The sequence below is a fragment of the Sphingopyxis sp. KK2 genome, from assembly GCF_001990265.1.
GTDB lineage: Bacteria > Pseudomonadota > Alphaproteobacteria > Sphingomonadales > Sphingomonadaceae > Sphingopyxis.
In genome coordinates, this window is record NZ_LYVN01000023.1 from 1 (window position 1) to 42,435 (window position 42,435).

The window sequence follows — 42,435 nt, forward strand, 5'->3', positions numbered from 1 at the left end:
GCGCCGGACGATCGAGCAAGGCGTGGGCTATGTCGTCCACGAGGTGCGCTATTTGCGCGACCTCATCACCATGACGATCAATTCGTCGCGCTGGGGCAAGGCGGCGAGTGGCGTGCTGCTGGTACTCGCCTAGAGTCTGTATCTAGGCAGGCTCGCCCTGGCCATGGCCGAGCGCGAGATAATCGTCGGACTGCATCTCGGAGAGGCGGCTCGCGGTGCGCTCGAATTCGAACGCGCCGTCGCCCGCGACATAGAGCGCGTCGGGCATCGCCGCCGCGCTTGCGAGCAATTTGACCTTATATTCGTAGAGCGCGTCGATCAGCGTCACGAAGCGCGCCGCCTCGTTGCGATTCTCGGGGCCCATGCGCGGAATGCCGACGATGATGACGGTGTGGAACAAGCGCGCCACCGCCAGATAGTCGGCGGCGCCGCGCGCCTCGCCGCACAATCGCTTGAACGAAAAGACCGCGACGCCCTTCAGCGCCTTTGGGACATGCAGGATACGCCCGCCGCCGAGGTCGAGATCGAGCGTCGGCACATGCGCGCGATCCTCGGGCGGATAGTCGGTCAGGCGGAAGAAGGCCGCAGACAGCGCCGCGCTTGCCGCCTCGTCGGCGGGCACGAACCAGCGCGCGCCATCGCCCAGCCGGTCGCGGCGATAATCGGTCGGGCCGTTGAGACCCAGCACGTCGAGGCGATCGCCGATCAGCGCGATGAAGGGCAGGAAATGCTCGCGGTTGAGCCCGTCCTTGTAGAGATCCTTCGGCGGGCGGTTCGAGGTCGCGACGACGGTCACGCCGCTGGTGATCAGCGCGGTGAACAGCCGCGACATGATCATCGCGTCGGCGCTGTTGTTCACCACCATCTCGTCGAAGGCGATGCAGCGAGCCTGTTCCTTCAGCGCCGCCGCCACGGGCGGGATCGGGTCGCCCTGCGCCTTGTCGCGCTCGACGCGTAGCCGCGCGTGAATGTCCTGCATGAACTCGTGAAAATGGACGCGGCGCTTTCGCTCGATCGCCAGATTGTCGTAGAACAGGTCCATCAGCATCGACTTGCCGCGCCCGACCCCGCCCCACATATAGAGGCCGCGCGGCGCCTCGGGCTTGCGCCCGGCGATGCGCCACAGCAGGCTGCCCTTGGGCGGCACCGCCTCCAGTTCTTCCTGCAATTTGTTCAGCCGCTCGGCGGCCAGGCGTTGCTCGGGATCGGGTTGCAGCTCGCCGCCCGCGACCAGCGCGTCATAGGCCGCGAGCACGCCCCCCGTCATTTGCTCGCCTTGCGGATCGTGCCCGCGAAAGTCAGCACGATATGCTCGTCCTTCTCGCCCTGCACCACCAGCCCGCGCAGGAAGATCAGCCGCCCGGTCTCGCGCACCAGTTCGACGATGGCATCCAAAGGCTCGCCGAGCCGGCCCGCACCGACGAACTGCGTCGACAGGTCGAGGGTCACCGAATGGCCGGCATTGAGCGAGCCGAACTGGTGCGACGCCGCGAACAGCGCGATATCGACGAGCGCGAGCGTCACCGCGCCATGGACATTGTCGCCGAGGTTGCTGTGCTTGCGCTCGGGCACCATCCGCACCCGCGCCTGCGGCCGGCCGTCGGAGGTATCGGGTTCGACGCGCACCGACAGCGGCTCGATGAAGGCGTTGAACCGGCTCGGGTCCTTGAGGTTCCAGCTGACCCAGCCCCCTTCCAGCTCCTCGGCGCTGAAATTGTCGCGGCGCTTTGGTTCCTCGATCCCGTCGTTCATGCCCTGCAATATCCGTCCAGTTTGCCCGAGCGTATCAGCTCGCCATAATAATCGGCCATGCTCTTGGCGCGTTGGTCGTCCATGAGGAACGCCTTCGCACCGCTGAGCCAGCCCGCCGAGCAGGTCTCAAGCGCCCCGGTGCCGCGCGCGCAAGCGATAAAATCGGCAAAGGCGCTTTTCCAGGCGCCGAACTCGGTCATGGTCAGGATCGGACCATGCCCCGGCACGACCTGCTCGGCGCCCGACGCGGCGACGGCGTCGAGCGCCTGCAACCAACCCTCGGGACAGGCGGTGTCGAGAAAGGGGACCGGCATGGTGACGAGATCGCCGACGATCGCGCGTTTCTCCGCCGCGTCATAAATCCACAGGTCGCGTTCTGTGACGGCGCGTTGCGCGACCCGCAGCGACAGCGGGCGCCCAGCGATCGTCATATCGCCGCCTTCGTCGACCACCACGTCGGGACGCAGTTCGGCCCCTCGCGCGATCGTCGTGAGGTCGCCCTCGACATCGGCGACCGCGCTTGCGGGAACCGTCCCTTCGGCCAGCGCCTTGCGCGACGATTCGGCGCTGGTCGCAAGGAAGCCCGTCAGCGCGTCGTCGATCGCCGAGGTCGCATAGACCTTGATACCCGGAAAGGCCGCCTTCAACGCCGGATTGCCGCTGACATGATCGAGATGCCAATGGGTGTTGATGATCGCGACCGGGGTCATGCCGATCCCGCTCAGCCCCTGCATGATCGCGGTCACATGCTCGTCGTGGCGCCCGCTGTCGACGACGAAGGCGCCCTCGGGGCCGTAGAGGATGAGGCTGTTGCCGTCGGGCGAGCGGCCGGGGTCGAAACCGCCGCCGACCAGGAAGGTCGCACCGCCGATGCCATGCGCATAGCTGCGCGGCATCGCGAGTTCGCGGACCGGGGGATTGGCGGCGCAACCGGCGAGCGCCAGCGCGATCAGCGCCGGCACCCCAAGGCGCATCAGACCTGCCGCTCGGCTTCCAGCTTCTTGATTTCGGCGATCGCGCGCGCCGGGCTCAGCCCCTTGGGGCAGGCGTTCGAGCAGTTCATGATCGTGTGGCAGCGATAGAGGCGGAAGGGATCTTCCAACTCATCGAGCCGTTCGCCGGTCATCTCGTCGCGGCTGTCGGCCAGCCAGCGATAGGCCTGGAGCAGGATCGCGGGGCCGAGGAACTTGTCGCTGTTCCACCAATAGCTGGGGCAGCTCGTCGAGCAGCAGGCGCACAGGATGCACTCATAAAGACCGTCGAGCTTTTCGCGCTCCTCGGGCGACTGCAGCCGTTCCTTGCCGCTCGGCGTCGTCGTCTTGGTCTTCAGCCAGGGTTCGATCGAATTATATTGCGCATAGAAATGGGTGAAATCGGGGACGAGGTCCTTGATCACTTCCATATGCGGCAGCGGGGTGATCTTGATATCGCCCTTCAGATCCTCAATCGCTGTGGTGCAGGCGAGGCCGTTCTTGCCGTTCATGTTCATCGAACAGCTGCCGCAGATGCCCTCGCGGCACGAACGACGGAAGGTCAGCGAGGCGTCCTGCTCGCTCTTCATCTTGATCAGCGCGTCGAGCACCATCGGGCCGCATTTGTCGAGGTCGATCTCGAAATTGTCGAAATGCGGATTCTCGCCCTTGTCGGGGTCGTAGCGATAGACCTTGAACTTCCGGACCTTGGCCGCACCCTCGGCTTTGTGCGTCTGGCCGCCCTTCTGGATGCGGCTGTTCTTCGGAAGGCGAAATTCGGCCATGTCGCTGGCTCCCCTGATGCAGTCGGGGTCGGCCTAGACCCGATTGAAACGCACGACAAGGGGTGACGCGCGCAAAAGCGAAAGCCGCTGGCGGGCCGGTCGCCAAGCCGCTAGGGGCGCGAACAATGAGCGACGATACCGCCCAACCCGCCGTCACCAGCCGCAGCGTCGCGAAGGGGCTCGGCACCACCGTACTCGCGCGATTGGGCGCGGTGGTCGAGATCGTCGCGCAGCCGCTGTACGTGCTGATGTTCGGGCTCGCGGGCTACGGCCTCTATGCGGTGCTCTGGGCGACGATCAACCTGCTCGAAAATCTCTTCGACATGGGCATGACCAGCGCGATGCAGCGCACCGTGCCGCAGTCGGCAAGCGACGCCGAGGCCGCCGCGGCGCTGCGGACGGCGATGCTGTGGGGCGTCGGCCCGTGCCTGCTCGTCGCAGGCCTGATCGCTTTCTTCGCTGCCGACCTTGCCCCCTTCCTCAATGTCGCGGCCAAGGACCGGCCGCTCGTCGTGCCCGCGATCCAGCTCTTCGTCTGGGCACTGCCGCTATGGGCGTTCGTCGAGATCGCCACGAGCGCGATGCGCGCGCGCATGGTGTTCGGCGCCGAAATTCGGCTGCGCATCGTGTGGGAACAGATCATGCGGCTGGTGTTCGCGGGGCTGTTCTTTGCGGGCGGGCTCGGGCTCAAGGGCCTGTTTATCGCGCACCTCTGCTCGCTCGCGATCACCGCCATCCTCTGCGTCCGGCTGCTTCGGCGCTATTATGTCTTCGGCGAGCTGCTCCACGGCGGGCGCGGCGGCGAGACCGCGAGGAACACCTTCTGGGCGGGCCTCTCGATCCTGCCGTCGAACGTCATCGCGCGGCTGTTCGGCGACGCCCCCGCGCTGATCCTGAACCTGATCCTGCCCGGTGCGGCGGGCGCGGCGGCGGCGGGGCTGTTCACGATCGCGCGCAAGCTGTCGAGCGTCGTCCAGCTCGTCCGCATCGCCTTCGTCTATGTGCTCGCGCCCTTGGCGGCGAGCGCCGAACGCGCCGACCGCGCGCAGGTCGCCGACATCTATGCCTATGCGACGCGGCTGATCATGGCGATCGCGCTGCCGCTCGCCGCAGTGCTCGCCGCCGGCAGCGCGCCTTTGCTCAGCCTGTTCGGCCATGAAGCGAAAATCGCGCAGGCCGCCGTGATCATCCTGCTCTTTGCACGCGCGGCGGAGGCGGTGCTCGGCATCTCGCTCCCGGTGCTCCAGGTCGTGGCCGCCTTCCGCCACCAGCTCACCGCGAGCATCGTCGGCGTCATCGTCGCGGTCGGCGCCGGCTGGCTGATCGTCGGCCATATGGACGCGCTCACCGGGGTGACGCTCGCCATGTCGATCGGCCTCGTCGTGATGGGGGGCATCCCCATGCTCCAGCTCGCGATCAATGAGAAGCTCCATCCCTTCGATCATCAATTCCCCAGCGTGGCGCTGCGCGGGATCGCGATCACGCTCGGCGCGGGCGGCCTGGCGTTGCTCGCGGGGCGCCTGCCCGACGCGATCGCGCTGCCGCTGATCGTGCTGCTCGCAGTCGGCGCGATCTGGCTGTCGCTGCGCTTCGCCCTCCCCCACGCCGACCGCGCCTCGCTCGGCAAGACGGCGCGCAAGCTGCGCCTCGTCTGAAATTTTTCGGTCTTATTTTAGCCGCAAAAATCGCTAGAGACGGGCCACCTTATTCTGACGCCGCCTGCGCGCGGCCAAATGGCGGATCCACATGTACCAGCAAGAACTCGCCCGCAGCGGCAAGCGCCTCTTCTTCATTCGCGGCACCTATATCTATATCACCATCGCCATTTCGGTGCTGATCGCCTGGTGTTCGAAGGACTGGGGCCCGTTCCAGACCGCCTTCGGCGACTGCGCCTGGTTCTGGCTGTCGCTCGGCGTCGCGAGCGCCGGCGCGATCGTGCGTATCTTCACCAGCGGCTGGGCCGCGCTCGGCACCTCGGGCCGCGCCAAGGTCGCCGCCGAGGCGAGCGAACTCAACACCACCGGCCCCTACAGCCTGGTGCGCAACCCGCTCTATGTCGGCCGCATCCTCAATTTCACCGGCATCGCGATGCTGTCGGGCAGCTGGGTGTTCGGCGCGATCGTCTTCCTGCTTGGCGTCCTCATCTATGAGCGCATCTCGATCTATGAGGAAGAATTCCTGCGCGAGAAATTCGGCGCCGCGCATGCCGAATGGGCGAAGGACGTCCCCGCGCTCCTCCCGCGCCTGCACGGCTGGGTGAAGCCCAAATATCCCTTCTGGTGGAAGCGCATGATCTGGCGCGAACAGAACAAGCTGTTCCTGCTCGCGACGACCGTCTTCCTGACCTGGTTCGCGCGCCTCGACTTCAACTTCGACGTGCTAACGCCGCAGCAGTGGACTTGGGTCTATGCCTTCGCCGCGCTCGTCGTCGTCCGCTTCATCATCGGCGGGCTCAAGATGATCGGTTTCTTCAAGGAACTGAGCTGATCCGATGGGGGAGCAGCTTGCTCCCCTGATCGCGCCCGAGGAGCATTTGGCTCCTCTAATCGCAGTCGTGGGCAGCGACGGGTCGGGCAAGTCGACCCTGTCGGCCGACCTGCTCGCGCATATCCAGGCGACGCGCGCCGCCGAGAGCGGCTATCTCGGCCTCGGCTCGGGCGAGCAGGGGCGGCGCATCGGACGCTGGCCGATCATCGGCCCGCCGCTGCACCGCTTCCTCGACGGCATCGCCGACCGCTTGCGCGAACCCGGCGAGCCGATCCCAGGATATCTCGCGGCGCGTTATGCGCTGAACAAGTCGAAGAAGCGCCGCGCCAAGTTCGACGCGCTGATCGAACAGCGCCGCGCGGGCAAGGTGATCGTTACCGATCGTTATCCGCAGCTCGAGGTCCCGGGCCTCCACGACGGCCCGATCCTTGCAGGCGTCGCGACCGGCGCGCGCCTCGCCGCGATGCAGGCCGAAGAGCGTGCGCTCTATGCCGAGATGGCAGCGTATCAACCGACGCTCGTCATCCGCCTCCACGTCGATGTCGACACGGTGATGGCGCGCAAGCCCGACCATGACCGCGCGCTCATCACGCGCAAGGTCGACACGGTGCCGCTGCTGACCTTCAACGGCGCGCCGATCGTCGATATCGATGCGACGATCCCCTATGACGAGGAACTGGCGCTGGCGACGGCGGCGGTGGATCGGGCGCTGGCCAGCGCCTAGCGCCGCGCCATGATCTTCTCGATCAGTTCGATGTCGGCGGGCTTGTCGGCGTCGATGCACGCCTCGGGGTCGCTCATCGGCACGACCGTCGCATTCAGCCCGAAGCGCAGCCCCGCGCGCGCCACGCCCTGCTGGATCGTGAACAGCCGCAGCAGGGCACCGATCAGCAGCCACGGCCCGAACGCCGCGATGATCTTAAGCCCTTTCTTGCGGTCGCGCTCGATCCGCCCCCAGAAATCGAGCAGCGGCAGCACCCGCCGCCCGCGCAGCCGGAACATGTTCGCCCCCGACCACCAACCGCCGCGGAACTTCAGCCAGGTCCGCTTCGATTCGGGATAACGCGCGAGCAATATATCGCGCTCGACCATCGCCACCGCGACATCGCTGCCTTCGGCGCCGCTCAGGAATTCGGCGATCATCGCGGGGGTGAGCAGCACATTGTCGGCGGTCGTCACCAGCACGGGGGCATCGCCTGGCGGCAGCGCGGCCGCCAGCGAGCTGCTGATCCCCTGCCCCGAATCGGCAAAATGCAGATCGGGGAGTCCGGCGAGCCCCGGCTCGGCGGCGAGTTCGGCGCTGTTTTGCGCCAATATGGTGACCGCCCCGACGCGGGGGCACGCGCGCAGCGCGCGCACGACGTGCACCAGCATCGCCTGTCCCGCGATCGGCAGCAGCGCCTTGGTCGACACCCCGGTGCCGCTCAGGAGCGGGTCGGGGCCGGGCCGGCTGCCCGCCATCACGATAGCTGGAATTGGCGCCACTATTCTGGTCGTCATTGCGCGGGCATTACCCGCTTCGCGGTGGCGCCGCGTAGGAAATCGCTCGCTTCGGCGAGGATCGGGCCCTTGTAGGAGAGCGGCCCGGTGAGCGCCATGACGAGGTCGTTGTGGCTGAGCCCGTCATAGGTGCGCAGCTGGACCGACCCGCCCGCCTTCTCGATCGCGGCGGCCAGATGCTGGCTGTTGCGCACGCGCACGACGGTGTCGGCGGTGCCATGGCCGAGCCACAAGGGCGGCGCATCGGCGCGCGCGAAGGCGATCGGCTGGGTGCGCTCGGCGGGGCGGATATCGCCCATCGCGACATCGGCGCGCCCGCCCTTTTCGAAGGGAAGGAAATCATAGGGTCCGGCGAGCGCCGCGACCCCGCGGATATGCGACGCGTCGCTGCCCGCCGCCTCCAGCCACTGCGGGTCGAGCGCGAGCATCACCGCATTATAAGCGCCCGCCGAATGGCCCGACAGCGCGATGCGGTCGGCGTCGCCGCCATAATCGCCGATATGCCGTTCGGTCCATGCGACCGCCGCCGCGCTGTCCTCCAGGAAATCGGGCCAATGGCCGTCGGGGACGATCCGGTAGTCGGGGATGACGACGACGAAGCCCTGCCTGGCAAAGGCACGCCCGGCAAAGCCGTAATCGTCGCGGTTGCCGCTATACCAGCCGCCACCATAGAGCCAGACGATCACCGGCAGCCGGTCGCCCTTCCTGGTGCCCGTCGGCACCCAGATGTTGAGCTTGTGGCGCGGCCCCTCGCCATAGGGCTGCGCCTCGACCTGCAACGTCGCGCCGTCGCCGTCGCCGAGCAATCTGTCACCGAGGTTCAGCGATTTGGCGCCGCCCGAAACGACCAGCCGCGTCCCGCCGCCGAACAACAGGATCAGCAGGCCGACAAGTATCAGATATTTGATCAACCGCCGCTGTCCCTTGACTGGCTTATCCATGAGCCCCTCTCGTCCGCGCCCTACAGGTCTGCGCGCCACCGAACAAGCCGCGACCTTTTCGCGCCTCATGCGTAGGACCAGCGATGACCAAGGCCTTCTCCCGCCCCGCGCTGATCTGCAACGACAAGAGCGGCAGCTTCGACCCCGCGATCAGCGATGCGATCGCCGCCGCATGCCGCGACGCCGGCGCCCCGCTCGCCGCGACCTTCGTGCTGCCCGACGCCGATATTCCGACCGCCGACGACTTGCGCCAACAGGGCATCGACCTGCTCCTCGTCTGGACCGGCGACGGCACGATCAACGCTGCCGCGCGCAAGGCGGCGGGCTGGGACGGCGCGCTGCTGCCGCTGCCCGGCGGCACGCTCAACCTACTGTCCAAACAGCTGCACCGCGACCGCCCGGCGCCCGCGATCCTGATCGACGCGCTCGCGGGCAAAGGGCGCCGCCGCCCGATCCCGACGGTCAAATCCGCAGACGGCGAAGCCTTCATCACCGTCGTCGCCGGTCCGGCGACGCGCTGGGCCGAGGTGCGCGAGACGATGCGGCAGGACGGATTGATCGAGGCGAGCCGCGCCGCGCCCGACGCGCTCGACGCGATGCTCAACGCCCCCGGCGTGCGCGTCGCCGGCTCGGCGCGCGACTATCCTGCCGTCATCCTGACCCCGACCGCGCAAGGGATCATCGCCGACGGCATATTGACCGAGGGCACCGCCGATGTGCTGCGCCACGGGCTTGCCTGGCTCGGCGGCGATTTCCGCGACGGGCCGAGTGAGCGCATCGCCGACGCCGAGACGATCCTGCTCGAAAGCGCGGCGGCGATCAGCCTCGAATATGACGGTGAGCTTGGTGAAACCCCATCCCCGGCTCGCTTTTCCGTCGCCATGAGCGCCGTCGATTTTCTCGCCACCGTATGACCCGCCTGTTCCACATCAGCGACCTGCATTTCGGGCTCGAAGATCGTGTCGCGATCGACTGGTTCGCGCATTGCGTGAAGGCCGAACAGCCCGACGCGGTGTTGATCACCGGCGACCTCACCATGCGCGCACGGAGCCACGAATTCGCCGCCGCCTGCGACTGGATCGAGCGGCTCGACGTCCCGGTGACGGTCGAGGTCGGCAACCACGACCTCCCCTATTTCAACCCCTTCGCGCGCTTCTTCTGGCCCTATGCCCGCATCCGCCGGATCGAGCGGCTCGTCGAACGCGAGCTCGACCTGGCCGGCGTCGCAGTCGTACCGCTCAAGACCACGGCGCGCGCGCAGTGGCGGCTCGACTGGTCGAAGGGCTGGGTGACGCGCAGCGCGCTCGACAAGACGATGGCGGCGATCGACGCGCTGCCGCCCGGCACGACCGTCTTCGTCACCGCGCACCACCCGCTGGTCGAGGCGGGAACGCGCGGCCGCGCGCTGACCCGCGGCGGCGAGACGGCGCTCCGCGCGCTCGCCTCGCGCGGCGTCGCGGCAGTACTCACCGGCCATGTCCATGACGCGTTCGATCTGGTCAAGGAAACGCGCGACGGCCCGATCCGCATGATCGGTGCCGGCACGCTGTCGCAACGCATCCGCTCGACCCCACCGAGCTTCAACGAACTGAAGATCGCGAACGGGAGCATCACCGTGCGCGTGCGCAACCTCGAAAAGGTGCCGACCCCCGACATGCAGATCCCCGACATCCCGCCCGACGCCCTGCCGCCGCGCGAACCCGGCGAACCGGTCGCGCCCGTCGGCGCGGTGCCGCCGGTCGATCCCCCCGTGCATTGACGCTGCATTGACGCGCCGCTTCATCCCGTTAGGTTGCAACAAAAAACGGGATGAGGATCGAACATGCTGACCAAGGGCGATGATTTTCCGCTGCACCAGACGTGCGAGCCGGTGGCTTTCGCGGGCACCGACCGCAATTTCTACGACCGCTATTTCTTCAACGGCTACAGCCCCGACGGATCGGTCTTCTTCGCTGCGGCGATGGGCTTTTATCCCCAGCTCGGCATCGTCGATGCCGCCTTTTGCGTCATCGTCGACGGCGTCCAGCACAACCTCCGCGCCAGCCGTCGGTCGACCGGCGAACGGCTCGACCTCGGCGTCGGGCCGATCGCGATTTCTATCGATGCGCCGCTCGAACGCGTGACGCTCAGCATCGCGCCCAATGACGGCCCGCTCGCCGCCGAACTCAGCTTCACCGGCCGCCATTTCCCGATCGAGGAACCGCGTTTCATCCGCCGCAACGGCACTCGCCTGTTCATGGACTATACCCGCATGACGCAGAACGGCCGCTGGTCGGGCTGGCTGTCGGCGGGTGGCCAGCGCGTGGCCGTCGGCGACGGCTGGACCGGCACCCGCGACCGCAGCTGGGGCATCCGCCCGGTCGGCGCGTCCGAACCGCAGCCCCCGCCGCAAGGCAATTTCAACCAATTCTTCTGGCTGTGGACGCCGTGCAATTTCGGCCATGCCTCGCTCTTCTTTCACAGCAACGACGATGGCGAAGGCCAGCCGTGGAATCGCCGCGCGGTGATCGTCGGCGACAATGGGGCGGAGACGCATTTCGACGCCGCCAGCTTCGCGCTCGACTGGCAACCGGGCAGCCGCCGCGTCGCCGCGCAGCGCACCGACCTCGGCGGCGGACGATCGCTGACGCTGTCGCCGACCGGCCCGGTCTTCGCGATGAGCGGGCTCGGCTATACGCATCCGGTGTGGGGGCATGGACTCGACCACGGCGCCGACCTCGCGGTCGCGCACGACAGCATGGCGGAGGGCGACCGCGGCTGGGGCAACCCGCTCGCGATGCATATCCAGGCGCTCGTCACCGCCGAGCTCGTCGACGGCAGCACGACGCATCGCGGCGTGGGCGTGCTCGAGCAATTGTTCGTCGGTCCGCATGGTCCTACCGGCCTCTCGGGCCTGATGGACCCCGCCGCATGAGCTTCCCGACCTCGCCGGAGGCGATGTCGCCCGCATGGATCGCGGAGAAATTGGGGCAGGCGCCGGGCGCGCTGCGCGGCTTTACCGCCAGCAAGGTCGGCACCGGGCAGATGTGCGACAGTTTTCGCCTGGCGCTCGACTGGGCGGGCGGCATCGACGCGCCGGCAACGATCATCGCCAAATGCCCGAGCCATGACGAAGCGAGCCGCAACATCGCCAAGCTCACCGGCACCTATATCAAGGAGGTCAGCTGGTACCGCGACCTCGCCGCGACCAGCGGGGTGCCCGCGCCCGCCTGTTACTTCCACGCGATCGAGGAGGACGAAGTCGAGTTCGTCCTGCTTCTCTCCGACCTCGCCCCGGCGCGGCAGGGCGACCAGCTTGCGGGGCGCGGCTTGGCCGGGCTCGTCCCGTGCATCGAGGCGGTGGCACGGCTCCACGCGCATCTGTGGAACGATCCGAGGCTCGCCGATATGTCCTTTATCGCGCGCGATAACGGTGACCTGATCCGCGCGATGTTCCCGCAGCTCTATCTCGGTTTCCGCGAACGCTACGCCGAACGGCTGTCGCCCGAGGTGCTCGACATCGGCGCGGGTATCGTCGACCGGCTCGACTCCTATCTGACCCGCGAGCCCGCCGCGCGAACGCTCGTCCATGGCGACCTTCGCATCGACAATATCCTCTTCAGCCCCGAGGGCGACCGCTGCTGGCTCGTCGACTGGCAGACGCTCGGCCGCGGCAGCGGCGCCAACGACCTCGCCTATCTGATCGGCACCAGCATCGCCGACCCCTTCGAGCGCGCCGCCGCCGACCGCCCCGCCTTCGATCACTGGATCGCGGCGCTGCGGGGCGCGGGCATCGCCCCCGACCCCGACGCGCTGTGGACCGACTATCGCATCGGCGCGCTCAGCGGATATTTCATGGCGGTCTTCGCCTCGATGAGCGTCGAGCGCACGACACGCGGCGACGAGATGTTCGCGGTGATGGCTGAACGCCCGGCGCGGCAGGCACTGGCGCTCGGCAGCCTCGATTTGCTCTGACACGAACCCCCGTTAGGTGCCCATTTACCATGCGCCGCTAAGGCGGAACTCATGGGCGGCCCACCGGACATAACAACGACGCTGTCGGCATGGGCGCCCCCCTTGCTGACGCTTGCCGCCGCCTTGATCGCGCTCGCGCTGATGCTGCGCTTCGCGGTCCCGCGCGGCCGGTCGCGCCCGCTGCGCCTGAAGGTGCTGCTGCGCGCGCTGCTGCCCGCGCGCATCATCCGCAGCGCGTCGGGCCGCGCCGATATCGCCTGGTTCCTCTTCGGCATGTTCTTCTCGGCAAGCGCGCTCGGCTGGGCGCTCTGGTCCGGCGAATGGTTCGCCGGCCATATGCTGCACGGCCTTCATATCGCCTTCGGCTCGCCCGCGCCGATCGCCGCGCCGGCATGGGTCGCCAGCACCGTGATGACGCTGGCGCTCTTCCTCGCCTATGAATTCGCCTACTGGCTCAACCACAGTCTCAGCCACCGTGTCGGCTGGATGTGGGAATTCCACAAGGTGCATCACACCGCCGAATCGCTGACCCCGCTCACCAATTTCCGTGTCCACCCGGTCGATACGATCCTGTTCTTCAACATGGCGGCCGCGTCGGCGGGCATCGCCATGGCGCTCGTGCATTTCGCCTTCGGGCGTGCCGGCGGCGGCTTCCTGATCCACGGCACCAACGCCCTCACCTTCCTCGCCACCATCATCTTCAGCTATCTTCAGCATTCGCACCTGTGGATCAGCCTGCCCGGCCGCGCCGGCCGCTGGCTGCTCAGCCCCGCGCACCACCAGATCCATCATTCGGTCGAGGAGCGGCACCACGACCGTAATTTCGGCTCGACGCTGGCGATCTTCGACCGGCTCTTCGGCACGCTCCACCTGCCGACCGCCAAGCGCGAAAAGCTGCGCTTCGGCGTCGACGGCATCGCTTATGATCCGCATGGGCCCATCGGCGCGGTGCTGATGCCCTTCGCCGACGCAAGGCGCCGGATCGCAAGCGACTTCGACGCAACGAAAAAGGGCGGCCCGTCGCCGGACCGCCCGCTTCAATCGCTTCGCGAAAACGCCTAGCTCGCCGCCGCGACGCCGACGAACACCGCCAGCCCCAGTGCCGATCCGACCAGCGCGCCGCGCCGCATATTCGGTACCTTGAGCGCCACGATCAAACCCGACGCGACGAGGAAGAACAGCCCGAGCGCGAGGATGACGGCGTAAATCTTGAACGGCACCCCGCCCTTCGCCTTGTGCAATTGCACGAAGAAGCGGTGCCAGCTGGTGTCCTTGACGATCAGCTTGGCGGTGGTGGCGGTGTCGCCGGGTTCGAGCGTCACGTCGCGGCGCGATCCGGTCCAGTCGAGCTGGAAACTGTCGCCGGCGGGCTTGACCGACGCGCCGCCGGTCGGCGGCACGATATCGCGCGCGGCCAGTTCCTTGACGACGATCGCCTGCATCGCCGGCACATCGTCGCTCAGCGGCGCCGACAGCGTCACCGGATAGTCGGTCGTCACATAATCGCCCTTCGCGCCCCAGGTGTAGAGCGCACCGGTGAGCAGAAAGAGGATGATCGCCGGAAACAGGAAGGCCGCGGTCAGCATGTGCCAGCGGATCAGAAGACGGTGCATGATAACTCCCGGGACGAATGGCCCGAAGGGCCATGATTGCCGTCAATAATCAACCCGATCGCGGGCTTTGCAACATTTTGTTACGATCGCGCGCCATCAGGCTCCTATCCAAGCCGGTGCGGCGTGGGATCGCCCAATTCCTCGACCAGTTGCCGGTAAGCCTCCGCGCGGCACCGGGCATAGGTCTCGCCAAGTTCGGCCCGGACGACCCCATGCTCGGCGACCAGCCGATCGAGGATCGCCGCATCGCCCGACAGCGCAATCTGCCGGACCAGTTCGTCGCCGGGCAGGCCCAGCGCCGCCGCCATCAGGCGAAAGCTCCGCGCCCGCTGGCGAAATTCGAAATCCATCAGCCGCGAGGATTCCTTTTCTTCCTTGCTGAGCAGCGCGCGGCGAAGATCGAACACCATGGCGCCAATCTAAAGCGCGGCGTGTCGCGCCGCAATGCGCGCACGAAAAAGGGCGGCCCGTTGCCGGACCGCCCTTCCCGTTTCCACCCGTCGGTGGAAAAAGCTCTTAGCGCTTCGAGAACTGGAAGCTGCGGCGGGCCTTGGCCTTGCCGTACTTCTTGCGCTCGACCGTGCGGCTGTCGCGGGTCAGGAAACCGGCCGTCTTGACGACACCGCGCAGCGCGGGTTCGAAGCGGCTCAGCGCCTGGGCGATACCGTGCAGCACCGCGCCCGCCTGGCCCGACAGGCCGCCGCCCTTGACGGTGGCGACGATGTCATAGCTGCCGACGCGATCGGCGAGGCCGAAGGGCTGGTTGATGACGAGGCGCAGCGTCGGACGTGCGAAATACACTTCCTGGTCGCGGCCGTTGATCGTGATCTTGCCGGTGCCGGGCTTCAGCCACACGCGGGCGACGGCGTCCTTGCGGCGGCCGGTCGCATAGGCGCGGCCCTGCGCGTCGACCTTCTTCTCGCGAAGCGGCATCGTGCTGACGGGAGCGACGGTGCCTTCGACGGCGCCGCCGAGGTCCTTGAGATCGGTCATGGTCTGTTCGTCAGCCATTATGCACCCACCTTGTTCTTGCGGTTCATCGACGCGATGTCGATCACTTCGGGGTTCTGTCCGGCATGCGGATGTTCGGTGCCGGCGAAGAGGCGCAGGTTGCGCATCTGCTGGCGGCCGAGCGGGCCACGCGGGATCATGCGTTCGACGGCCTTTTCGAGCACGCGCTCGGGGAAACGGCCTTCCAGAATCTTCTGGGGGCTGGTTTCCTTGATGCCGCCGGCATAGCCGGTGTGCTTGTAATAGCGCTTGTCGGCCAGCTTCTTGCCGGTGAACGCCACCTTGTCGGCGTTGATGACGATGACATTGTCACCGCAATCGACGTGCGGGGTGAACGACGGCTTGTGCTTGCCGCGCAGGATGTTGGCGATGATCGATGCAACGCGGCCCACGACAAGGCCCTCGGCGTCGATCAGCACCCATTTCTTTTCGACCGTAGCGGCATTGGCCGAAGCGGTCGTCTTGGTCAGCGCCTTCATCATGGCGACCTCCTTAAGACATGGACGAGAGCGGGAGGACCCGCCCGAAACAAACCGCGCCGCAAGGTCCGGATGGACGCCGCGGCGCTTCGGAGCGGGCCAATGGCGTTATCGACGCCGAAAGTCAAGCGAACAGCGGCTTTGCTGACGGGTAAAATAATACCTCTGCGTCAAGCCTAGCCCGGATCGCCCGGCGCCAGCGCGCGAATGCGCTCCTCGACCAGCGTCCGCGCCTCGCTCCCCGGCTCGGCGATCCAGCTCTGCCGCTGTTCGCGCAGCACCAGTCCGGTCGCGGTGTCGACCGTCCACAGCGTTTCGATATCGAGCGGCGCGGCGGCGCTATCGCCCGCACCGCTCACCGCGCCCTTTTCGACCCTGGCGGCCGTCAGCGACGCGCCGTCGTGCCGGATCGAGACCGAGGCCTCGCCGTCGCCCGTCACCGGGATCGCGGCGTTTGCCGGCGCGATCATCGCGCGGATGTCGGCGGTGACCAGCTTGTCGCGCTCGGCATCGGGCAGCGCGGCGAGCAGCGCCGCAACCTGCCGCGCCTCGGGCGCCCCGGCCCCCGCCGCCAGCCCTTGCGTCCGTTCGGCAACCCGCGCCCACAGCGCCTCGGGATCGGCGAGCGCAACCGCGTGCCCGTCGGCATCGACCAGATAGGTCAGCGTCTCGCCGACCAGCGGCTGCACCAGCCCGGTCAGTGCGCGGACGAGTTCGGGCCGCGCGTCGGATTCGATCCGGCGCAGCATGGCATCGAGCCGATACCCGCGCCCCGCGCCCTTCCATTCGAGCGCATAGACGAGCGAAAAGGAGATCAGCGCACCGCTGCGGCTGATCCGCCGCGTCGTCACGCGATAGGTCATCGGCTGGCCGACCGGCGGCGCAAAACGCCGGTCCGATATCGCGACGCGCGGGCGGCGGGGCGATGGCAGCTTCGGGCGCGGCGAGGTGCAGCAGCACGCCCGCCCAGGCGCCCGCGCCGATCATGCGGGCGGGCGGCCCAGCCGATGCAGCGCCGTCGCCGCCGTCGCGACGAGGATCGCGCCGGTCACCTGGTGCAGCACCGCGATCCACAGCGACACGCCGCTGAGCACGGTCAGGATGCCGAGCATCATCTGCACGACGACAACGGCGACCAGCATGGTCGCGACGCGCGTCGAACCGCGCCGCGCCATCGCGCGGGCGAGCCAGAGCAAGGCGAGCGCGGCGACCCACGACCACCAGCGGTGGAGGAAATGCAGCAGGAAGGGATCGTTGGTCAGCGCCATCCACGCGCCGTCCGACCAGTCGATACCCTCGGGCACGAAATGATCGTTCATCGCCGGCCAGGTGTTCGCAACCTGCCCGGCATTGAGCCCGGCGACCCAGGCGCCGAGCAGCAACTGGACGAACAGGATCGCGATCACGCCGATCGCACCGCCGGTCAGTCGCGCGGGCTTCGCCTGCGGGTCGCGCGCGAGCGCCGACAGGTCGCGCGCCGTCCACACCAGCCCTGCCAGCAGGAAGAGCGCGGTGAGCAAATGCGTCGCGAGCCGGAAGTGGCTGACGTCGGTCCGATATTCGAGCCCCGAGGCGACCATCCACCAACCGATCGCGCCCTGCAGCCCGACGAGCGAGGTCAGCGCGAACAGCCGCCAGCCGTAACCGCTCGGGATCGCGCGCCGGAATGCGAACCAGGCGAGCGGGATCAGCATCGCGCCGCCGACGAGGCGACCGAGGATGCGGTGCAGCCATTCCCAAAAGAAAATGGCCTTAAACGCCGACAACGACATGCCGACGTTGATCTCCTTATATTCGGGGATCTGCTGATATTTGTGGAATTCTTCCTGCCAGCCCGCTTCGCTGAGCGGCGGCAGCACGCCCGACACCGGCTTCCATTCGGTGATCGACAGGCCCGATTCGGTCAGGCGGGTGATGCCGCCGACGGCCACGACGAGGATGACCAGCAGCGCGACGGCCCAGAGCCAGCGCGCGAGCGCGGCGGGTCGGGGGCCGGCGGGGGTCGAAACAGGAATATTCGCCATCGCCGCCCTATCGTCGCTCGCCCCGACTTAGGCAAGGGGGCCGCGAAAATCATGGCCGGGGGACAAGGCGGTTGATATCAGGCCACGATGCGCTGGCCGACCCTTTTCCTGCTCACCGCCGCGGCGATGCTCGCCCCGGCCGGCGCGGCGCATGGCGCGGCATCCGGTACCGATGCGCGTGCGGCGCAGGAAGCCCGGCTCGCCACCATCGCCTATCGGCTGACGACGGGCAGCGCGCGCTGGTGCCCCCAAACCGCCCCGCAGCCCGGCTGGCTCTTGTCCGACCCGCGCCGCTTCGGCGACCGCGACTGGGCAAAGGCGAAGGCCGCCTATGGCGCGTCCGGCGACGGCCCGTTCATCGCCGGGCTTGCCCCCGCATCGCCCGCTGCACGCGCCGGCCTCGCGCGCGGGACGGGGATCGCGGCGATCAATGGCGAACCGGTCCCGACGCTCAGCGCCGACGCGACGGTTCGCATCGACGCCATCGTCGTGATGCTCGATCGCCTCGATCCCGCGGCGGCGCTGACAATTACCGACGACGCGGGCACGGTCCATCGGCTCGACCCGGCGCCCGGCTGCGCGAGCAGCTTCCGCATCGAGACGTCGGGGCCGCAGGCCGCCGCCAATGGCAAGCTCGTCCGCCTGACGCTGCGCCTCGCGCAGTCGATCGCCGACGATCAGGAGATGGCGGCCGTGGTCGCGCACGAACTGGCGCATAATATCCTGCGCCACCACGACCGGCTCGCGGATGGCCGCAACGTCGACCTCATCCGGCAGACCGAGCTCGAGGCCGACCGGCTGGCGGTGTGGCTGATGGCCGATGCGGGTTACGACCCCGCCGCCGCGATCCGTTTCTGGACCCGGCACAAGAAACCGTTGGTCCGCGCCGCGAGCCACCCCCCGCGCAAGGAGCGGATCGCCGCGATCGAAGCCGAAATCGCCGCGATGCAGGCGGCCCGCGCCGCCGACCCCGCCGCGGCGCCCTTGGAATTGCGCGGCGCCTTCCTATTTTGACGCCATAGCCTCTCCCCCGAAAGGACCATCAGCATGACCCAGGAAACCGCGATTTTTGCCGGAGGCTGTTTCTGGTGCACCGAAGCGGTGTTCCAGGGGCTGGCCGGCGTCGACAAGGTCGAAAGCGGTTATATCGGCGGCGATGTCGCGGACCCGACCTACAAGCAGGTCTGCAGCGGCAACACCGGCCATGCCGAGGCGATCCGCATCACCTTCGACCCCAGCGTGATTTCCTATGACGACCTTCTCGACGTCCATTTCGCGACGCACGACCCGACGACGCTCAACCGCCAGGGCAACGACATCGGCACCCAATATCGCAGCGCGCTGTTCCCGCTTGATGCCGCGCAGGGCGATGCCGCGCGCGCCGGGATCGATCGCGCGCAGGCCGACCAGTCGGCCCCGATCGTCACCACCATCGAACCGCCCGCGACCTGGTATCCGGCCGAGGATTATCATCAGAATTATTGGGACGGCGAAGGCCAGCGCAATCCCTATTGCATGGCGGTGATCCCGCCCAAGCTCGCCAAGCTGCGTAAGGGATTCGCCGAACGGCTGCGCGGATAGGGCCGGTTGCCGACTAATCTGGATCAGGAATCGAGCAATATCCTTACCCAAAAGGGGCATCGTACGTAGCGCTATTGCGAAATGGCGGAATGACGTCACTTCTCGTTGACTTGCCCGCGGTTTAGGCTAGCGGACGCCGCCAATCCGGGGCAGCTTGCCCGGGCGCGGTGGGGGTCGCAAAACGGGTGCTGGCATCATTGTTCCTGATCGGCGCGATCACATCGACGCCGCAGATGTCGGTTCAGGCCGCCAGCCAGACGATCGTCGAGGACGGCATCGACGGGATGACCAATGCGGTCAACCGGATGCTCGGCGGGATCATCACCTACGCCCGCTGGCCCGGCGCGGCCGACAGCAATCGCACGCTCTGCCTCGTCGGTACGCCCCGGCTCACCGACCGGATCGCGCCGACGCTGCCCGGCAACGGCCCGCGGATCATCCTGCGCCGGACGACCGCCGCGGCGGTGACGGGCGGCGGCGATTGCGACATTCTCTTTTTCGGGCGGATGCCGGACGCCGACCGCCAGCGGTTGATCGGCTGGGTGCGCGGTCGCCCCGTGCTGACCATCAGCGACGACGATCCCGGCTGCCTCTATGGCGCGATGTTCTGCCTCGCGCAAAAGCCCGCCGGCGTCAGTTTCTCGGTCAATCTCGATGCCATCGCGCGCGGCCCGATCCGCGTCGACCCGCGCGTGCTCAAGATCGGCCAGGGTGGGGGAGGCACGCCATGACGCGCCACGCTTCCACCGCTTCGAGCGCCCGAACGACGCTCCAGAAACTCCTCTCGCGCTTCCATTTCGGCGTCACCCTGTTCGCGGTGGCGCTGTCGGGGCTGACGATCCTGCTCTCCGGCATCACCGCGATGCGCGGCTATGCCGATCGCAATATCGAACTCGCGGCACAGCTTGGCGCCTATGGCGTCGAGCCCGCGCTGGTGTTCAACGATGCCGCCGCGGCGCGCGAAGGGCTGGCCCCGCTGATGAAGCTTCCGGGTATTGCCAAGCTGCGCGTGCTCGACGACCGCGGCCGGCCGCTGACCGAATGGGCATCGCCAACCGAGGACCCCGCACCGCTGCTGACCCGCGCCTTCTTCCCCAGGCCCTTCGCCGTGACGATCCACCGCAACGGCTCGGCGATCGGCACGATCGAGGTGTGGGGCGATTCGACGACGCTGATCGACTATGTTCGCATCGGCCTGCTCGCCGGGCTCGCCTGCCTGATCATCACCGCGCTCGGCACGATCGTGATGGCGCGGCGCTTCGAATATGAACTGGTGAAACCGCTGGGCGAGATCGCGACCGTCGCGCATGACGTGCGCCTGCACCGCCGCTTCGACAAGCGTGTACAGCCGCTGCGCATCGCCGAACTCGACCGGCTGGGCGGCGACATCAACGCGCTGCTCGACGAACTGCAGGGCTGGCAGGGCAGCATGGAAAGCGAACGCGCGATGCTCGCGCACCGCGCCTCGCACGACGGGCTGACCGAGCTGCCCAACAGAGCCGCCTTCGACGAACAACTCGCGCTGCGCATCGCCGCCGCCGCGCAGCACGGCACGCGCCTCGCGCTGCTCTTCATCGACGCCGACAATTTCAAGGCGGCGAACGACCGTTTCGGCCATGCGGCGGGCGACGCCGTGCTCGTCGCGCTGTCCGACCGTATTCGCGATACGCTGCACAACCGGGATTTCGCGGCGCGCATCGGCGGCGACGAATTCGTCGTGCTGGTCGACCCGCTCGATCCGGCGGTCGAGCCCAAGGTCTTGGCCGACCGGATTCGCGCCGGCATTTCGCAGCCCCTCACCCTCCCGGGCGGCGAACCATATCGCCCGACCGCCAGCGTCGGCGTCGCCCTCTATCCCGACGAAGCGACCGACGCCGCCGCGCTGCTCACCGCCGCCGATGCCGCGATGTACGCCGACAAATTGTCGAACCGAACCCGAAGCTGAACCGAAAGCGTGTCCCGATGACCCCCACATTGCCCCGCTCGATCCGCACCTTGCTGGTCTTCGCCGTCGCTGCGCTGGTCGCGGCGTGCGCCAGCGTGCCGCCGCCGACCGGCTTCAATGCCGCGCAGATCGCAATGTTGAAGTCCGAGGGCTTTGTCGAAACCGACAAGGGCTGGGAACTGACGATGCCCGAACGCCTGTTGTTCGAAACCGACAAGAGCGACGTGCCGCCCGAACAGCAGCGGCGCATCGGCGGGATCGCCGCCAAGCTGGTGTCGGTGGGCATCGAGACCGCGCGTATCGAAGGCCACACCGATTCGACGGGCAGCAGCGCCTATAACCTCACGCTGTCGCAGGCGCGCGCGCAGTCGGTTGCGGCGCCGATGCAGGCGAGCGGGATGACATTCGCCGCCGACCAGGTCATCGGCCGCGGCGAAGCGCTTCCCTTGTCGAGCAACGCCACCGCCGAGGGTCGCCAGGACAACCGCCGCGTCGTGGTGATCGTCTGGCCGCAATAGGCGGCTCTACTGGGCGGCGCTCCGCTTGCGCTCTTCGGCCTCGATATAATTGACCAGCGCGTCGCCGATCTCGCGCTCGATGCGCGCCTCGGCACCGGGCGACAGGTCGCGATTGGCCCATTGCCGGTCGATCTCGTTCTTCTGCTCGACCAGCGTCTGCATCTTGCGCCCCGTCGGCGTCAGGCCAAAGCGCATCACCGCGATCCGCTGATCGGGCGTCAGGTCGCGCACGCCGCGCACCGCCGCCCTGCGTTTGTCGGCATCAACCGAGGCGCCGCTCACGCTGAGTTCCTGGTCGCCGCTCATCTGGCCGACGAGTTCCTTCGACGTGGCAGCGAAATCGAGATGCCCCGTCACCGAGCGCATCAGCGCCTGGCCGGCATCGGAGCGCCAGAAGGCCGCCAGTTCGCCGATTTCCGCCATGGTGAAATTGCTCGCGAAAAACGCCCCGACCGCCGCATTATAGTCGGGCAGCATCAACTGGAGCTCGTCCATCATGATCGGCCGCATCGTGTCGAGGAACAGCTTTTCGATCCCCGGATATTCTTCCTTGAGCGCCACCAGATTGGGATCGGTGGAAAAGGCCTGCGCCGCGATGCCGGCCAGCACCTTGTCGACCTGCCCCGCCATATCGTTCGATTCATTGACAAGCTTCGCCAATTCGAGCGCCGCCGCCTTATGGGCATCGCTCTGCGTCGCGGGCGGAGCGGCCAGCGCCGCCGGCGCGGGCGCGAACGACGCAGACAGCATCGCGGCAAGACCGATGGAAAGCAGATAACGCATGTCGAACCCCCCGATGGCCACCCGCCACATCCCGGATCGCCCTGCCCCCCGCATCGCGCAACCGCCTTTGCCGCGCAACGGTTTTTCGGATTCTTTCCTTGGCGAACAAAGCCCGCTAAGCCCGCCGCCATGAAACCGATCCGCAAAGCCGTCTTTCCCGTCGCCGGCCTCGGCACCCGCTTCCTTCCGGCGACCAAGGCGATCCCCAAGGAAATGCTGCCGGTCGTCGATCGCCCGCTGATCCAATATGCGGTCGACGAAGCGCGCGAGGCCGGGATCGAGCAGATGATCTTCGTCACCGGGCGCGGCAAGAGCGCGATCGAGGATCATTTCGACATCGCCTTCGAACTCGAAAAGACGATGTCCGAACGCGGCAAGGACCTGTCGGTGCTCGAACCGACGCGCCTCGGCCCGGGCAATTGCGCCTATGTCCGCCAGCAGGAGCCGCTCGGGCTCGGCCATGCGATCTGGTGCGCGCGCGACATCGTCGGCGACGAGCCCTTCGCCATCTTCCTGCCCGACGAATTCATGCACGGCACGCCCGGCTGCATGAAGCAGATGGTCGATGCGTATCACAAGGTCGGCGGCAACCTGATCTCGGTGCTCGAAGTGCCGCACGAACAGGTGTCGAGCTATGGCGTCATCACGCCCGGCGCGCAGGACGGGCCGCTCACCGAAGTGCGCGGGCTCGTCGAAAAGCCGAAGGTCGCAGAGGCGCCCTCGAACCTGATCGTCTCGGGCCGCTACATTCTGCAGCCCGAGGTCATGCGCGTCCTCGAACGGCAGGAAAAGGGCGCCGGCGGCGAAATCCAACTCACCGATGCGATGGCCGAGATGATCGGGACGCAGTCCTTCCATGCCGTCACCTTCGACGGCGCCCGCTATGACTGCGGATCGAAGGCGGGCTATATTCAGGCGAACCTGGCGGTCGCGCTCGAACGGCCGGACATCGCGGAAGAAGTCCGCGCCTTCGCGATCGACCTGCTCCAATAGGACCGGCGGCGGAGGCCCGCCGCCGGCCGGTTCCTCAGACCCCCTCGATATTGGGCTTGGGGAAGGTGTCGGCACCGATGGTGCGATAGAGCCACCCGCCGAGCGCGCCGCCGATCAGCGGCGCCACCCAGAACAGCCACAATTGCTGAAGCGCGAGGCCGCCGACGACCAGCGCCGGCCCCGTGCTGCGCGCCGGATTGACCGAGGTGTTGGTCACCGGGATCGAGATCAGGTGGATCAGCGTCAGCCCGAGCCCGATCGCGAGCGGCGCAAAGCCGGCCGGCGCGCGCCCGTCGGTCGACCCCATGATGATCCACAGGAAGACCGCGGTCAGCACGATCTCGATAATCAGCGCCGACCAGATGTCGTAATTGCCCGGCGATCCGGCATCGAAGCCATTGGCGGCGAGCCCCTTTGCGATGTCGTAGGTCGGACTGCCCTGCGCGATATAATAGAGCAGGAAGGCGGCAACGATCGCGCCGAGCACCTGCGCCGCCACATAGAACGGAATGTCGCGCGCCTCGAAACGCCCGCCGGCCCACAGGCCGACCGTCACCGCCGGATTGAGATGGCATCCCGAAATATGGCCGATCGCATAAGCCATGGTGACGACGGTAAGCCCGAAGGCGAGCGAGACGCCGAGCAGCCCGATCCCGACGTCGGGAAAAGCCGCCGCGAGGACGGCACTGCCGCAGCCGCCGAACACAAGCCAGAAGGTGCCGATAAATTCGGCCAAGCCCTTTTGCATGTTACTCATATGACCCTCTCCTCCGCGCCGACGGTCATGAGCGCCGCAGGCGCGCGGAAAGACTAGCATCGCGGGGCCCGGCGGCAAGCCTTTGGTCCGGGTGGATCAGGCGGCGGCGACCGCCTCGACGAAGTGACGCGCCCGCATGTTGAGCGACTGCGCCGCCCGTGTCAGCCCCGCCGACAATTGCCCGAGCGATTGCGCCCCGTCGCCGACCGCGGTCGCGCCGCGCCCGATATGCTGGACGCGCGTGTCGATCTCGCGCCCCGCCGCGACCGCCTGTTCGACATAGCTCGCGATCATCAGCGTCGTCGCGCTCTGCCCGTCGACCGCCTTGTCGACCGCGTCGGAAAAGCCGTTGTTCGCGACGATCGCGCGTTCGACCTCGTCGAAGCCCTCGGTCACCTGCCCGACGATGTCGCGGATGCGGTCGACATATTGGGTGATGTCGCCCGCCGCGCTGCGCGTCTGTTTCGCCAGCGTCTTGACCTCCGACGCGACGACCGCGAAGCCGCGCCCGGCATCGCCGGCATGCGCCGCCTCGATCCCCGCGTTGAGCGCCAGCATGTTGGTGCGGCTCGCCATGTCGATGATCAGCGCCAGCATCTGTTCGATCGACTGGCTGGCCGATTTCAAGGCGGCGGCACGTTCGCTCGCCGCCCTGACCTTGCGGTGCGCGTCCCCGCGCACGGTGCGCGCATGCGTGCCGTCGTCGACGATCCGGCGCATCGACGCCGCCAGCGCATGGCCGCGATCGCCCAGCTCGCCGAGCCCGGTCAGCGTCTGCGCGGTCGCGCCCGCCACCGACACCGCGTCGCGGCCGGTCTGCTGCGCCCGCTCGGCCAGGTCGCGCGCCACGGCCTCGACCTCGCGCGCCGTGCCCGACAGCGCCGCGGTCAGCGCCGCGATATCCTCGTGAAAACGGTCGCCGGCCTCGTCGATCCGCGCGGCACGCGCGCTGCGCTCCTGCGCCAGTTCGACCTCGCGCAGCATCGCCAGCTTCGCGAGCTGGCCGCTGTCGAGCGTTTCGACGAAGCGCCCGCCGCGCACCATCACCAGCCCCTCGGCGCCCGAACGCGACACGATGGCGAGCAGCGCAGCGGTCGATTCGCCGACGTCGGCGGTCTGGCACGGCTCGACCATCGTCGCGATCGAGCCGCCGATCGTCGGATTCTGCATCAGCGAGAACCAATAGGGACAGAAAAGCAGTTCGCGAACGCGCTGCTCGCGCACGATCCCCACCGGCCGGTCTTCGGCATCGAGCACCGCGACGATCCGCAATTGCGGGTCGTGGCGAAACAGGTCGATCACCTCGGACAGATGGGCATCGCTGCGGGTCGCGGCCGCGTGGCCGGGCGTCGGGGAAAGGGCAAGTTCGACGGGGTTCATGGAGGATCTTCGTGCAGGAGGGGCAGTCACGGCCGACCTAAGGCACGATGGTAAAGACAGTTTTAACCATTTGTTTCAATGATATGACAGCGACGCCCCGCATGCGGTCAGCCTGCCGCAATCTCCTGTTCAGCCGGGGGCCGATATGCGATGAGAACCGCCCGTTCGAAAGGATGCTCCATGCGCGCGATGTTCCTCGTCCTGCTTTCCGCTCCGCTGCTCGGCGGCTGCGTCAGCACGGTCAAGACGATCGTGACCGCGCCGGTAAAAGCGGTCGGGCAGGTCGCCGACTGGTCGACCACCAGCCAGGACGAAGCCGACCGCAACCGCGGCCGCGAAATCCGCAAGCGCGAGGAGCGGCTGGGCAAGCTGACCCGCGAACGCGACAAGGCCGCCGAAAAATGCCGCGACGGCAAGGAAGAGCAATGCCAGCGCGCCGAAGTGCTCGAACATGAAATCGAGGCAGAGATGGCCGCGCCTTATTGACGAGATTGTGGCACCGGGCCGGTGCCGCCTTCGCCATCAGGTGAAGAAAATCAGCGCACCCGCCGCCCGGTCCACACCACACGGCCGACGAGTTGCACCGCACCCATCGAAAGCTCGGGGTAGCTCGGATATTGCGGATTGTCGCTGATCACCGAAATCCGCCCCGGCCCCGGCGCGCGCGCGACGCGCTTCACCATCAGCACATCGTCCATGCGCAGCACATAGATGCCGTCGCGCAGCCGCGCCGCAGCATCGCCGCCATCGACCAAGATATCGTCGCCGTCGTTGAGCGTCGGCGCCATCGAATCGCCCTCGACGCGGATGATGCTGAGCGCACGCGGATCGGCGCCCAGCCCGCGCAGCCATTTGGGGTCGAAGGCGACCTCGCCCTCGACCGGTTCGCCGTCGATGCTCGCCCCCGCGCCCGCCGAGGCGCCGATCGCCAGCTTGGGCACCAGCACCATGTCGCTCGCCCGCGCGCGCGCCGGCGCCGCAACGCGCTGCACCGGCCCGCCGAGCATCGCCTCGGGCACCCCCAGATAGGCCGCGATGCGCGCCCGATCCTGTTCGGCGAGCCGCCGCGGCGACCCGCGCTTGATATATTGCTGGATATAGGCCGGGTTGCGCCCGATCTTTTCGGACAGCCGGACATAGTCGATACCGCGCTCGCTCAGCAGGCGGTCGAGTGCGGCGCGCGGGTCTTCGGCGAAATCGGCCATGGCTGGTCCTTCCTATTTCGCATCTAGCAATAGGAATTATCCTAGACAAGTAGGAAAATTACTATCAGATAGGATTTATCCTATCGGGTGAGTCGCCCGGCCGGGGACGCGATCAGGGAGGATATATGGAACCAGATTTGCTCAATCGGATCGAGGCCTTCCTGGTCGAATCGGCGATCCCGCAAAGCGTCTTCGGCCGCGAGGCGGTGGGAGACCCGCGCCTCGTCGCCGACCTGCGCGACGGACGCATCGCCGGACTTCGCATCATATGCCGCGTGGAACATTTCATGAACAAATGGCGCGCCGACCGCCGTGCCGGGCGTGTCGCTCCGCGCGGCGACCGGCGCCTCCATATGGTCCGCCACCCGGGGGCGGCGCGATGATGCGCTGGTCCCCCGTGCGCCCCGTCCGTCCGGGCTGCCCGCACCGCCGCCTGCACCGCCTGCTCGCGCGCGAATTGCCGCATGGCGTGCGGATCGGCGCGTCGACCTTGCGGCCGTGGGCGAGCGCCAATTTCGTCGGCGCACGCCATCTTTTCCCCTGCATGGTCGGGGACGGAGATGTCGCGGTTCTGCGACCGTTGTTGCAGGCGCGGCTCGAAACGATCGAATGGCGCCTGCCGGGCCATATCGTCGCCGACCTGGTCGTCGAAACCGCCGAGCAGGAGTCCGGCCTGCGGATCGAAATATTGACGGTCGAGGATTGACCCCTTCCCGCTCGCCGGAGGGAAATAGCTAACCCAGCGCGCGGTTGCTCATGCGCTGCAGCGTGCTCAGCGCCGCTTCGAGCGCGAAATCGGGCTGCTCGATATCCTCGTTGGCGGGGACCGGCGTGGCGGCCGCGGCCTGGCGCCGCTGCGCGAGCCCCGCCTCGAACCGCGCGACCATCGCGCCCAGGCTGTTGTCGACGCGTTCGGGCATCGCCGGGCGTTTGATCTCGGCGGGCTGCAGCCAGGGCGCGTCGGCATCGTCGTCGGCATAGTCGACCGGCGCGAGGTCGGCGAGCACCAGCTCATCCTCGTCCTCGGCCCGATCCATCGGCGCGAGACCATAATCCCCGGCCTCATCCGCCACGGGCGTTGCCAGCGGGCCGAGCCCGCCGACGGGCAGGTCGCGGCCGGCGCGGATCGGGGGACGCGGCGCATCGTCGGGATGCATGTCGGCGCGGCGGCGCGGCAGCACCGCCTCGGCCTCCGCCTCGCGCTTCGCACGCGCCGAGACGCGGCGATTGAGCTGGTCGTTGCCGCGGACCGCAGGCTTGGCGATCAGCAGCGCGACGAGGCCCGCGAGCAGCGCGGCTATCGTCGCCATGCCGATCGCGAGCGCCAGCCGCCCGGCATTGCCCACCGGCGGCAGGAAGAAATCGGACAGGCGGTCGAGATACAGGTTCCAGCTGATCCCCGCGACCCAGGCGAGCGGCATCACCGCCGCGAACAAAAAGGTCAGCGCCCCGGCACCGATCACCGCGGGCAACGCTGGCCGCACGCCCTGCCACAGCGCAGCAAGCGTCTCGCGTCCGGGCTTTTCCTGCTCTTCGTCCATATCGTCCCAACCTGTCGCGTCAGGCCGCAAGCGATGCAGAATCGCGTCGCAGCAGTCGCTGGTAAACGGGCTCGTAACGTAAAATGTTTGACGACCAGTTACGATGTTTTTCCACAAAAATCCGTGCGATGCGGCGCTGCGCGTCCCAATTTTCGCGCGCGGCGAGCAATCCGGCCAGCGCATCGGCGATCGCGGCGGGGTCGTCGGGCGCGAAAAGCGTCCCGGTCACCCCGTCCTCGATCAGTTCGCGATGCCCGCCGACATCCGACGCCGCGACCAGCTTGCCCTGCGCCATCGCTTCGAGCGGCTTCAGCGGCGTCACGAGGTCGGTCAGCCGCATCTTCTTGCGCGGATAGGCGAGGATATCGATCAGCGAATAATAGCGCTCGACCTGGCTGTGCGGCACCCGGCCGACGAAATGGATCCGGCTCGCGACCGGCGATGCCGCCGCCTGCGCCTTCAGCGCTTCTTCCATCGGGCCGCCGCCGACGAGCAGCAATTGCGCCCCCGGCTGGGCTTGGGCGAGCGCGGGCATCGCCGCGATCAGATCGTCGATCCCCTCATAATCATAGAAACTGCCGATGAAGCCGATCACCGCGTCGCCCGTGCCGAGCCCGAGCTCGCCCGCCAGCGCCGCATCGCGCGGCGGCGGATCGCCGAACAACTCGAGGTCGACGCCGTTCGGCGACACCACGATCTTGTCCGCCGCGACCCCGCGCGCGATCAGGTCGCCGCGCAGTCCGTCGCAGATCACCGCGACCGCGTCGGCCGATTTCACCGCATGCGTTTCGAGCTGGCGGGTCAGGAAATATTTGGCGCTCCCCTCGCGCCCGGTGCCGTTGCCGACCGCCGCGTCCTCCCAAAAGGCACGGATCTCGTAAATCACCGGAATGCCGAGCCGCTTGCCGACGCGCAGCGCCGCCATCGCATCGAGCACCGGCGAATGCGCATGGAGCAGGTCGGGCTGCCATTGCTTCACCAAGGCTTCGACGCGCGCCGCGAGCGCGCCGATTTCGCGCCATTCGCGGATCGGCGAACGTGCCGGCGCGATCGGCGGCGTGCGGTAAAAGGTCAGCCCGTCGACGGTCTCGCCATCAGGGCCTTCGTCCGGGTGGCGCACGCCGGTGACCCCGGCAACCTCCCACCCCTTCGCGACCTGCGCCTTCATCAGCGCGCGGGTGCGGAAGGTATAGCCGCTGTGCGTCGGCAGGCTGTGATCGAGGATGTGGAGAATGCGGGTCATGACCTGTGCTCATATGGCACACAAGGCTTAACGCGCCGTCAACCCGGATGGCTTAGGGCCGCATCCATGGTCGACAATTTCTCCATCGGGCTCACGCATGTGCTGCTGGCGATCGCCTTGTGGCGGATGCTGTACCGCGACGATCTCGACCATGAAGTCAGCCCGCGCATGCTGTGGCAGCGGCGCCAGGACGAAGCGGCCAAGAAGGAGAGCGGCGATGCGTGACATCGCCTTCGTCGCCTTTCTCTTCGCCTTCATCGGGGTCGGCTTTCGCAAACCGTTCCTGTTCGTGCTCTGCTTCTGCTACATCGACATCGTCGCGCCGCAGCGGCTCTCCTATTTCCTGATCAACTCGATCCCGATCTCGCTGATCGTCTTCGGGCTCGCGATCGCCGGCTGGCTCGCGGTCGACGACAAGCGCGACACCCGCTGGTCGGCGCGGCAATTCCTGCTCATCGCGCTGCTCCTCTATTGCTGGATGACGACATCCCAGGCCGATTTCCCCGTCGAGGCGCAGGAAAAATGGAGCTGGGTGTGGAAAGCGCTCGTCTGGGCGATCTTCCTGCCGCTGACCCTGCGCACCAAATTGCGCATCGAGGCGCTGACCCTCGTCATGCTGCTCTCGGCGGCGGCGATCGCCATCGCGGGCGGTATCAAGACCGCGGCGGGCGGCGGCGGATATGGCCAGCTCCAGCTGCTGCTCAACGAAAATTACGGCCTTTACGAAGGGTCGATCATGTCGGCGGTCGGCATTTCGATCATCCCGCTGATCCTCTGGTACCGCAAGCATGGGACGATTTTCCCGCCCGACTGGCGCGTCAATCTCTTCTGCTTCGCGCTGGTCTTTGCCTGCGCACTGCTGCCCGTGGGGACGCAGGCGCGCACCGGACTCGTCTGCCTCGTCATCCTCGTCATCCTGTCGCTGCGCGCGGTGAAGCACCGCTTCCTCTATGCTGCCGGCGCCGGCCTGCTCGCGATCGCCGCGATCCCCTTCCTGCCGCAAAGCTTTACCGAGCGGATGGAGACGATCCAGAATCATAAGGCCGATCAATCCGCCTCGACGCGCGTCGCGGTGTGGGCCTGGACCTGGGAATATGCCAAGGACCATCCCTTCGGCGGCGGGTTCGAGGCCTATATCCAGAACCGCGTCCGCGTCGAAAAGGCGGCAAGCGCCTATGACCCCAACAAGCCGCAGGAGGCCGAACCCACGGTCTATGAGGAAAAGGGCCGCGCCTATCATTCGAGCTATTTCGAGATGCTTGGCGAACAGGGCTATCCGGGGCTCGCGCTCTGGCTGCTGCTCCACCTCACCGGGCTGATCCAGATGGAGCGGCTGCGCCGGCGTTACCTCAAGACGCGCCGCGCCGAGGAGCAATGGATCGCGCCGCTCGCGACCGCGCTCCAGCACGGGCACATCACCTATCTCATCGGCTCGCTGTTCGTCGGCATCGCCTTCCAGCCCTTCATCTACATGATGCTCGCGCTGCAGATGGGCCTTTCCACCTATGTGCGTCGCCGCGAACGCGAAGCCGGCTGGCGCCCGCTCACCGCGCGCCCGGCGCAGGTCCCGACGCGCCATCCGGTGGTGAGTTCGAGCTAGGCCGGAACCATCTGCGGGGCCGGGGCGCTATCCCCCCATGGCCGCCCAGACCTCCGCCGCTCGCCTCATCCATGTCGACGACAGCCTGCCCGGCATCGGCCGCGAGCGCGTCGGCGATGGCTGGCGCTATCGCGACGCCAAGGGCAGGATCATCCGCGACGCCGCCGAAATCCGGCGCTTGAACGCGATCGCGCTGCCCCCCGCCTATGAAGACGCCTGGTATTGCCCCGCCCCCAACGGCCATATCCTTGCCACCGGTTACGACGCGCGCGGGCGCAAGCAATATCGCTACCACCCCGACTTCCGCCTCGCGCAGGAGGCCGACAAATATGACCGCTGCGCCGCCTTTGGCCACGCCCTCCCCCTGCTCCGTGCGCGGCTTGAGGAGGATCTGAACCGCCGCACGCTGTGCCAGGAACGCGTCGTCGGCGCCGTCGTCCGCCTGCTCGACCTCGCGGCCTTGCGCGTCGGCAACGAACAATATGCCGCCGCGAACAACAGCTTCGGTGCCACCACCCTGCGTCGCCGCCACGCGAAGCTCACCGGCAAGTCGCTGCGACTCAACTACCGCGCCAAGGGCGGCGCGAAGCGCGAGGTGGTGGTCAGCGACCGCAGCCTGACGACGCTCGTCCGCCGGCTCCAGGACCTGCCCGGCCAGCATCTCTTCCAATATCAGGATGACGACGACATCTGCGCGGTCGGCTCGGACGATGTGAACGCCTATATCCGCGACGCGATGGGCGGCGCGTTCAGCGCCAAGCATTTCCGCACCTGGACCGCCAGCGTCGAGGCCTTCGCCTATCTCTACGACGCCGCCGAGCCGCCGACGCTCAAACAGCTTTTGCAGCATGTCGCCGACCGCCTCGGCAACACCCCCGCGATCGCCCGCAAGGCCTATGTCCACCCCGCGATGATCCTCGCGGCACAGGAACGCGGCGACTTCGCGGCCGAGGTCGGCCAACTGCCGCGCGCGACCCGATATCTTTCGCGTTACGAACGCGGCTTTTTGACCTATCTGGAGCGCGCGCCCGACGCGGCCGAACTGCTCCGCTCCGCCTGACCGACAAAGGACTGACGTGACCTCCTCCCTGCTGACCGCCGCCAAAAGCGCTGCCACCAAGGCGGCCCCCGCCGCCGCGAACAATCCGCTCGACGACCTGCGCTATTGGTGGGACGCGAGCATTGCCTGGGTGAATACGCATTGGTTGCAGATCGGCGTTGCGGTCGCCGCGGGCCTGCTCATCTATTTCCTGCTCTCGCTCGCGCGCCGCTTCGCGCTCAAACATGCGCAATCGGCGACGAGCGACTATTCGATCAGCCACATCGCCGGGCGGGTGATCCACAAGACCAAGTCGATCGTGCTCGCGATCGTCTCGATCCGCCTCGTCGCGGGCTATGCCCAGCCGCCGTCGCTCATCCTCAACACGATCCAGGTGATCTTCACCGTGGCGGTGGGCTTGCAGGTCGCGATCTGGGCGCGCGAAATCATCCTCGGCCTGATCCAGCGCCGTGCCTCCGAAGGGCATAACGAGACGCTCAACAATGCGATGGGCATCATCCGCCTGCTCATCAGCTTCGCGCTTTTCTCGATCGCGGTCATCGTCGTGCTCGGCAACCTCGGGGTCAATGTCACCGGCCTGATCGCGGGCCTCGGCGTCGGCGGCATCGCGATCGGCCTCGCCGCGCAGGGCATTTTCTCCGACCTGTTCGCGGGGCTGACGATCATCTTCGACCGCCCGTTCCGCAATGGCGAGACGATCAAATGGGACAATACGATCGCGACGGTCGAGCGCATCGGGATCAAGAGCACGCGGCTGCGCTCGGTCAATGGCGAGTTGCTGATCGTCTCGAACACCAATTTGCTGGGCAAGGAGATCGCCAATTTCGCGCATCTCCACCGCCGCCGCGTGACCTTTGCGATCGGCGTGATCTATCAGACCACCCCCGAAATGCTGCGTGCGCTGCCCGCGCTGCTTGAGGAACAGGTCAAGGCGGCGGGCCATGATTTCGTGCGGTCGAGCTTCACGACCTTCAGCGCCTCCAGCCTCGATTTCGAACTGCTCTTCGACGTCCACAGCGAAGATTATAACGAGGTCGCGGCCGCCCGCACCGACGTCGCGGTGCGCGTCTTTGCGGCGATGAGCGCCGCGGGCTATGAATTTGCCTATCCGACGCAGACGAGCTTCACCGCCGCCCCCGACGGGACGCTGGTGCTGCCCTATGCCGACGACCAGCCCGAACCCGCCAGGGCCGAGTCCCCCAAGCCCCGCGCGCGCAGCGGCAAGGCGGCCAAACCCGGCTGACGCTACGGCGGCGGGCACGTCGGGCTAGGCCCTTGTGCAACGCCGCAAGACAGGCCTAGAACGCGCCCCGAACAGTAATAGAGGGGATGGCATATGGCCACGATCACGCCGCAGGAATTGCAGACCAAGGTCGGTCAGAACATCGGCACGTCCGAATGGGTGCTTGTCGATCAGGACATGATCAACAAGTTCGCCGACGCCACCGGCGACCATCAATTCATCCATATCGACGAGGAAAAGGCCAAGCTGACGCCCTTCGGCGGCACGATCGCGCATGGTTTCCTCACGCTCTCGCTGATCCCGATGCTCGGCGCGAAGACCGACAGCCCGAAGATCGACGGCATCAAGATGGGCGTCAATTACGGCGGCAACAAAGTCCGCTTCCTCGCCCCCGTGCGTTCGGGCAAGCGCGTGCGCAGCCATGTGAAGCTGCTCGAGCTCGACGAAAAGCGCCCCGGCCAGTGGCAGCAGACCAACGAGATCACCGTCGAGATCGAGGGCGAGGAAAAGCCCGCGCTGATCGCCGAATGGATCACGCAGTTTTTCATCTGATCCCGACAGAGATTACCCGCCGACCTCCCCCGAAAAGATAACGGCACCTAGCAGAAGGACCTCTATCATGCGTGACGCAGTCATCGTTTCCACCGCCCGCACCCCGCTGACCAAGGCGGCGCGCGGCTCGTTCAACAACACCCTCGCCCCGACGCTGGGCGCCCACGCGGTCCGCGCCGCGGTCGAGCGCGCCGGGGTCGAAGGCGGCGAGATCGACGACGTCCTGTTCGGCGCCGCGATGCAGCAGGGGTCACAGACGATGAACGTGGCGCGCCTGATCGCGCTGCGCTCGGGCCTGCCCGTCACCGTCCCCGGCATGTCGATCGACCGCCAGTGCTCGTCGGGCCTGATGACGATCGCGACCGCCGCGAAGCAGATCATCGTCGACCGGCAGGACATCGCGGTCGCCGGCGGCATCGAGTCGATCTCGAAGGTCAGCGGCAGCGGCAAGGTGTTCATCGAAACCGATGCCGAGCTGATCGCGATGCACAAGGACACCTATATGCCGATGATCGGCACCGCAGAGGTCGTCGCCAAGCGCTACAACATCAGCCGCGAAGTGCAGGACGAATATTCGCTCCAGTCGCAGCAGCGCACCGCCGCCGCGCAGGCCGCGGGCAAATATAACGACGAAATCATTGCCTGCCCCGCGACCATGGCGGTGGTGAACAAGGAAACGAAGGAAGTCACCTTCAAGGACGTCGTCGCCGACAAGGACGAGTGCAACCGCGCCGACACCACGCTCGAAGGGCTCGCGAGCCTGAAGCCGGTGATGGGCGAAGGCCACACGATCACCGCAGGCAACGCCAGCCAGCTCGCCGACGGCGCCTCGGCGTGCGTCGTGATGGAAGCCAAGGTTGCTGAAAAGCGGGGCTTGCAGCCCCTGGGGCGCTATGTCGGCATGGCGGTCGCGGGCACCGAGCCCGACGAAATGGGCATCGGCCCCGTCTTCGCGATCCCCAAGCTGCTCGAACGCTTCGAACTCAAGATGGACGACATCGGCCTCTGGGAACTCAATGAAGCCTTTGCCGTGCAGGTCCTCTACTGCCGCGACAAGCTCGGCATCCCGAACGAGCTGCTCAACGTCAACGGCGGCTCGATCTCGATCGGCCACCCCTTCGGCATGACCGGCGCGCGCTGCGTCGGCCACGCGCTGATCGAGGGCAAGCGCCGCGGCGTGAAATATGCCGTCGTCACCATGTGCATCGGTGGCGGCCAGGGCGCAGCGGGCCTGTTCGAGGTCTTCTGATTTGCGTCTGAATGCTCCGCGTATCGAGCCGGTCGACTTGGGCCGGCTCGATGCCGACCAGCGCGCCGCGCTCGAACCCTTCCTTGCCACCGAGGGTGGCAAGGTCGGGGGCGGCAAGATTCTCAACATCTTCCGCACCCTCGCGCACGCGCCCAAGGCGATGACCGCCTTCCTCGGCTGGGGCAATTATATCCTGTCAAGGCGCAGCGCGCTCAGCCCGCGCGACCGCGAACTCGTCATCCTGCGCACCGGCTATAATTGCCGCTCGGGCTATGAATGGACCCAGCACAAGCGCATCGGGCTCGACTGCGGCCTGACCGAAGCTGAGATCACCCGCATCAAGGCCGGCCCCGACGCCGAGGGTTGGAGCGACCTCGACCGCACGATGCTCCGCGCGACCGACGAGCTCACCGCCGGTCATTTCGTTTCCGACGCCAGTTGGGCCGCGCTCGCGCCGCTCGGCGACAAGGGCCGCATGGACCTTGTCATGACCGTCGGCCAATATACCCAGGTATCGATGATGCTGAACAGCTTCGGCATCCAGGTGGAAGAAGGCTGGACGGTCGACCCCGACCTCAAGGCCTGACGCGATAAGGAGAGAATATTATGAGCGGTATCGGCATCATCGCGACCCTGCGCGTGCAACCCGGCAAGGAAGAAGAGTTCGAGGGCGTCTTCGCCGAACTCGCCCCTGCGGTCGCGGCGAACGAGGCCGGCAACAGCTATTACAAGCTGTTCCGCACGGGCGAGACCGGCGTCTACAAGGTGCTCGAATGCTATGACGACGAAGCGGCGGTCGAGGCGCACCGCGCGTCGGACCATTTCCGCTCGATCGGCGCCAAACTCGGCCCGTGCCTCGCCGGCGCGCCCGAGATCGAGAAGCTCGCGGCGGTCTGACCCGGTGCACGGCGCGGCGCTCCTGATCCCGCTTGCCCTGGCAGGAGCCGCCGCGGCAACCGTCCCCGGACCGCAGGCGGGCCGCTGGACGCATGTCACCCAGCTCGTCAGCGCCGATATTCCGGGCGTCCCCGAAACGCTGGTCCGCGCCGCCGACAAGCGCGAGCCGCGCACGACCTGCCTGACCGCCAAGCAGGCCGCCACCACGCCGCAGGTCCTGCTCCACGCGCCGGGCGCGACCTGCTCGTCGCGCAGCTACACACTGACCGCGGGAAAGATCCGCGGCCAGTCGGTGTGCCGCGTAAAGGAACTCGAAACCCCGGTGAAGACGATCACCACCGGCACCTACACCGCCAAGGGCTATGTCACGCGCAGCGTCACCACCGGCACGCGGGGCGGCCGCCCGCTCAAGGTCGTCACTGCGACCAGCGGCAAATGGCTCGGCGCCTGTCGCTGACGCAGGATTGCAATCGAACCGAAAGGACCCCCGATGACCGATGCCGTGACCGCCGCCCGATCCGTCTACGCCGCCTTCGCCGCCGCCGACATGGCCGCGCTCGCCGATCTGCTCGCCGAGACCGAGTGGCATGAGGCCGAAGGCATGCCCTATGGCGGAGTATGGACCGGCATCGGCGAGATCGCGCAAAATGTCTTCGGCCCGATCGGCGCCGATATCCCCGATTTCACCGCGATCCCCGACGAACTGCTGCCGCTCGGTGACGACCGCGCGATCGCCTTCGGCTTCTATCGTGGGCGCGACGGCGCGGTCGCGACCCCCTTCTGCCATGTGTGGACCGTGGCCGACGATCGCATCGTCCAATTCGTCCAATATGCCGACAGCCATCTCTATCGGCAGCAGACCGGGCTGCTCTGATCCCTCTGCCCTGCGGCTGAAAATTCACCGCCGCTCCGCAATCTCCCCCGACCGGTCGCCCATCAGGTAGCGCGGCCCCGCGCCGCGCTGCGCCGCCTTGTCCTCGCGGTTATAGAGTCCGCATTTCTTCAAGGACAGGCACCCGCAACCGATGCACGCGCCGAGCAATTCCTGCGTCCGCTCGAGCGCCGCGATCTGCGCGGCGATCCGGGCCTGCAGCCCGCTGCTGATCCGCGCCCAGTCGGCGGCATTCGGCGTGCGCTCGGCGGGCAGCCGCGCGAGCTCGCCGGCAATCTCCTCGAGGCTCAGCCCCAATTGCTGCGCGATCAGGATGAACGACACGCGGCGGATGTCGGCGCGCAGGAAGCGCCGCTGCCTGCCGCCGGTGCGCAGCGCTGCGACCAGCCCCTTCGCTTCGTAGAAACGGATCGCCGACACCGCGACCCCCGTGCGCGCCGCCAGCTCGCCGATCGCGATCAGGTCGGTCCGGTGCATCACATGCTCCCTCGAAAAGCGCTTGATCTAAACCTCACTTGAGCTTTCATAATTCGCTGCGTCAACCCGAATCACGAAAGACGAACCATGACGCACCCCTTCATCGAACATGTGAACCTCACCGTCAGCGACCCCGACCGCAGCGCGGGCATCCTCTCGGCAATCTTCGGCTGGCACGAACGCTGGCGCGGCCCGGCGCGCGACGGCGGCCGCACGATCCACCTCGGCAGCGACGCCGCCTATGTCGCGCTCTACACCGGCCCCGACGGCGAGCATGCCGACATCGCCTATCCGAAGGGCGAACCGCTCAACCATCTCGGCGTCCAGGTCGACGACCTCGACACGATCGAGATGCGCGTGAAGGCGGTCGGCCTCGTCCCCTTCAACCATGGCGACTACGACCCCGGCCGCCGCTTCTATTTCCTCGACCCCGACGGCATCGAATATGAAGTCGTCAGCTATGCCGAGCCGCGGCCGCGCTGAACGGCGGCAACGACGGGGCTTCTCTTGCGTTGGGCCATCATAACCCTTTGAAAGAGGAGCCTCCCCATGAGCGACGACATCAAGAAAGACTTCTGGAAAGCATTGAACGCCAGCCCCTATGTCATGGTCGGCCTGAACGGCAACGACGCGCATAGCGTTCCGATGAACGCGCAGCTCGACAAGGACGCCAACAGCGCCTTCTGGTTCTTCACCGCGACCGACAATCGCCTCGCGGCGGGCGGCCCCGCGATGGCGCAGTTCGCGTCGAAGGGCCATGACCTCTTCGCCTGCATCGCCGGCACGCTGCGCACCGAAACCGACCGCACGATCCTCGACAAGCTGTGGAACAACAGCATCGAGGCCTGGTACGAAGGCGGCAAGAGCGATCCCAAGCTCGTGCTGCTCCGCTTCGACCTCGACAATGCCGAAATCTGGACCGCCGACGCCAGCCTCAAGGGGCTGTTCAAGATGGCGACCGGCATGACGATGAAGGAAGGCGAACTCGGCAAGCACGCCGAGGTCGCGCTCTAACAGCGCGCTGGACACGCGTCCCATAGGCCGTGATAAGCGAGCCTATGGGAGCGTGGCTGGAGCGTCATTTCGCATGGAACGGCAGGACGAGCCGCGACGGCTATCGCCGCTGGTTGCCCTTGATCATCGCCGTCGAAATTGCCTCCTTCTGGGGTGTCGCCGCATATGGGCGACGCGGCGTTATCAACGTCGCTGATTTCGGCTGGTGGGGCCTGCTCCTCTTGGCGATATGGCTTCCCTACGCCATCTGCTGGAACTTGCTGACCGCCCGAAGGTTGAGGACTGCCGGCATAACCCGTCGTTGGCTGCTCATTCCGGTTTTCGTTCAGGCTCCGATCGGTGACAGCCTCTTTACGGTCGGCACCGCGGCGATCGTCATTTTGATCGTCGTCGCGGCCTTAGCCGACGATGCAGAGCCAGTCACGATCGCCTAAGTCGTCGATCGCGCTTTTCGCTTGGACGCCGAAGCCGACCGGCTAAGGGTGGCCGCAATGACCGGCAAATCCCTTTCCGAACGCATCGGCGATCTCGGCCATCGCCTCGCCGTCGAGGCGCACGCCGCGTGGCTCGCCGCGCGCGATCCCCGCGTGCCCTGGCCCGCGCGCATCCTCGCGATCATGGTCGCGGCCTATGCGCTGTCGCCGATCGACCTGATCCCCGATTTCATTCCCATACTCGGCTGGCTCGACGACCTCATCCTCGTCCCGCTCGGGCTGTGGCTCGTCCGCCGCCTGATCCCCGACGCGCTCTGGGCCGACCTCCACGCCGCCGCCGAAGCCGCCGCCGACCGCCCGTCGAGCCGCGCCGGCATGGCGTTCATTCTGCTGCTGTGGGCGGGATTACTCTATATCGTCTATTGGAGCGTGCGGGTCTCACCTTGGCATTGAGCCGCACATCCCCTCCCGCAAGCGGGAGGGGCAGCGAGACTTGCGAACTTGTTCGTTAGTCGCAGCGGGGTGGGCTGTTGCAACGCTGCTGGCCCACCCCCGACCGCTCCCGCCTGCGGGAGGGGAGAATTGGTCACGCGACTGGAATCACCCCCCGTTGGCACGGATCCACTCTTCGACCACCGGCGCGATATCCTCGCGCCATTTCTTGCCGTTGAAGATGCCGTAATGGCCGACGGTCTTGGCCATCAGATATTGCTTCTTCTCGGCGGGCAGGTTCTTCGCGAGCGTCAGCGCCGCCTTGGTCTGGCCGATGCCCGAGATATCGTCGCGCTCGCCCTCGATCGCGAGGATCGCGATATCCTTGATCGCGCCCAGGTCGACCGTCTGGCCGCGGTGCAGCATCTCGCCCTTGGGCAAAAGGTGGCGCTGGAACACGACGTCGACCGTCTGGAGATAGAATTCTGCGGTCATGTCGCACACCGCGCGATATTCGTCGTAGAATTCCTTGGTCTTGTCGGCGCTCTCGCCGTCGCCCTCGACCAGATGTTTGAACATCGACCAATGGCTCATCATGTGGTTGCCGAGGTTCATCGACATGAAGCCCGCGAGTTGCAGGAACCCCGGATAGACGCGGCGCCCGGCGCCGGGATACCAGGCCGGCACGGTCACGATGACATTTTCCTGGAACCAGGCGTGCGGGCGCGTCATCGCATGCTCGTTGACCGCAGTCGGCGCCTTGCGCGTGTCGATCGGCCCGCCCATCATCGTCAGCGTCGCGGGGCGGCACTTGTGCTTGTTCGCCGCCATCACCGCTGCGGCGGCAAGGCTCGGCACCGATGGCTGGCACACCGCGAGCATATGCGCGCCCGGCCCGATATGCTCGAGCCACGAGATCAGATAATCGATATAATCGTCGAGATCGAACTTGCCCGCCGACAGCGGCGCGTTGCGCGCGTCGCGCCAGTCGGTGATCCACACGTCATGCCCGGGCAGCATGCGTTCGACCGTTCCGCGCAGCAGCGTCGCATAATGGCCCGACATCGGCGCGACGATCAGCAGCTTGGGCGCGCCTTCGCTGCCCCCATCTTTTATGTGCCGCTTGAAATGCTTGAGCTGCCCGAACGGCTTGCGCGCCTCGACCTTCTCGGTCACCCGCACCGCCTCGCCGTCGACGATCGTTTCGTACAGCTCGAACCCCGGCTTGCCGCGCGGCGCGGCGGCATGCGCGAACACCTCGAGCGCCGAAGCGAAGGCGGGGCTGCCGCCGAAATAGCCGAGCGGGTTCGCGGGATGCTGGATCGCCTGCGCCCCCGCGGTCGCGAGCGCGCTTGCCCCCGCGAGCCAGCTCTTCTGCATGTCAAAGGCGTGATACAGCATATGCGACTAATCCTTGCGTTGCGCGGCGCTCTGCCGGCGCCTGTGTTGCTTCGCAGTCTAGGCGTTCCGCTTCATTGTGCAATGCATCATAACCATTGCAGCGTCCGATAATTGTCCATATCCTGGGCGCACGGCGCCGTTTTGCGCCGCTGGAGTGTATATGACCGAGATTGCGGGCAACCGCTAACATCCTGGCGAAACAGGATGAATCGTCCGTGCCGACCCTGATGTCGGCGCGCGATCCTTGTTGCCAATTTCGGACAAAATCTCATGAATATCTCGAAAGCGGAACAGCGCGTGCTTCACGTGCTGGCGCAGGGCGGTGCGATTCGGCATCGCCGCGGCGAAGACGGCCGCCTCGTCGAGGCGCTTTGCGTCACGCGCGACGGCTTCATCCTTGCGGGCACCGGCCTGTCCTTGTTCCACCGGCTGCGCCGGCGCGGTTTCATCGCCTCGCATGGCGGGGCGCCGTATCGCATCACGCCGGCCGGGCTTCGTGCGGTGCGCGCGCAGCTCGACAATCGCTAAAGCCCCATAATGTGCGCTGGCTTCACACTGCTTGAAGCCAGCGCATCATTCTGCGCCGTTGAGCGCGCCCCGCGCCGCTGCTAGGGCCGGACCATGGCGACAAGATCAGACCAGACGGCCACCGCTTCCCCGGCAACATCGGACAAGCGCCCCCGCAAACTCGGCAGCCTGCGGATGATCTGGCGCTATGCCAGCCGCTATCCGCTGCAACTGCTGATCGCCGCGGTCGCACTCGGCGTCGCGGCGCTCGCGACGCTCGCCATCCCCTGGCAGTTCAAGGAAATGATCGACAGCGGCTTCGTCGCCGGCGGCGGCGACGTCGCCCCGCATTTCCGCCTCTTCTACGTCATCGTGCTGCTGCTCGCGGTCGCGACCGCGCTGCGCTTCTATTTCGTCAGCTGGCTCGGCGAACGCACCGTCGCCGACATCCGCCAGGCGGTGCAGCAGAATTTGCTCCGTCTCGCCCCCGGCTTTTTTGAGGAAAACCGCCCCTCCGAAATCGCCTCGCGGATGACGTCGGACACCACGGTGATCGAACAGGTCGTCGGCACCACCGTCTCGGTCGCGCTGCGCAACACCGTGATGGGCATCGGCGGCATTATCTACCTCTTCTCGCTCTCGCCCAAACTCACCGGCGGCATCCTGCTCGGCATTCCCGTGATCATCCTGCCGATCGTGCTGCTCGGCCGCCGGCTCCAGAATGTCTCGCGCTCGAGCCAGGACCGCGTCGCCGACATCGGCGCGACAACGTCCGAGCAATTGGGCGCGATGAAGATCGTCCAGGCCTTCGGGCAGGAAAGCCGCGAGGCCGAACGCTTCACCCTGGCGGTCGAGAATAATTTCGCCACCGCCAAGCGCCGCATCCGCCTGCGCGCGATCATGACCGCAATCGTCATCGGCCTGCTCTTCGGCGCGATCACCACCCTCCTCTGGTACGGCGCCGCCGGCGTCGCCGCGGGGACGATCACCGGCGGCACCATCGCCGCCTTCGTGCTCACCGGCGGCTTGGTCGCGGGCGCCTTTGGCGCGCTCACCGAGGTCTATGGCGACCTGCTCCGCGCCGCAGGCGCCGCCGAGCGCCTCTCCGAACTGCTCAACGCCGAACCGAGCATCGCCCCGCCCGCCAACGCACGGCGCTTCCCCGATCCGCCGCTCGGGACGCTCGAATTTCGCCAGGTCGAGTTCCGCTACCC

The 42,435-nt window shown here is 67.0% G+C and carries 53 protein-coding genes; 33 read left to right on the top strand and 20 right to left on the bottom strand.

Annotated elements, in window-relative coordinates:
- Nucleotides 1-142: 142 nt before the first annotated feature.
- From zapE to B1A78_RS06025, 4 genes are read right to left on the bottom strand one after another with little or no spacing between them, the layout of a single operon-like run.
- Nucleotides 143-1,267: a cell division protein ZapE gene (gene zapE / locus B1A78_RS06010; RefSeq protein ID WP_077146089.1), complete on the bottom strand. Its 1,125-nt coding sequence runs from the start codon at nt 1,265-1,267 to the stop codon at nt 143-145.
- On the bottom strand, nt 1,264-1,752 hold the full coding sequence (locus tag B1A78_RS06015) for a PaaI family thioesterase (RefSeq protein WP_077146090.1): 489 nt from the start codon (nt 1,750-1,752) through the stop codon (nt 1,264-1,266). The genes zapE and B1A78_RS06015 overlap by 4 nt, the downstream gene beginning before the upstream one ends.
- A complete protein-coding gene (locus B1A78_RS06020) occupies nt 1,749-2,726 on the bottom strand; it encodes an MBL fold metallo-hydrolase (protein WP_077146091.1) in 978 nt (325 codons plus the stop codon). Before B1A78_RS06020 ends, B1A78_RS06015 begins: the two co-directional genes overlap by 4 nt.
- Nucleotides 2,726-3,508 carry a succinate dehydrogenase iron-sulfur subunit gene (locus B1A78_RS06025; protein ID WP_077146092.1) on the bottom strand — a complete coding sequence of 261 codons (783 nt, stop codon included), beginning with the start codon at nt 3,506-3,508 and terminating at the stop codon, nt 2,726-2,728. Before B1A78_RS06025 ends, B1A78_RS06020 begins: the two co-directional genes overlap by 1 nt.
- 125 nt (nt 3,509-3,633) lie before the next feature.
- Here B1A78_RS06025 and B1A78_RS06030 point away from each other — a divergent pair, with 125 nt between their 5' ends.
- The 3 genes from B1A78_RS06030 (at nt 3,634) to B1A78_RS06040 (ending at nt 6,719) form a co-directional block, all read left to right on the top strand.
- Nucleotides 3,634-5,163, top strand: coding sequence for a lipopolysaccharide biosynthesis protein (locus B1A78_RS06030; protein ID WP_077146093.1), 1,530 nt, complete (start codon nt 3,634-3,636; stop codon nt 5,161-5,163).
- A gap of 91 nt (nt 5,164-5,254) precedes the next feature.
- Nucleotides 5,255-5,995: an isoprenylcysteine carboxylmethyltransferase family protein gene (locus B1A78_RS06035; RefSeq protein ID WP_077146094.1), complete on the top strand. Its 741-nt coding sequence runs from the start codon at nt 5,255-5,257 to the stop codon at nt 5,993-5,995.
- A 46-nt stretch (nt 5,996-6,041) separates the two neighbouring features.
- Nucleotides 6,042-6,719 carry a hypothetical protein gene (locus B1A78_RS06040; protein WP_179101992.1) on the top strand — a complete coding sequence of 226 codons (678 nt, stop codon included), beginning with the start codon at nt 6,042-6,044 and terminating at the stop codon, nt 6,717-6,719.
- Here the strand turns inward: B1A78_RS06040 and B1A78_RS06045 are convergent.
- A complete protein-coding gene (locus B1A78_RS06045) occupies nt 6,716-7,495 on the bottom strand; it encodes a nucleotidyltransferase family protein (RefSeq protein ID WP_077146096.1) in 780 nt (259 codons plus the stop codon). The genes B1A78_RS06040 and B1A78_RS06045 overlap by 4 nt on opposite strands.
- A complete protein-coding gene (locus B1A78_RS06050) occupies nt 7,492-8,436 on the bottom strand; it encodes an alpha/beta hydrolase (RefSeq protein ID WP_256837499.1) in 945 nt (314 codons plus the stop codon). Before B1A78_RS06050 ends, B1A78_RS06045 begins: the two co-directional genes overlap by 4 nt.
- A gap of 83 nt (nt 8,437-8,519) precedes the next feature.
- Between B1A78_RS06050 and B1A78_RS06055 the strand changes: the two genes are divergently transcribed.
- The 5 genes from B1A78_RS06055 to B1A78_RS06075 all read left to right on the top strand — a co-directional run bounded on the left by B1A78_RS06055 (nt 8,520) and on the right by B1A78_RS06075 (nt 13,452).
- The gene (locus B1A78_RS06055) at nt 8,520-9,350 is read left to right on the top strand and encodes a diacylglycerol kinase family protein (protein ID WP_077146098.1); all 831 of its coding nucleotides are present in this window, start codon (nt 8,520-8,522) and stop codon (nt 9,348-9,350) included.
- Complete coding sequence (locus B1A78_RS06060) at nt 9,347-10,195, top strand: metallophosphoesterase (protein ID WP_077146099.1); 849 nt, start codon at nt 9,347-9,349, stop codon at nt 10,193-10,195. Before B1A78_RS06055 ends, B1A78_RS06060 begins: the two co-directional genes overlap by 4 nt.
- A gap of 63 nt (nt 10,196-10,258) precedes the next feature.
- A complete protein-coding gene (locus B1A78_RS06065; protein ID WP_077146100.1) occupies nt 10,259-11,350 on the top strand; it encodes a hypothetical protein in 1,092 nt (363 codons plus the stop codon).
- Nucleotides 11,347-12,390, top strand: coding sequence for a phosphotransferase (locus tag B1A78_RS06070; RefSeq protein WP_077146101.1), 1,044 nt, complete (start codon nt 11,347-11,349; stop codon nt 12,388-12,390). Before B1A78_RS06065 ends, B1A78_RS06070 begins: the two co-directional genes overlap by 4 nt.
- 51 nt (nt 12,391-12,441) lie before the next feature.
- Nucleotides 12,442-13,452 (top strand): sterol desaturase family protein, encoded by a 1,011-nt coding sequence (locus B1A78_RS06075; RefSeq protein ID WP_083733901.1) that lies wholly within the window; start codon nt 12,442-12,444, stop codon nt 13,450-13,452.
- Here B1A78_RS06075 and B1A78_RS06080 read toward each other — a convergent pair.
- From B1A78_RS06080 to B1A78_RS06105, 6 genes are all read right to left on the bottom strand, one after another.
- Nucleotides 13,449-14,003, bottom strand: coding sequence for a PepSY domain-containing protein (locus B1A78_RS06080; RefSeq protein WP_077146103.1), 555 nt, complete (start codon nt 14,001-14,003; stop codon nt 13,449-13,451). The two genes, B1A78_RS06075 and B1A78_RS06080, sit on opposite strands and share 4 nt — an antisense overlap.
- Nucleotides 14,004-14,107: 104 nt before the next feature.
- Entirely contained in the window at nt 14,108-14,413 is a 306-nt protein-coding gene (locus B1A78_RS06085) for a hypothetical protein (protein WP_077146104.1), read from the bottom strand.
- Nucleotides 14,414-14,519: 106 nt separating this feature from the next.
- Complete coding sequence (gene rpsI, locus B1A78_RS06090) at nt 14,520-15,014, bottom strand: 30S ribosomal protein S9 (protein WP_077146105.1); 495 nt, start codon at nt 15,012-15,014, stop codon at nt 14,520-14,522.
- Nucleotides 15,014-15,493: a 50S ribosomal protein L13 gene (gene rplM, locus B1A78_RS06095; RefSeq protein WP_077146106.1), complete on the bottom strand. Its 480-nt coding sequence runs from the start codon at nt 15,491-15,493 to the stop codon at nt 15,014-15,016. Before rplM ends, rpsI begins: the two co-directional genes overlap by 1 nt.
- 176 nt (nt 15,494-15,669) lie before the next feature.
- Entirely contained in the window at nt 15,670-16,356 is a 687-nt protein-coding gene (locus B1A78_RS06100) for a hypothetical protein (protein WP_077146107.1), read from the bottom strand.
- 120 nt (nt 16,357-16,476) lie between these two features.
- Nucleotides 16,477-17,517 (bottom strand): COX15/CtaA family protein, encoded by a 1,041-nt coding sequence (locus tag B1A78_RS06105; RefSeq protein ID WP_077146108.1) that lies wholly within the window; start codon nt 17,515-17,517, stop codon nt 16,477-16,479.
- 87 nt (nt 17,518-17,604) lie between these two features.
- Between B1A78_RS06105 and B1A78_RS06110 the strand changes: the two genes are divergently transcribed.
- The 5 genes from B1A78_RS06110 (at nt 17,605) to B1A78_RS06130 (ending at nt 21,561) form a co-directional block, all read left to right on the top strand.
- Complete coding sequence (locus B1A78_RS06110; RefSeq protein WP_077146109.1) at nt 17,605-18,531, top strand: M48 family metalloprotease; 927 nt, start codon at nt 17,605-17,607, stop codon at nt 18,529-18,531.
- Between the two features lie 33 nt (nt 18,532-18,564).
- Nucleotides 18,565-19,098: a peptide-methionine (S)-S-oxide reductase MsrA gene (msrA, locus tag B1A78_RS06115; RefSeq protein ID WP_077146110.1), complete on the top strand. Its 534-nt coding sequence runs from the start codon at nt 18,565-18,567 to the stop codon at nt 19,096-19,098.
- Nucleotides 19,099-19,283: 185 nt separating this feature from the next.
- On the top strand, nt 19,284-19,829 hold the full coding sequence (locus B1A78_RS06120; protein ID WP_077146135.1) for a YfiR family protein: 546 nt from the start codon (nt 19,284-19,286) through the stop codon (nt 19,827-19,829).
- Nucleotides 19,826-21,043, top strand: coding sequence for a diguanylate cyclase domain-containing protein (locus B1A78_RS06125; RefSeq protein WP_077146111.1), 1,218 nt, complete (start codon nt 19,826-19,828; stop codon nt 21,041-21,043). The genes B1A78_RS06120 and B1A78_RS06125 overlap by 4 nt, the downstream gene beginning before the upstream one ends.
- 17 nt (nt 21,044-21,060) lie before the next feature.
- Nucleotides 21,061-21,561 carry an OmpA family protein gene (locus tag B1A78_RS06130; RefSeq protein ID WP_077146112.1) on the top strand — a complete coding sequence of 167 codons (501 nt, stop codon included), beginning with the start codon at nt 21,061-21,063 and terminating at the stop codon, nt 21,559-21,561.
- A 6-nt stretch (nt 21,562-21,567) separates the two neighbouring features.
- Here B1A78_RS06130 and B1A78_RS06135 read toward each other — a convergent pair whose 3' ends face one another.
- A complete protein-coding gene (locus tag B1A78_RS06135; protein WP_144037711.1) occupies nt 21,568-22,344 on the bottom strand; it encodes a hypothetical protein in 777 nt (258 codons plus the stop codon).
- A 129-nt stretch (nt 22,345-22,473) separates the two neighbouring features.
- On the opposite strand from B1A78_RS06135, the gene galU reads away from it, so the two are divergent.
- Nucleotides 22,474-23,337: a UTP--glucose-1-phosphate uridylyltransferase GalU gene (galU, locus tag B1A78_RS06140; protein WP_077146114.1), complete on the top strand. Its 864-nt coding sequence runs from the start codon at nt 22,474-22,476 to the stop codon at nt 23,335-23,337.
- A gap of 34 nt (nt 23,338-23,371) precedes the next feature.
- On the opposite strand, the gene aqpZ is transcribed toward galU, so the two are convergent.
- Together aqpZ and B1A78_RS06150 are read right to left on the bottom strand one after the other, a co-directional pair.
- Entirely contained in the window at nt 23,372-24,094 is a 723-nt protein-coding gene (gene aqpZ / locus B1A78_RS06145) for an aquaporin Z (RefSeq protein ID WP_077146115.1), read from the bottom strand.
- Between the two features lie 96 nt (nt 24,095-24,190).
- A complete protein-coding gene (locus tag B1A78_RS06150; RefSeq protein ID WP_083733903.1) occupies nt 24,191-25,474 on the bottom strand; it encodes a methyl-accepting chemotaxis protein in 1,284 nt (427 codons plus the stop codon).
- A 180-nt stretch (nt 25,475-25,654) separates the two neighbouring features.
- Here B1A78_RS06150 and B1A78_RS06155 point away from each other — a divergent pair, with 180 nt between their 5' ends.
- Nucleotides 25,655-25,960 carry a hypothetical protein gene (locus B1A78_RS06155; RefSeq protein WP_077146116.1) on the top strand — a complete coding sequence of 102 codons (306 nt, stop codon included), beginning with the start codon at nt 25,655-25,657 and terminating at the stop codon, nt 25,958-25,960.
- A gap of 50 nt (nt 25,961-26,010) precedes the next feature.
- On the opposite strand, the gene B1A78_RS06160 is transcribed toward B1A78_RS06155, so the two are convergent.
- Nucleotides 26,011-26,679, bottom strand: a complete 669-nt coding sequence (locus B1A78_RS06160; protein WP_077146117.1) for a S24 family peptidase — start codon at nt 26,677-26,679, stop codon at nt 26,011-26,013.
- Between the two features lie 125 nt (nt 26,680-26,804).
- On the opposite strand from B1A78_RS06160, the gene B1A78_RS06165 reads away from it, so the two are divergent.
- Both B1A78_RS06165 and B1A78_RS06170 read left to right on the top strand, forming a co-directional pair.
- Nucleotides 26,805-27,062, top strand: a complete 258-nt coding sequence (locus B1A78_RS06165) for a hypothetical protein (protein WP_077146118.1) — start codon at nt 26,805-26,807, stop codon at nt 27,060-27,062.
- Nucleotides 27,059-27,385: a hypothetical protein gene (locus tag B1A78_RS06170; RefSeq protein ID WP_256837500.1), complete on the top strand. Its 327-nt coding sequence runs from the start codon at nt 27,059-27,061 to the stop codon at nt 27,383-27,385. The genes B1A78_RS06165 and B1A78_RS06170 overlap by 4 nt, the downstream gene beginning before the upstream one ends.
- A 28-nt stretch (nt 27,386-27,413) precedes the next feature.
- Here the strand turns inward: B1A78_RS06170 and B1A78_RS06175 are convergent, their stop codons facing one another.
- Nucleotides 27,414-28,220 carry a hypothetical protein gene (locus B1A78_RS06175; protein ID WP_077146119.1) on the bottom strand — a complete coding sequence of 269 codons (807 nt, stop codon included), beginning with the start codon at nt 28,218-28,220 and terminating at the stop codon, nt 27,414-27,416.
- Nucleotides 28,221-28,239: 19 nt separating this feature from the next.
- Complete coding sequence (locus tag B1A78_RS06180; RefSeq protein WP_077146120.1) at nt 28,240-29,463, bottom strand: TIGR04063 family PEP-CTERM/XrtA system glycosyltransferase; 1,224 nt, start codon at nt 29,461-29,463, stop codon at nt 28,240-28,242.
- A gap of 66 nt (nt 29,464-29,529) precedes the next feature.
- On the opposite strand from B1A78_RS06180, the gene B1A78_RS22570 reads away from it, so the two are divergent.
- From B1A78_RS22570 to B1A78_RS06225, 10 genes are all read left to right on the top strand, one after another.
- The gene (locus tag B1A78_RS22570; protein WP_179101993.1) at nt 29,530-29,688 is read left to right on the top strand and encodes a hypothetical protein; all 159 of its coding nucleotides are present in this window, start codon (nt 29,530-29,532) and stop codon (nt 29,686-29,688) included.
- Nucleotides 29,681-31,063, top strand: a complete 1,383-nt coding sequence (locus tag B1A78_RS06185; protein ID WP_077146121.1) for a putative O-glycosylation ligase, exosortase A system-associated — start codon at nt 29,681-29,683, stop codon at nt 31,061-31,063. Before B1A78_RS22570 ends, B1A78_RS06185 begins: the two co-directional genes overlap by 8 nt.
- A 37-nt stretch (nt 31,064-31,100) precedes the next feature.
- Nucleotides 31,101-32,123 (top strand): DNA topoisomerase IB, encoded by a 1,023-nt coding sequence (locus B1A78_RS06190; RefSeq protein ID WP_077146122.1) that lies wholly within the window; start codon nt 31,101-31,103, stop codon nt 32,121-32,123.
- Between the two features lie 16 nt (nt 32,124-32,139).
- On the top strand, nt 32,140-33,366 hold the full coding sequence (locus B1A78_RS06195; protein ID WP_083733905.1) for a mechanosensitive ion channel family protein: 1,227 nt from the start codon (nt 32,140-32,142) through the stop codon (nt 33,364-33,366).
- Between the two features lie 93 nt (nt 33,367-33,459).
- Nucleotides 33,460-33,918: a MaoC family dehydratase gene (locus B1A78_RS06200; RefSeq protein ID WP_077146123.1), complete on the top strand. Its 459-nt coding sequence runs from the start codon at nt 33,460-33,462 to the stop codon at nt 33,916-33,918.
- Nucleotides 33,919-33,985: 67 nt separating this feature from the next.
- Complete coding sequence (locus B1A78_RS06205; protein ID WP_077146124.1) at nt 33,986-35,167, top strand: acetyl-CoA C-acyltransferase; 1,182 nt, start codon at nt 33,986-33,988, stop codon at nt 35,165-35,167.
- 1 nt (nt 35,168) lies between these two features.
- Nucleotides 35,169-35,753, top strand: a complete 585-nt coding sequence (locus tag B1A78_RS06210; protein WP_077146125.1) for a carboxymuconolactone decarboxylase family protein — start codon at nt 35,169-35,171, stop codon at nt 35,751-35,753.
- 20 nt (nt 35,754-35,773) lie between these two features.
- A complete protein-coding gene (locus B1A78_RS06215; protein WP_077146126.1) occupies nt 35,774-36,064 on the top strand; it encodes a putative quinol monooxygenase in 291 nt (96 codons plus the stop codon).
- A gap of 4 nt (nt 36,065-36,068) precedes the next feature.
- Nucleotides 36,069-36,521, top strand: coding sequence for a DUF3617 domain-containing protein (locus B1A78_RS06220; protein ID WP_077146127.1), 453 nt, complete (start codon nt 36,069-36,071; stop codon nt 36,519-36,521).
- Between the two features lie 33 nt (nt 36,522-36,554).
- The gene (locus B1A78_RS06225) at nt 36,555-36,938 is read left to right on the top strand and encodes a nuclear transport factor 2 family protein (RefSeq protein WP_077146128.1); all 384 of its coding nucleotides are present in this window, start codon (nt 36,555-36,557) and stop codon (nt 36,936-36,938) included.
- A 24-nt stretch (nt 36,939-36,962) separates the two neighbouring features.
- Here the strand turns inward: B1A78_RS06225 and soxR are convergent, their stop codons facing one another.
- On the bottom strand, nt 36,963-37,433 hold the full coding sequence (gene soxR, locus B1A78_RS06230) for a redox-sensitive transcriptional activator SoxR (RefSeq protein ID WP_077146129.1): 471 nt from the start codon (nt 37,431-37,433) through the stop codon (nt 36,963-36,965).
- Between the two features lie 87 nt (nt 37,434-37,520).
- On the opposite strand from soxR, the gene B1A78_RS06235 reads away from it, so the two are divergent.
- From B1A78_RS06235 to B1A78_RS06250, 4 genes are all read left to right on the top strand, one after another.
- A complete protein-coding gene (locus B1A78_RS06235; RefSeq protein WP_077146130.1) occupies nt 37,521-37,916 on the top strand; it encodes a VOC family protein in 396 nt (131 codons plus the stop codon).
- Between the two features lie 66 nt (nt 37,917-37,982).
- Nucleotides 37,983-38,447: a pyridoxamine 5'-phosphate oxidase family protein gene (locus B1A78_RS06240; RefSeq protein WP_077146131.1), complete on the top strand. Its 465-nt coding sequence runs from the start codon at nt 37,983-37,985 to the stop codon at nt 38,445-38,447.
- A 44-nt stretch (nt 38,448-38,491) separates the two neighbouring features.
- A complete protein-coding gene (locus tag B1A78_RS06245; protein WP_144037712.1) occupies nt 38,492-38,881 on the top strand; it encodes a hypothetical protein in 390 nt (129 codons plus the stop codon).
- Nucleotides 38,882-38,938: 57 nt separating this feature from the next.
- Nucleotides 38,939-39,334 (top strand): YkvA family protein, encoded by a 396-nt coding sequence (locus B1A78_RS06250; RefSeq protein ID WP_083733908.1) that lies wholly within the window; start codon nt 38,939-38,941, stop codon nt 39,332-39,334.
- A 147-nt stretch (nt 39,335-39,481) separates the two neighbouring features.
- Here B1A78_RS06250 and B1A78_RS06255 read toward each other — a convergent pair whose 3' ends face one another.
- Nucleotides 39,482-40,714: a polyhydroxyalkanoate depolymerase gene (locus B1A78_RS06255; RefSeq protein WP_077146133.1), complete on the bottom strand. Its 1,233-nt coding sequence runs from the start codon at nt 40,712-40,714 to the stop codon at nt 39,482-39,484.
- A gap of 270 nt (nt 40,715-40,984) precedes the next feature.
- Here B1A78_RS06255 and B1A78_RS06260 point away from each other — a divergent pair, with 270 nt between their 5' ends.
- Both B1A78_RS06260 and B1A78_RS06265 read left to right on the top strand, forming a co-directional pair.
- Nucleotides 40,985-41,242 carry a YjhX family toxin gene (locus B1A78_RS06260; RefSeq protein ID WP_077146134.1) on the top strand — a complete coding sequence of 86 codons (258 nt, stop codon included), beginning with the start codon at nt 40,985-40,987 and terminating at the stop codon, nt 41,240-41,242.
- Nucleotides 41,243-41,335: 93 nt separating this feature from the next.
- The coding region (locus B1A78_RS06265; protein WP_256837501.1) for an ABC transporter transmembrane domain-containing protein at nt 41,336-42,435 on the top strand (1,100 nt) is incomplete at its 3' end.

Coding starts and splice junctions, on each gene's coding strand:
- B1A78_RS06130 (WP_077146112.1), top strand. CDS start 21,061: ATGACCCCCACATTGCCCCGCTCGATCCGCACCTTGCTGGTCTTCGCC.
- B1A78_RS06235 (WP_077146130.1), top strand. CDS start 37,521: ATGACGCACCCCTTCATCGAACATGTGAACCTCACCGTCAGCGACCCC.
- B1A78_RS06135 (WP_144037711.1), bottom strand. CDS start 22,344: ATGCGTTATCTGCTTTCCATCGGTCTTGCCGCGATGCTGTCTGCGTCG.
- B1A78_RS06245 (WP_144037712.1), top strand. CDS start 38,492: ATGGGAGCGTGGCTGGAGCGTCATTTCGCATGGAACGGCAGGACGAGC.
- B1A78_RS22570 (WP_179101993.1), top strand. CDS start 29,530: ATGGTCGACAATTTCTCCATCGGGCTCACGCATGTGCTGCTGGCGATC.
- B1A78_RS06030 (WP_077146093.1), top strand. CDS start 3,634: ATGAGCGACGATACCGCCCAACCCGCCGTCACCAGCCGCAGCGTCGCG.
- galU (WP_077146114.1), top strand. CDS start 22,474: ATGAAACCGATCCGCAAAGCCGTCTTTCCCGTCGCCGGCCTCGGCACC.
- B1A78_RS06055 (WP_077146098.1), top strand. CDS start 8,520: ATGACCAAGGCCTTCTCCCGCCCCGCGCTGATCTGCAACGACAAGAGC.
- B1A78_RS06150 (WP_083733903.1), bottom strand. CDS start 25,474: ATGAACCCCGTCGAACTTGCCCTTTCCCCGACGCCCGGCCACGCGGCC.
- B1A78_RS06260 (WP_077146134.1), top strand. CDS start 40,985: ATGAATATCTCGAAAGCGGAACAGCGCGTGCTTCACGTGCTGGCGCAG.
- B1A78_RS06200 (WP_077146123.1), top strand. CDS start 33,460: ATGGCCACGATCACGCCGCAGGAATTGCAGACCAAGGTCGGTCAGAAC.
- B1A78_RS06025 (WP_077146092.1), bottom strand. CDS start 3,508: ATGGCCGAATTTCGCCTTCCGAAGAACAGCCGCATCCAGAAGGGCGGC.
- B1A78_RS06035 (WP_077146094.1), top strand. CDS start 5,255: ATGTACCAGCAAGAACTCGCCCGCAGCGGCAAGCGCCTCTTCTTCATT.
- B1A78_RS06015 (WP_077146090.1), bottom strand. CDS start 1,752: ATGAACGACGGGATCGAGGAACCAAAGCGCCGCGACAATTTCAGCGCC.
- aqpZ (WP_077146115.1), bottom strand. CDS start 24,094: ATGAGTAACATGCAAAAGGGCTTGGCCGAATTTATCGGCACCTTCTGG.
- B1A78_RS06085 (WP_077146104.1), bottom strand. CDS start 14,413: ATGGTGTTCGATCTTCGCCGCGCGCTGCTCAGCAAGGAAGAAAAGGAA.
- B1A78_RS06185 (WP_077146121.1), top strand. CDS start 29,681: ATGCGTGACATCGCCTTCGTCGCCTTTCTCTTCGCCTTCATCGGGGTC.
- B1A78_RS06080 (WP_077146103.1), bottom strand. CDS start 14,003: ATGCACCGTCTTCTGATCCGCTGGCACATGCTGACCGCGGCCTTCCTG.
- B1A78_RS06125 (WP_077146111.1), top strand. CDS start 19,826: ATGACGCGCCACGCTTCCACCGCTTCGAGCGCCCGAACGACGCTCCAG.
- B1A78_RS06175 (WP_077146119.1), bottom strand. CDS start 28,220: ATGGACGAAGAGCAGGAAAAGCCCGGACGCGAGACGCTTGCTGCGCTG.
- B1A78_RS06075 (WP_083733901.1), top strand. CDS start 12,442: ATGGGCGGCCCACCGGACATAACAACGACGCTGTCGGCATGGGCGCCC.
- B1A78_RS06045 (WP_077146096.1), bottom strand. CDS start 7,495: ATGACGACCAGAATAGTGGCGCCAATTCCAGCTATCGTGATGGCGGGC.
- B1A78_RS06165 (WP_077146118.1), top strand. CDS start 26,805: ATGGAACCAGATTTGCTCAATCGGATCGAGGCCTTCCTGGTCGAATCG.
- B1A78_RS06105 (WP_077146108.1), bottom strand. CDS start 17,517: ATGGCGAATATTCCTGTTTCGACCCCCGCCGGCCCCCGACCCGCCGCG.
- B1A78_RS06180 (WP_077146120.1), bottom strand. CDS start 29,463: ATGACCCGCATTCTCCACATCCTCGATCACAGCCTGCCGACGCACAGC.
- B1A78_RS06100 (WP_077146107.1), bottom strand. CDS start 16,356: ATGACCTATCGCGTGACGACGCGGCGGATCAGCCGCAGCGGTGCGCTG.
- B1A78_RS06020 (WP_077146091.1), bottom strand. CDS start 2,726: ATGCGCCTTGGGGTGCCGGCGCTGATCGCGCTGGCGCTCGCCGGTTGC.
- B1A78_RS06255 (WP_077146133.1), bottom strand. CDS start 40,714: ATGCTGTATCACGCCTTTGACATGCAGAAGAGCTGGCTCGCGGGGGCA.
- B1A78_RS06050 (WP_256837499.1), bottom strand. CDS start 8,436: ATGGATAAGCCAGTCAAGGGACAGCGGCGGTTGATCAAATATCTGATA.
- zapE (WP_077146089.1), bottom strand. CDS start 1,267: ATGACGGGGGGCGTGCTCGCGGCCTATGACGCGCTGGTCGCGGGCGGC.
- B1A78_RS06225 (WP_077146128.1), top strand. CDS start 36,555: ATGACCGATGCCGTGACCGCCGCCCGATCCGTCTACGCCGCCTTCGCC.
- B1A78_RS06060 (WP_077146099.1), top strand. CDS start 9,347: ATGACCCGCCTGTTCCACATCAGCGACCTGCATTTCGGGCTCGAAGAT.
- rplM (WP_077146106.1), bottom strand. CDS start 15,493: ATGAAGGCGCTGACCAAGACGACCGCTTCGGCCAATGCCGCTACGGTC.
- B1A78_RS06070 (WP_077146101.1), top strand. CDS start 11,347: ATGAGCTTCCCGACCTCGCCGGAGGCGATGTCGCCCGCATGGATCGCG.
- soxR (WP_077146129.1), bottom strand. CDS start 37,433: ATGCACCGGACCGACCTGATCGCGATCGGCGAGCTGGCGGCGCGCACG.
- B1A78_RS06250 (WP_083733908.1), top strand. CDS start 38,939: ATGACCGGCAAATCCCTTTCCGAACGCATCGGCGATCTCGGCCATCGC.
- B1A78_RS06160 (WP_077146117.1), bottom strand. CDS start 26,679: ATGGCCGATTTCGCCGAAGACCCGCGCGCCGCACTCGACCGCCTGCTG.
- B1A78_RS06205 (WP_077146124.1), top strand. CDS start 33,986: ATGCGTGACGCAGTCATCGTTTCCACCGCCCGCACCCCGCTGACCAAG.
- rpsI (WP_077146105.1), bottom strand. CDS start 15,014: ATGGCTGACGAACAGACCATGACCGATCTCAAGGACCTCGGCGGCGCC.
- B1A78_RS06215 (WP_077146126.1), top strand. CDS start 35,774: ATGAGCGGTATCGGCATCATCGCGACCCTGCGCGTGCAACCCGGCAAG.
- msrA (WP_077146110.1), top strand. CDS start 18,565: ATGACCCAGGAAACCGCGATTTTTGCCGGAGGCTGTTTCTGGTGCACC.
- B1A78_RS06240 (WP_077146131.1), top strand. CDS start 37,983: ATGAGCGACGACATCAAGAAAGACTTCTGGAAAGCATTGAACGCCAGC.
- B1A78_RS06065 (WP_077146100.1), top strand. CDS start 10,259: ATGCTGACCAAGGGCGATGATTTTCCGCTGCACCAGACGTGCGAGCCG.
- B1A78_RS06190 (WP_077146122.1), top strand. CDS start 31,101: ATGGCCGCCCAGACCTCCGCCGCTCGCCTCATCCATGTCGACGACAGC.
- B1A78_RS06110 (WP_077146109.1), top strand. CDS start 17,605: ATGCGCTGGCCGACCCTTTTCCTGCTCACCGCCGCGGCGATGCTCGCC.
- B1A78_RS06170 (WP_256837500.1), top strand. CDS start 27,059: ATGATGCGCTGGTCCCCCGTGCGCCCCGTCCGTCCGGGCTGCCCGCAC.
- B1A78_RS06155 (WP_077146116.1), top strand. CDS start 25,655: ATGCGCGCGATGTTCCTCGTCCTGCTTTCCGCTCCGCTGCTCGGCGGC.